The sequence below is a fragment of the Bradyrhizobium sp. LTSP849 genome (assembly GCF_000938255.1).
Lineage (GTDB): Bacteria > Pseudomonadota > Alphaproteobacteria > Rhizobiales > Xanthobacteraceae > Bradyrhizobium.
This window is the reverse complement of the sequence record NZ_JYMR01000037.1, coordinates 1-44,380: the sequence shown is the minus strand read 5'-3', so window position 1 is coordinate 44,380 and position 44,380 is coordinate 1. Positions and strand designations below refer to the sequence as shown.

The following is a 44,380-nucleotide window of genomic DNA, read 5'->3' as shown; positions in this document are numbered from 1 at the left end:
GAAGTGTGTCATAAGTCACATAACTTTACAGCTCCCCCTGACTATTTTTGTCTGCTTGGAGCGGCTTCCCATCCCGGGATAAGCTCAGGCGCGAGGGACGGGTGACCGGGCGGGTTTCGACGCCGCTTGTCCGTCGTTGGAACGTCGACATGAGAGCAGTTAAATTCGCCGGCGCGGCGGTGGTCGCCGTCATCATCGTGATCGCGCTCCTGCTGGTGGTCGGGATCCCCTCGGGCTTCCTGACCTCGACGATTGCCTCGCGCGTCGAGCAGGCGAGCGGCTATCGCCTGTCGATCGACGGCACGACGAAGATCAGCCTGTGGCCGACGCTGAACGTCGCCTTGAGCGACCTCACGCTCCAGAACCCCAAGGATCGCAGCGGCATCACGCGCCTGACCATCGACCGCGTGCAGGTCGACATGTCGTTGTCCAGCGCATGGTCGGGCCATCCGAAGATCAGCGAGATCGTCGTCACCCATCCCGTGCTCTATTTGCCCATGCTGCGCGATCGCCTGCCGAATGCCGATGCATCGCCAGCGGCGCTTGCGCCCGACATGGATGGTGCGACCATCGACCGTTTCAAGATCAGCAACGGCGAAGTCGCATTCTCGCGCGTGCGCGATCGCGTCGACAGCCGCATCACGGCCATCAACGCCGACGCCATCATGGGCCGCGACCGCACGATCAAGGTCATCGGCACGGCGCGCATCAGCGAGCACCCGACCAGGTTCGACATCAAGGCGACCACGCCGGCGCCGCCGGTCGAGCGGCAGACCACGCCGGTGGATTTTGCCATCGACATGCCGGACGTGCTGTCGTCGCAGCTTGCAGGCCATGCCGAGCTGCGCCTCAACGGGCCGATGGTGATGATCAACGGCGTCAACGGCACGCTCGGCGATGGCGCCTTCAACGGCTGGGCCTCGGTCGATATTGCGAGCAAGCCTTTGGTGAAGGTCGATCTCGACTTCCAGCGGCTGACGATTCCGCTGGCAAAATCGCCCGAAGGCGCGACCGCGCAGCCCTGGAGCGATGCGCCGATCGATGTGTCCGGGCTCAATTATGTCGATGCGCAAATCAGGATCTCGGCCAACGAAGCCATCATCGGCCAGGCGCGCCTTGCGCCGCTGGCGCTCGATGCAAAACTCGCCGGCGGCATCTTGAAGACAGGCACCGCCAATCTCGGCGCCTATGGCGGCCAGGTCTCGGGCGAGATGATCCTCGATGCGACCAGCGGCGCACCGAGCTTTGCCATGCATTCCGACATCGTCGGCGTGCGGGCGCTGCCGCTGCTCCAGGGCCTTGCCGAGTTCGACCGGGTCGACGGCAAGATGCAAGCCAAGCTCGCACTGCGCAGCGCCGGCCCCAGCCAGCGCGCGCTGATGGCGAACATGCAGGGCACCGCCTTCGTCACTTTCCAGGACGGCGCCATCCGCGGCATCAATGTCGCACAGATGATCCGCTCGCTGACGACCAGCAAGCTGTCCGGCTGGCAGGACAGTGAGGCAGGGAGCACCGAGCAGAGCACCGATTTGTCGCAACTCTCCGCCTCCTTCCGCATCGACAAGGGCCAGGCGGTGACGACCGATTTCAACCTGGTCGGCCCGCTGGTGCGCATCACCGGCGCCGGCACCATCGCACTCGACACCAAGATGCTGGGCTTTCGCGTCGAGCCGAAGCTCGTCATGACCACCGAAGGCCAGGGCCGCACCTCCGAACCGGTCGGCTTCGGCATTCCCGTGATGATCTCGGGCTCCTGGTCGCAGCCGCAGATCTATCCCGACATGAGCGGCATGATGGACAATCCGGATGCCGCCTATGCCAAGCTGCGCGAGATGGGCAAGGGTCTGTTCGGGCCTGACGGCGCCGGGCTCGGCAACATGTTGAGCAATCTTGGTGGTAATTTCGGGCTCGGCGGCGCCGCGCCGGGCGGCGGCAACGCAGCAGGCAGCGCCAACCCGCAGATGAAGCTGCCGGGGCCGGACAGCCCACTCGGCCAGGCCATCGGCAATATGATCCAGCAAGGATTGTCCAACAGCCCTCTGTCCAACACCCCTGGAACCGGCATCCGCAGCCGCGGCCTGCCGGGAACACCGACCACGCCGGCACCGCAGCAGGCCTCGCCCGCGCCGCCGACCCAAGCCCCGTCGACCCAAGCCCAGCCGACTCAAGACCCGCCGGTCGCCCAGCAGGACAGCCAGCCGATGAACGACGTGATGCGGCAACTCTTTAATCGGTAGTTTTTGGACCAACACTTCCAGACTCCGAGGCGGTCCTTACACCCGCACCCCGTCCACTTCTTCATCCGAACGGATGAGAAGGACGGCTGCGGCATTTGGGCCGCCGCCGGCCATCCCCGCCCGTCCCTTGTCGGCTCCTTGCCCGCCCTTGCCGGTTCCTTGGCCCAAATTGTGATAGAAGATCGTAAGGGCCCGTGCGGCCCATAGCGCCGGCGTCCGTCGCGGCGCGAGAGGATCCGGATGGCAGGAGCGAAAGGCAAGATTCGGTTTCTGCGCGAGGGCCTGTTCGCCAAATACGTCGTCTCCCTCGTCGGCCTCGTCGTGTTCGTGCTTGCCGTCAACGGCGCGATGGAGACCTGGATCTCCTACCGCGCCACCACGACGTCGCTGACCGACGCCCTCGGGGACAAGGCGCAGGCCGCCGCAAGGCGCATGGAGCAGTCGGTCTCCGAGCTCGAACGCCAGATCAGCTGGGTGACACGGGCAAGCCAGGACACGCTCGAGAAGCGCCGCGCCGACTACGCCCAGCTGCTGCACCAGGTCTCGGTCGTCTCCCAGCTGTTCCAGCTCAACGGCGACGGCCGTGAGGTGCTGCGCGTCTCGCGCCAGTCGACCACGACCGGCAGTAATGCCGACCTCTCCCGCGACATGCGCTTCACCGACACGGTCGCGCGCGGCGTGAGCTATTCGCCGGCCTCTTTCGTCGATCAGAAGCCGGTGATATCGATCTCGGTGGCACATTCCGGCTTCAATGCCGGCGTCACCGTGGCCGAGATCGATCTCTCTTTCCTCTCCGACTACCTCGCCGATGCCCAGCTCGGCAAGGCCGCCTTCGCCTATGTGGTCGATGCACGCGGCCGCGTGCTGGCGACCTCGTCGAAGGGCCCCGATGTCGGCAAGGATCTGTCGAAGCTGCCGCAGGTCGCAGCCGCCATCGCCCCCGGCCGCGACGGCGATACGTTCGGCACCGACTTCAATGGCCATTCGGTGCTGACCGCGGCGAGCACCGTGCCGAAGCTCGGCTGGAACGTGCTGTTCGAGCAGCCGACCGCGCAGGCGCTGACGCCGATCCGCGACCAGCTCGTGCGCATTGCGTTGCTGATCGGCATGGGGCTGTTGGTCGCGATCCTCGCCGGCACGCTGCTGGCGCGCCGCATGATCATCCCGATCACGGCGCTGCGCAACGGCGCGCACAAGCTCGGCGAGGGCGACTTCAGCCACCGCATCGACGTGCACACCTCCGACGAGCTGGAAGAGCTCGCCGGCCAGTTCAACCGCATGGCCGGTCAGCTCCAGGAGACCTATACGGACCTCGAGACCAAAGTCGAAGAGCGCACCCGCGATCTCGCGCAGTCGATCAACGAGCTGAAGGTGCTGGAAGAGGTCGGCCGCGCGGTCGCCGCCTCGCTCGACCTCAACGCCGTGCTGCCGACCATCGCCGCCCGCGCGCTCGAGATCAGCCACGCCGATGCGGTGCTGATCTACGGCTATGATGCGGACGCGCGCCGCTTCGACCTGGTCGAGGCCAACGGCATCGACAAATCGGCTGACGGCGCCCACATCACGATCGAGGAAGGCGAGAATATTTTGAGCGATGCCGCCAGGAGCGGCGAGCCGATCGCGCTTGCCGATCTCGACCACGCGCCCGAGCAGCCGCTGCGCGACGCCGCGGTCGATGCCGGCTTCCATTCGGTGCTGGTGGTACCGCTGGTCGACCTGCAGGGCACGCTCGGCTCGCTGGTGGTGCTGCGCCGCGCCCGCGGCGCGTTCGAAGGCAGCCTCATCGGCCTGATGCGGACCTTCGCCAACCAGGCGGTGCTGGCGATGCGCAATGCGCGGCTGTTCACCGAAGTTGACCACAAGAGCCACGCGCTGGAGACCGCGCACGAGACCGTGCGCGACCAGGCCGACAAGCTGCGCGAGCAGACCGAGCAGCTCAAGGACTGGAACAAGTCGCTCGAAGAGCGCGTCGAGACCCAGCTCAGTGAGATCGAGCGGATCCGCAAGCTCGAGCGTTTCCTGGCGCCGCAGGTGGCGCAGCTGATCGCCTCCTCCGACAGTCCCGAGGGGCTGCTCACCAGCCAGCGCCGCGAGGTGACCGTGGTGTTCTGCGATTTGCGCGGCTTCACCGCGTTCACGGAAGCGACCGAGCCGGAGGAGGCGATGAACGTGCTGCGGGAATATCACGCCGCCCTCGGCACGCTGATCTTCAAATATGAGGGCACGCTCGACAAATATGCCGGCGACGGCGTCATGATCCTGTTCAACGCGCCGATCCAGTTCGAGGACCACACACGGCGTGCCGTGAAGATGGCGGTGGAGATGCGCGACACCATCGGCCCGCTGACCGAGCGCTGGCGCAACCGCGGCCATAGCCTCGGCTTCGGCATCGGCATCGCGCTCGGCTATGCCACGCTCGGCCAGGTCGGCTTCGAGCAGCGGCTGGAATATGCCGCGATCGGCAGCGTCACCAACCTCGCCTCCCGCCTCTGCGGCGAGGCCAAGGCCGACCAGATCGTGGTCAGCCGCCGCGTCTACGGCATCGTCGAGCAATGGGTCGAAGCCCGCGCGCTCGACGATCTCCAGCTCAAGGGCTTCAATCATCCCGTGCTGGCGATGGAGATCTTGTCCTGGCACGAGGAAGTGGAGAACGTGGTGGATGCCTCTGTGGCAAGGCGGAGGGGGTAAGTTCTTTGTGGAACGGTCAGCAGCGCAGACTGTTTCTCCACGTCGTCCCGGCGAAGGCCGGGACCCATACCGCGGAATCTATCGACTACATGAGGTAGAAGTACCGATCGACCAATCTTCGCCAAACTGCACCCTGTGGTTATGGGTCCCGGCCTTCGCCGGGACGACATTGGAGGTTGAGGCGCGGCGTTGCGAATGATCTCGCCTGCGAATTCCCCCACCTCTCCCACGAACCACCTTCCTCCTCCCCGCGACCAACGATCGCCTCAACGTCGAGGTGGAATCCGGATGGGAGATGATCGTGGCGTTTGGCTTGCCTTCGCGTGCGTATGATTTGCTGATGTTGGACCGTCCCGCTGAGCGTGCGCGCGACCATGGCTGGGTCTATGGCCTGCCGCCGGGAATCACGAGCGAGCAATGGCCGCTCGATCCCGTCACCGGCTATCCGCTGATGCACGGCTTTACGTTGAAACTGCCGGACGACTATCGCGTGCATGGCGAGGACATCGTCGCGGTGTCGTTCTTTGCCACGGCGCCCGACCACAATGATGGCGGCGCGCCTGACGATCCCGAGATTCGTGAAGCGGTGCAAGCGCGCCCCTCACATCCGCGCCTCTCCCGCATGACCGACATCCTCGATTACGAATATGCCGCGCTGCTGCTGACGGCGCGGGAGTATGACGGCGCATTCGCGACGCCGCCGGCGCCGCTTACGCTTGCCACCGCGGAGCGGCCGCGCTGGCTCGATGTCGGTGCCGCCAGCGCCTTCCATGAGGCCGCCGCGCCTTACGCCAAGAAGATGTTCGCCGGTCCGCCGCGCGCTGATCTCGCCGAGAACCGCGCGATTACGTCGACGCCGCGCGCGACCGATCCGAATGCCGGCAAGGGTCCGCAGGACGAGCACACCAGGCGCAACCCGCCGACCGGCTATCAGCCTTATTACTATTATGTCGGCGGCGTCCCGAGCCGCGACAATTTCCGCCTGCATGATTGGGGCAAGGACCACGCCCCCAACCATCTCGGCGGCACCATGCGGCCCTGCCAGCCCGTGCCGGAGATGAGCCCGTTCTACGTCGAGTTCGAGGAATATTTCGGCGGTTACAATTTCGGCGGCGGTAATGCGCAGCTCGATTTTAGGGATATGAAGTTCGACTGGGCGTGCGGGTAACGGGAAGGCAAACTACGTCCCCCGCTTCGGTCCGATCGCCTCGAAGGCCGCCTTCTGCTCGTCACTCAAGCCGGCCTCGAAATCGTCGAGCGCATCAGCGACGCCATTGACCGCTTGCAGCATCTTCTCCAGCCGTGCCTTGACGGCTGCGAGGCGGGCTTGCGGTGTCACGGCTGCCTTTGACGGGCAGGCGCTCAGCGTCTCCATGGTGCGCAGCGTGGTGTCCTGAAGCACGTCGAGGCGGGCGCGCGCGGTGTCGTCGAGGCGCAAGGAGGTGGCGATATCGGCGGCGGGCCATTGTTGCTGGACGAGCTGCTGGTATTGGCGCTGGGCCTGCTCGTCGTAGCGGGGATCGCTGTCCGCCTCGCAGGCTGATGCCTGCGCGTCCTTGCGCTGGATTGATGCAAGCGCGGCGTGGCGCTCCTTTGCCAGCGCATCGAGTTTTGATTTCTGATCGTCGTCGAGGAGATCGACGAATTTTGCCAGTGGCGGCGCGACCGCATCGGTGGCCTTGATCATCGCTTCCAGACGGGACTGCATCACGCCAAGGCGCTCCGGCGCGATCGCTGGCGCCTGTGTTGGGCATGAGGCGCGGATCGTATCGCGCGCTGCTAGCCAAGCCGCGCTGAAATCATCGAGGGCGGTGCGCTGCAATTCGTTCGGCTGCACGGCGGCGATGATGCGCTCGACAGGCAGGCCGTCGGTGTCGCTGGCGTCGCAGACATTCTCCACTGAGGGAATTCTTCGCGCGCGCCTGCCTTGCGGCGCGGTGTAGGCGGCGAGCTCAGGGGCCGCATAGGGTACGAAGATCGCGGCATAGATATCGCCATAGCCATAGAGCGAGAGGCTGGTCGCATCACCTGACATGATTGCATTGGTAAGATCGTCATGCGCGAACGGCCAGAACACCGGGCCGACCCAGCCATAGCTGCCGTCGGGATGTCGCCACCAGCCCTGCGGACGGCGGCCGCCATGCCAACCCGACAGCGCGGCTCCTGCCGTGAGCGCCGCGCGCAAGATGTAGGGATTGGCCGGCTGGCCACGCTCGGCGCCGCGCGGATCCTGCGACCGCAACGCAGCGTCACGGGTGCGACCGCCACGCACCGCCATGCGGGCATGGCGCAGGCGCGACAGACCGATCACGTGGCCGACGGCGAAACGCGCAACACCGAGCGGTCCGCCGCGCAATCCGAACTGCGCCTGGGCCGGATTCGGCAGCAGCACTGTCAGACCAATGAGCAGCGCGCCGCCCAGCGCCAGTCTCAAGCGTGATCTCGGCATCACCACTGAGTTGACCACTTCTTGGTCCTCCTCCAGCGCGCATTGCGTCGCATGGAAAAGACGCGCGGCGGAACCAAAGGTTCCCAGGTGCAACGGTCAAAGCGTCGCGGCGGCCGTCCTTACTGCGCCTTTTGCGGCAGCACAAACGTCTGGCCGGGATAGATCAGATTGGGATTGTGGATCTTTTCGCGGTTGGCGTTGAGAATCACCGCGTAGCGGGCGCCGTCGCCGTAAGCGAGACGGCTGAGAGTCCACAGGCTGTCGCCGCGTGCGATGACCCGACTTCCACCCGCGTCCGCCGCAGCACCGTTGAAGACGTCCGAAGGCGAAGCCGATGCGACCGTCGCGCCCGCAGAGGCGGCTGGCGCGGTCGCCATGAGCCTGGGCTTCGCCGCGCCCATCATTCTGGGCCGAGCCGGCGCCGCGGCCAGGCGCGGGGACGGCAGGGACGCGACGACGTCCGATTTATCGACCGGCTTCTCAGCCTGCTTGGTCTCCTGTCTGGCGACGGGCGGCGCAACACGCACAGGCGGCAGGGCGGCTTCGGCGATCGTTACCGGCATGGTGCGGCTGGATTGCAAGACTGTGCCGTCCGGCGCCTTGGCGCGCAGGGTCAGCTCATAGCTGCCGGCGGGAAGCTTTGGCGGGGTCATCACGAACTGGCCCGATGCATCGGCGACCACGGTGTCGAGCGGCTGGCCGTCGCGCAGCAGCTCGACCTTCGCGCCGGGGGCGGCCTGACCCGCGATCACCGCCGCTTCGCCATGATCGTCGACGCGCGCCACGTCGAAACGCGGGCCGGCATCGGTTGCGGCCGGCGGCGGCTTGACCGGCGCGAGATCGGCGAGCGCGGCCGTGACCTGCCTCTCGGTTTCGGCGAGTGCACCCGCCTTCGGTGCGTCGGCCGGCGCGGGCGGTGCAACGGCGGCGAGCTTCGGTTCTTCAGCCTTCGGCGCTGCCTTGGCTTCAGGTTTGGTCTCAGGCTTGGCGGCGACGGCGATCTCGGCGGTCCCTCCGCCCGGCAGCAGGCGACGCAGCTCGGTGGGACCGACCACCAGCACGGTGCCGACCAATGCGAGCAGACAGAATGCAATGAAGGCCTTGGACGCAGTGATCATCAGACTTCAAACCTTAAGTCGCAAATCAGCCCCGGCAAATTGCGCCGATTTGGCTGCGGCAGCAAGACAGTCGATGGGATGAACCGAGCTGGCCCCGTCGGCGTCAAATGAGCGAGGCCGCGCTTGCGGCTATTTTTTGCGACCATTTTTCAAGGGATTTTTCCCGTGACCCCATTTTGCCGTCCCGCACCATTTCTGGCGCTTGCCCTGACGCTCGCCGCCGCCCCCGCGCTTGCCGCCTCCGGGCCGCCGCCGGGCTACATCCTCACCGACAATGCCGATCTCGCCTTCACCTCGCCTGACGGCGCCACCAAGCTCGAGCAGTACATGAAGGACGGCGGGGATTGGGACGTCAAATGGCAGGTCTGGGCGCGGCACGGCGAGCAGATGACGGAGCTGAAGCCGGAGCAGGGCTATGGCGCCGGCTTCCGCTGGACCCCCGATTCGCAATGGCTGGTGCGGATGCAAAAGACCGGCTCAGGCGAGCAGGACCTCTATCTCTACCATGTCGAGAACGGCGCCTTCGCGAGCGCGACAAAGAAGTCGCTCAGCGATCTCGCCTGGGCCTATTTCTACGGCCGGCCGGAGACGAAGAGCTTCGCCAAGCTCGACTACCACATCTCGGCCAATCTCGTGAAAGGCACCGAAGAGGCCTATCGCTGGCTCGACGTGACGTGGCCCGACAACCGTTACCTCGTGATCTCGCTCGGCGGCGAGTATGACAAGCATCCGAAGAACGTCGCCGTGAAGGGACTGGGCGGCTGGCAATGCCGCTATGATCTCGTGACCCGAAAGTTCGACGTGCCGGCGATGTTCGCCAAGGAGAACGCGGCGGCGCTGAAATGGGAGATCCGGCGGCAGTGAGGGATTGGAGTTTCGCAAAAACCTCGAAAACAACCCCATGCACAGTAGAACGGCCGCTGTAATCGCATCACTTTTTCCTCCCCCGGCCAACAAGCCACCCCCCTGACTTTGTGCCGATTCATACTTCCCTAACCCTCACTGGTAACGGGGTCTTGGCGGTTTTGCTGCATCTTGCATCCCAGCGGAGGGCTGGATGGGCGCATCAATTCGATGGACCGCGCGGTTGCGCGCGTTGCTCCGCCGTTGGCGGGGCGCGCCGCTGACGTGGCTGATCGTCGGCGGCTTCGTGCTGATGGCCGCAACCGCCGTCGGCACCGGGCTTACCGTCGACCGCTTCCGCCAGAACGCGATCGAGAGCGGCCGCGACAGCCTGGAAAGCGCGGTACGGCTGCTCACCCGCCATTTCGACCGCGAATTCGCGGATTTCGCGGTGCTCCAGAAGAGCGTCATCGCCGAGCTCGAAAGCCATGGCATCGAGTCCGCCGACCTGTTCCGCAGCCAGATGAGCACCCTCGCCATGCATGAGGTGCTGCGCGCCAAGGCCAGCGGCTGGTCCGACGTCGCCGGCGCCAATGTGTTCGATTCCAATGGCGTGCTGATCAATTCGTCGCGGCGCTGGCCGGTTGCCGACATCTCGGTGTCAGATCGCGGCTATTTCAACCGGCTCAAGAACGATCCGATTGCCCAGGAAGAGATCGAGGTCGTGCCCGGCCGGTTCGGTAATGGTCCGGCGATCGTGATCGCACGGCGCGTGTCCGGCCCGCATGGCGAATTCCTCGGCATCGTCTCGCGCGCGATCGCACCGGAGCAGCTCGAATCGTTCTTCGCCTCCACCGGCCTCGGCGATGATTCCTCGATCGCGATGCATCACCAGAACGGCCAGCTGCTCGCGCGTGTCCCCCATGTCGACGACATGATCGGGCAGAACTACCGCACCGGCTCGCCCGAACAGAGAGCCGTGTTCGAACGCACCTTCGTCACGACGAAGCTTGCAAGCCCGTTCGACGGCAAGGACCGGATCGTCGCCTCTCGCCTCCTCACTGGCGAGCCGCTGGTCATCGTCGCCACCAAATCGCTGGACGCGACACTCGCCACCTGGCGCACGCAAACGAAATTCTTCGTCACGGTGGCCGTGCTGTCGATCGGCCTGTTGGTGCTGACGCTGTTCCTGATCTTCCGCCAGATGACGGGCCGGCTCTCAGTGGAGAAGCAGCGGCTCGACACCGCGCTGAACACCATGACACAGGGCCTCCTGATGTTCGATCAGGACGAGCGGCTCATCGTCTGCAATCGCCGCTACATCGAGATGTACCGGCTGTCGACCGCCGTGGTGAAGCCCGGCGTCCATTTCCGCGACGTGATCCAGCACCGCCACGATACCGGCTCGTTCGAGGGCGACGTCGACAGCTATTGCGACGGCATCTTGAGCAGCGTTGGGCAGACACAGAGCTCCATCGTGGAGACGTCCGACGGCCGGCTGATCGAAATCAAGAACCAGCCCGGCACCGCCGGCGGCTGGCTCGCCACCCATGACGACGTCACCGAACGCATCCGCGCCGACGAGCGCATCGCGCATATGGCGCATTACGACGCGCTGACCGACCTGCCCAACCGCGTGCTGATGCGCGGGCATCTTGAGCGGCGCGTGGCGGAGCTCAGCCAGGGCAATCCGTTCGCGATCCTCTATATCGACGTCGACGAGTTCAAGGGCGTCAACGATTCGCTCGGCCACGAAGTCGGCGACGAGCTGCTGCGCCAGGTCGCGAACCGCCTGCGCGCCTGCGTCAGCGGCAACGATCTGGTGGCGCGGCTCGGCGGCGACGAGTTCGCGATCATCAAGGCCGGCACCTGCGACCAGGCCGAGTTGACCGCGCTCGCCGAGCAGATCCTGACGACGTTGCGCACGCCGGTGGACTGCAAGGGCCAGGAGATTGCGACCGATGCCAGCATCGGCATCGCGATCGCGCCCGACCACGGCGACAATCTCGACGATCTGCTCAAGCGCGCCGATCTGGCGATGTATGCGGCGAAATCGGAAGGGCGCGGCACCTTCCGCATCTTCGTGCCCGAATACGACGCCAAGGCCAGGCTGCGCCGCCAGCTCGAGTTCGATTTGCGGCAGGCGCTCGTCCGCGGCGAGTTCGAGGTGCACTACCAGCCGCTGGTCGATCTGGCGGCCAATGTCGTCACCGGCTGCGAGGCGCTGCTGCGATGGCACCATCCGGAGCGCGGCATGGTCTCGCCCGCAGACTTCATTCCGGTCGCGGAAGACACCGGCCTGATCAGTGAGATCGGCGAATGGGTCTTGCGGCAGGCCTGCACCGAGGCGGCCTCCTGGCCCGGCGATATCCACATCGCGGTCAACGTCTCGCCGGTGCAGTTCCGCTCCAAGACGCTGGCGCTGAAGGTCGCCGCCGCACTTGCGGAATCAGGCCTGGCGCCGGGGCGGCTCGAGATCGAGATCACCGAAACCGTGCTGATCCGCGACGATGAGGAGGCGTTGACGATCCTCCAGCAGCTGCGCGAGCTCGGTGTGCGCATTGCGCTCGACGATTTCGGCACCGGCTATTCGTCGCTGAGCTATCTGCACCGTTTCCCCTTCGACAAGATCAAGATCGACCGCAGCTTCATCAGCGACATCGGCGAGCCCGAGGATTCCTCGCCGATTGTCCAGGCCGTGGTGCACATGGCCGCGGCCCGCCACATGGCGACGACGGCCGAAGGCGTCGAGACCGAGGTCCAGCGCGACGTGCTGCGAAAACTCGGATGCAGCCAGATGCAGGGCTGGCTGTTCAGCCCGGCCGTGCCGGCGACGAAGTTGAAGCAGTTGCTGTCGAAGCAGGCGGCGGCGGCTTAAAGCGCGGCAAACCGCACGACGGCTTCATGGGTTGACGTCCGCTTACGATCGCTTGAGCCCCTGAGAGACGCGTGATACAAGAATTCCTCGGGCCTTTGACAACCGCCCGATGAGCCTCCGCAGCCAAGCGTTGTTTCGCTCCAATACGGAGGTGAAACATGCCTTGCGGCAATTCAACAAACACTCTCGATGCAGGGTCTGCATCCTTTCGGGGTTCCAGATGGTCCTGGAACAGCCCGTTGTCGTGGCTCGCTGGAATAGCACTGGAGTGGGAACGACGATCCCAGTACAGGCAGCTTCTCGAACTTGATGACCGGCTGCTCGCCGACATGGGCTTATCGAGGACCACCGTTGAAGAAGTGCGCAGGTCTCCATTGTACCTGGCTGCGTGGCGCGATAGCCGATAACTGTTCGACGTCCACGTTGGGTCAGAAAGCGAAATTCCGGCGCGACCAGCGAATGTTTCCGTTGGCTCCGAGAGCGGACAGCTCTCGGAGTGGCCGAAGGCGCCGAGACCGATGCGCAGCGGAAGCTCGGATACAGCCAGATGCAGGGCTGGCTGTTCAGCCCGGCCGTGCCGGCGGCGAAGTTGAAGCAGTTGCTGTCGAAGCAGGCGGCGGCGGCTTGAGCCGCGCGCCCGCGTTTCGTCCACGACGCTCTGCATCACCGTTTCCTCCGCACCTTGTATTCGCGCAGGCGTTCCATATCTCACCGGCATGACGAAGCTCACACTCGTTCAGGACCAGGCGATACAGGCGCTCATGGCAGGCGCCGTCGGCGCCGAGACGTTCGATCGGCTCTTCGCAGGTATCCGCTTTGACAAGATCGACGGCACGATGCTCTACGCCTTCGCCAAGGACGAGGAGATCGCCTCCGACATCGAGGACGGGTATTCTCTGTACATCGCGTCTGTCGCATCGCGGGTCTTGAAGCGGCAGGTCGATATCGTCGTCGTGATGCCGAAAGTGCTGCAATAGGGGCTCATCTCCCCCGCAAGACGCCAGCCGCAAACCGACATCCTTCCCAGGGCCAGCGCATAGGAACGCTATGCGCCGTCGGGGATTGCCCCACAGGCACGGACCACCGTGGCAAACTGGCAAGAAAGGGTTTCCAAAATGAGCGTCAAAGGCGAAATCAAGGAAGGCGCGGGCTTCATCAAGGAAGAGATGAACGAGCACGGCAAGTCTGCCGAAAGCCAGCGCAAGGCGCAGGAGGGCCGCGATCTTCGTAACGAGGGCCGCATCGAAGACGGCAAGGCGCCGAAGACGACCAAGCCCGGCACAGGCCATCCGGAAAAGTGAGCGAAGGATGCCGCCTCGTCGTCGAGCGCGGCATCTCCACACTTCGGCACAGTTGAGTTCACAAAATTCGTAGGGTGGGTCAGCCACCCTACGATCCCCAGCAAAAGCGGCGACGTGACCTCACGATAAAACCACGCTACCCTCTTGGTACAAGAACAAGAGGAAACGCCAATCGTGTACGACTTCATTATCGTGGGCGGCGGCTCGGCGGGGTCCGTGCTGGCCCACCGGCTCTCCGCGAAGAGTGTCAACAAGGTCCTGCTGTGCGAAGCCGGACAGGACACGCCACCCGGCAACGAGCCGGCCGAGATTCGGGACAGCTATCCCGGCACCGCCTATTTCGATCCGCGCTTCCACTGGACCGAACTCAAGGTCACGACGCAGGTCGTCAGCCACAACAATCCGAACGAAGCGCGGCCACCTCTGCGCAAATATGAGCAGGCGCGCGTGCTGGGCGGCGGCTCGTCGATCAACGGTCAGATGGCCAACCGCGGTGCACCGACCGACTACGACGAATGGGACGCGCGCGGCGCCACGGGCTGGACGTGGGACGACGTGCTGCCGTTTTTCAAGAAGGTCGAGCGCGACCTCGATTTCGACGGACCGTTCCACGGCAAGGATGGCCGGATCCCGGTCCGCCGAATCCCGCGCGAGCACTGGACCCGGCATTCGCAGGCCTTCGCCGACGCATTCCAGCAGGCAGGCCATCAATTCGTGCCGGACCAGAATGGCGAGTTCGTCGACGGTTATTTCCCGGTGACGCATTCCAATCAGGCCGAGCAACGCGTCTCGGCCGCGATGGGCTATCTCGATCGCGACACGCGCAAGCGCGCCAACCTCACAATCTCCACCAACACGCAAGTTCAAGAGCTGCTGTTTGAAGGCACGCAATGCGTCGGCGTGAAGGCTGTTATCGACGGGCGGGAGCAGGAATTTCGGGGACGCGAGATCATTCTCTCCAGTGGCGCCATCCATTCGCCGGCGCATCTTTTGCGCGCCGGCATCGGCCCGGTCGGTCACCTCAAGGACTTGGGGATTCCGGTCCTGATGGGGCTGGCAGGCGTTGGCCAGCGCCTGATGGATCATCCCTCGATTTCGCTGTCGTCCTTTGTCCGCCGCGGCGCGCGCATGAACGAGCATACCAGGCGCCATATGCAGCTTGGCCTGCGCTATTCTTCCGGGCTCGCAGGCGTGCCGAAGGGCGACATGTTCGTCGTCTTGCTCAGCAAATCAGCCTGGCACGCGGTCGGCGAGCAGATCGGGTCGTTGCTGACTTTCGTCAACAAGACCTATTCCGAGACCGGACAGGTCAAGCTCGCCTCGCGCGATCCGTCGGCCGAGCCAATCGTCGAGTTCAATTTGCTGTCGGACCGGCGCGACCTCGATCGCCTGATGAGCGGCTTCCGCAAAATGGCGGCGGTGCAGATGAGCGACGTGGTCAAGGCGGTGACGGACAAGCCGTTCCCGGCTTCCTATACCGACCGCGTGCGCAAGATCGGCGTGGTCAACAACACCAACAGGATTCTGACCAAGATCGCCGCGACCTTGATGGACGGGCCGGCGGCGCTGCGCCACTACATGATCGACAATTTCGTCGTCGAAGGCTTTACCTTCAATGACGTGATCAACGACGACGAGGCGCTGGAAGCCTTTGTGCGCAAGGCGACCATCGGCGTGTGGCATGCCTCATGCTCATGCCGCATGGGCCGGGCTGACGATCCGATGGCGGTGGTCGATAACCAGGGGCGCGTCAAAGGCATCCAGGGCCTGCGCGTCGTCGACGCCTCGATCTTCCCGGTGGTGCCATGCGCCAACACCAATTTTCCGGTGCTGATGTCGGCGGAGAAGATCGCGGCCGCGATGGTGCAGTGATGCGCTGCGATTTCCGATGCTCATGTCCGCTTTGGCGCCAGAAGCGGGCATGAGCTAAGGCATTCAAATTGTTGTCTCACCAAAGCATGCCGCTCAGGTCGAGTGCCGGCAGGACAAAGTCAGGGGAAACTGGCAGCATCTTCCGTTCCCACTCCAACCATTCGTTCCGAAGCTTGTTGAGAAGATCGGGATGTTTGCGCGCGACATTGCCCCGCTCGCGTGGGTCCCAGGCTATGTCAAACAGAAATTCCTGATCGCCCACCTTCAGGTATTTCCAATTCCCGGAACGCACGGCCCGTTGCTGTCGGTTGGCGAGACGCCAGAACAGAGTGCGTTGCTGTTCGGGGCGCTCCTCCATGAGCAACGGCGTAAGGTCCATGCCGTCCAGTTGGTGCATGGGATCGGCTGCTACGCCTGCGGCGGCCAGGCAAGTCGCGGTCAAGTCCATGCTGATGGTGACCTGGTGCGAGACCAGGCCCGCCTGAACATGTCCCGGCCGCCAGATGATCTGGGGAATGCGCAGTCCACCCTCGAGCAGGTCCCACTTCCGTCCGACAAAAGGCCACATCTTGGAATAACGCTCGCCGCCATTGTCGCTCGTAAATATGACGAGCGTCTCGCGATCGCTCTTCCGCACGGCGTCCATGACTCGCCCGATCCCTGCATCCAGGATGCCCATCATCTCGGCATAGATGCGAGGAGAGCCTCCCTCTTTCCACTCCGCAGGATCGACTTCGCGTTCGCGGGCGGCAGCCTCCACCGACGGTGCCGACCACGGCCAGTGCGGAGCGGTGTAGTGCAGGCTGAGGAACCAGGGTGCTTCACGCGCATCGGATTGTTCGACATAGGCGGTCGCACGGTCGCTTAGCAGGTCGGTGACGTAGCCGACCTCATCCGTTGTCGTCTCACCCTCGTACAGGTCGAGTTCGCCGTCATCGCCGCGATGCGTGTAATACCCCGTGAAGGCACCCATGACGCCAAAGAATTCGTCATAGCCGCTTCGAAGCGGCCCATAGTGCGGCAAATAGCCTAGATGCCACTTGCCGATCAGGGCCGTGCGGTATCCTGCCAGCTGCATCAGTTTCGGCATCGTCGGAAAATGGGGTGGTATGCCCATGCCGTCCTGCGATCGTTGCTCAGGCAGAAGCGGCTCAACCAGGCCCAGCGGGAAGCGATACTGATACTGGCCGGTGATGATTGCGACGCGCGTGTTCGTGCACAACGGCGCGTTGGCATAGGCTTGGGTGAACCGCACCCCCTCGGATGCGAGGCGATCCAGCGCTGGCGTCGTGTAGTCGGTCTGCCCGCAGCATGAAAGGTCGGCATAACCGCAATCGTCCACGACAATGAATAAGATGTTCGGGCGTGAGTCGGTTGTCATGGGTTTCAAACCCTCCAGGCTAGGCGGCTCCCGCGCAACTCTGCGCATCAAACAAACGGTTCGGAGGTCTGGTTAGTCAAACCAGAGTCGAGAACAACAGCACGTCAATCAGCCTCCGACAAACTTATGGAAGAACACGCGCTGATAACCGTTCTGCTCGCGACGCTCTGTTTCTACCCATCCGAGAGCAGGATACATCGCCAGATTTTCCGACATCTTCTCGTGTGTGTATAAGGTTATCTCGCGATGGCCGCGACGGACTGCCTCTTGTTCGGCAAAATTCAACAACGCCCGTCCAATACCGCGACCATGATGGCTTGGGTCAACGGCGACGTTATCCAAGAGAAGGTGGTCCGTTTGCTCGATGAGGATCAACACCCCTGCTATCTGACCGCCAATTTCCGCCACCCAGGCGGTACGGTTGCGGACGTGCGCAGAATAGTCGTCCAGCATAGGTCCTGGAGGTTTTCCGATCCTCTCGATATAGACGCGATATGCATCCGACACGATGCGTTCGATTGCAGGCAGATCAGCGAAGTTCGCTTGACGAATTATCACGGGCTGTCCTGATCGGGATCACACGGAGAAAACAAACTCTCGTAGCCTCAAAGCAGTTTGGACCGCGTTCGACGAAGCGAACAAGCCGTTTTCGAACTCCGAATAAGTCATTGATTATGTTGATCGCGCGAGACCACAATTGCTCGATCCGAAACAGCCGCAACAGTGATTTGTGGTCACCGTCGATTGGGCGGGCGGCTTCGGTTCGTTGGAGGCTACGACGGCCGACATGCTTCCCGGTGGGGCCCACGCGCCAATACCAATTTTCCGGTGCTGATGTCGGCGGAGAAGATCGCAGCCATGATGCAGTGATTTCGTAGGGTGGGCAAAGGCGCGCTCTTCGCGCGCCGTGCCCACCATCCATCCGCATCGCTGAACGTGAGTGGTGGGCACGGCGCGCGAAATGCGCGCGCCTTTGCCCACCCTACGGACCGTTAGAAACTACGCCGCCCTGAGATCCCCGACGAAGCGATCGACGTCGCGCTTGAGATCATCCGACAGGCGCGCCAGCATCTGGGCCGAATCCAGCACTTCGCCGGCGGCTGCACCGGTCTGGCCGGCGGCCTGCGACACGCCGGAGATGTGACGCGAGACCTCGTTGGTGCCTTGCGAGGCCTGCTGCACGTTGCGCGCGATCTCGCGCGTTGCGGCGCCCTGCTCCTCGACGGCCGCCGCGATCGCAGCCGCGATCTCGTTGACGCGCTGGATGGTGGTGCCAATCGACTGGATCGCGGTCACTGACGATTTGGTCGCGCCCTGGATCGCGGCAACCTGGCCCGTGATCTCCTCGGTCGCCTTGGCGGTCTGCGTGGCGAGGTTCTTCACCTCGGATGCGACCACCGCAAAGCCGCGGCCGGCTTCGCCGGCGCGCGCGGCCTCGATGGTGGCGTTGAGCGCCAGCAGATTGGTCTGCTCGGCAATGCCGGTGATCAGCGCGACGACGTCGCCGATGCGCTGCGCGGCATCGGCGAGCGCCTGCACCTCGGCATTGGTGCGATCGGCTTCGCCGGCCGCGGCGCCGGCAATGCTGGAAGATTCCGCGACCTGACGGCTGATCTCGGTGATCGAGGCCGAAAGCTCTTCCGTCGCAGCCGCAACCGTCTGCACGTTGGACGAGGCATCGCCCGACAGGCTCGCGACCGAAGCCGCCTTGGACGAGCCCTGCTCGGCGGTCGACGACATCGATTGCGCGGTGGCGTTCAGCTCGCCGGAGGCCGAAGCCAGCGTGTGCAGCGATTCCGTGACGGTCTTCTCGAACTGCTCGATCAAGCCGTCGACGGCGAGCTGGCGCCGTTCTTTCCGGCCCTGCTCCGCCGCCTTTTCCTCGGCGAGGCGATCGCCGGTGATCATGTTCTCCCTGAACACGGACACCGCGCGCGACATTTCTCCGATCTCGTCGCCGCGCTCGATGCCTGCGAGCTCGATCGCATAGTCGCGCTCGGCGAGGGAGCGCATCGCCTGCGTCAGCTTGCGGATCGGCGCGCTGACGCGGCGACTCACAAGGATGAAGCCGAAGATCGTGATCGCGAGCGCGACCAGCATCATCCCGCCATTGAGCGCCAGGCTCCACTTCGCTGATGTCATCTGCAGCCCGGCGCGGGCGACCATTTCGGCCAGCGCGACCTGGCCAGCCTCGACGCTGAAATTGAGAGTGGCGGTGTTGAGCTTCGACAGATCCTCGATCTTGATGTCGATGGTCTGGTTGTTGCTCAGCGCCTTGATGAAGCCCTGCTGACGCTCGGTCATGGCGGCGGCATCGCCCTGCTTGGAGCGCGCGACCACGTCGGAGAGGCTTGGGGGAGCGTCAGCGCGGCCGGCGACGTCCTGCACCTGGCTCCAGGCCTGCTTCGCGCGGCCGGTATCCTCGGCGGCGCCGACCATGTCGGCAGCGCTCCAAGGCTTGCCGCTAGCTGCCGCGGTTTCCAGACGAATGGCGACGAGGCCGCCGAAATTGCGCGCGGCCCAGGCCGACTGCTTCACGCCCAGGAGATGATCGACCACGGGATCCGTGAGCTTGAGTGCGTTCTCGAGCTCAGCCGTCAGCGCCAGAATGACATCGAGATAATCCTGCGCGGCTTTGCGGAACTCGTCGCCGACCTTCGCGTCACGCTCCGCCTTCGATTGGTGGATAGCCGTTTCTGCCTTGGACCGCAGTGGCGTGAGCGCATCGTGGATCGCGACGAGCTTGCTCAAGGCACCGGCAAGGCGTGAATCAGACACGCCATCCAGGCGCTCGAGCACGCTCTTGTAGGCTGCTTCCGACAACTGCCGGTTGGTGGCGATGCGGTTGTCGGCATTGGCATTGGCAGGCCCCTCCGCGACCAGCGCCGACAGGAAGGTGCCGCGCTCGAGCCGGAAGCCAAGCAGGGTCGCAAACAGCTGCTGGTCGGTGCTCGCGAGGCGCTCGACCTTCTGGGCGGCGCCGTTGCGCTCGATGGCACCGAAGAGACCGGTAGCGAGCTGCCCGATCAGAAACAGGCCAAGGACACCAATGATGGCGCCGAGAACAGAGCGGATAGAGGGATTGCCGAACAATGCCATAGGGAGCGCCGGATCGCTGAAAAAGATGCCGAAAAATACCGGGCCGCCCCTAAGATTTGGTTCACCAAACGCGTTGTCACCAAACGCGGCGCGCGCGAGTCACGCCCCGTTGAACTACGGAGGACTCAGGCGGTGCGAAGGCTCATTTCCCCTGCCTCGCCGCCCGGATCTCGACGAATTCGGCGTCCGGGTGCGTGACGATGGTGGTGAACATGATTCCGCTGATGATGAGCGACCAGGCGGTGTCCCAATAAATCCAAAACACGTGCCAGCCTCCGTTTTGGCGTCCTCGCCCGCGAGACCGAGGTAACGGCGCGACCGGGCTGCCGTTCCAGAGCGATCATGCGGCCGGGGCCTGCTACCTTAATAATAGAAGGCGAAGCTTAGCGCTTTCTGACGTTAGTCGGCGAGATCTTGCGATCGGTTTGACTGGTGTGGCGCTTTGCCACGACGTCCTCATCCTGCGGGCCTTCGCGCGGGCGGGGCGGCGGCTTGGGCTGGCCGGCCTGGCCGCCGTGCTTGCCGCCCATGTCGGGCTTACCTTCGAGATCGTTTTCGCGGGGCATGCGAGGTCAATGCACTCGCCCGGCAATGGTTCGCAATTTGCTTGAGCGTCGTTCGGTTGTGAACGAGTTCATAGGGTCGTCGCCTATTGCAGTGCACGATGGCTGGCGCGCTCAGGCGCATCGAACTTTCGACGGATGGATTTGGCGTGATGCGCAAACGACTTGTCGCCTGGACCATCCTGACCTCGGCGCTGCTGGCCGTCGCCGTGTGGACCGTGCTCGGGCCACCCGAACATCCAGCCGGCCCGCATCTGCCCTCTCGCGACCTGACAGCGGCGGTGCGGTAGATTCTCGTTTTAACGCGTTTTCTTGACGCAAACCGGCATTCACTTCGCTCGAAGACGCTTTCGTCATCGCAACCGATACGATTTCGGTATCAATCGATCCCAATTGGAATTTGGTGCGACGGCGCACCTGCCGCTATCCTCTGCGACAAAACGACAATGCCGCACCGGCTTTCAGGAGGACGCCCATGTTGAGATCGACACGACGCATCGCATCCAGCGCGATCGCCACCACTCTTTTCACCTTCCTTGTCCTCATTTCCGGAGTCCGTGCCGGCATGGCCGAAACCTTCGCCTATGTCGGCAATGCCGACTCTAACGACATCAGCGTGTTCAAGCTCGCCGAGAGCGGCGAGATGACACCGGTGCAGACCGCCGCCTTCACGGGCGTCGAAAAGCCGGGATCCTCGACGCCGCTCGCGATCACGCCCGACCACCGTGTGCTGATCGCCGGCGTCCGTTCGCAGCCGTTCGTTGCGGTCAGCTTTGCGATTGACCCCAGGAACGGCCAGCTCAGCCACATCGGCAGCGGACCGCTCGCCGACAGCATGGCCAACATCGCAACCGACCGCGGCGGCAAATTCCTGTTCAGCGCGTCCTACGGCGGCAACAGGGTCGCGCTGAATCCGCTGTCTGCCAACGGCGTCGTGGGTGAGCCGAAGCAGGTGATCCCGACCGGGCTGAACGCGCACGCCTTCCTGCCCTCGCCCGACAACCGCTTCGTGTTTACCACCAATCTGGGCTCCGACCAGGTGCTGAGCTTTGCGTTCGATGCCACAACAGGCATGCTGACACCGAGCGATCCGCCGGCTCACAAGGTGCCGGAAAAATCAGGGCCGCGGCACTTCGTGTTTCATCCCAATGGCAAGTTCGTCTATCTCATCCACGAGCTGAACGCTGACGTCGCGGTGTTTACCTACGAAGCGAAGAGCGGCGCGTGGGACGAGATCCAGCGCACCACCGCGCTGCCGGAAGGCTTCAACGGAAAACCTTGGGCCGCCGACATCCACATCACCCCGGACGGCCGCTTCCTCTACGCCTCCGAGCGCACCACCAATACGCTCACCGCCTACAAGGTCGATGCGACAAGCGGCAAGCTGACCACGATCGGTAGCGTACCGACGGAGAAGCAGCCGCGCGGATTCAATATCGATCCGACGGGGCGTTACCTCGCCGCGGTCGGCGAACTATCCGACGGAATGAGCGTCTACGCCATCGACCAGAGCAGCGGCGCGCTCGCCAAGCTGAAATCCTATCCCACCGGCAAGAAGCCGAACTGGGTGGAGTTTTTGAGCCTGCCGTGATGCTGACGCTTACCCTCCCCCTCCACGGGAGGGTGGCGAACCTCGGCTCCATTTCCGCGACTAATTCAACAGGCGGCACCGCGCCGCCTGCGGCATCTTCAGCCTCGTGCCGCCCATGGCCGGCCACGGCCGCTTCTGCTAACGATTGAGGCCTTGTCGACTAAAGCCTTGCGGCCAACCGGAATGACCGATGCGTCCATTGCCTGCGCGTTCCTTTTCCCAAAAACTCGTTGCCCTCGCCGGACTGGTGCTGCTGTCTGCCCAGCCGGCCCTTGCTGCCGATGACGACGCGCCCAAGGGGCCGGCGGTCACGGTGTTGAAGGCGGCAAAGTCCTGTTTCTCCGACATCGTCGAGGCCACCGGCTCGATCGTCGCGCGCGAGGAGACCTCGGTGCGGCCCGAGCGTCCCGGGCTGAAGATCACGGAGGTGCTGGCGGAAGCCGGCGAGACCACCACGGCCGGCCAGGTGCTGGCACGGCTGGCGCTGCCCGAAGGCGGCACGCTTCAGGTCACCGCCCCCGTCGCCGGCGTCATCGCCACGTCGACGGCGCAGATCGGCGGGCTCGCATCGGCCAGGGGCGAGGCGCTGTTCACGATCGTGGCGCGCAGCGAATATGATCTCGTCGGCCTGGTGGCGACCGGCGATGTGAGGAAGCTCGCAGTCAACCAGCCGGCGACCGTGCGCATCGCCGGCATCGGCGATATCGACGGCAAGGTGCGCCGCATCGGTCCGACCGTCGAGCCCAACATCCAGCAGGGCATGGTCTATATCGGCATCTCGTCGCAACGCCGGCTGCTGATCAATGCGAGCGGGCGGGCGCTGATCAAGACCGGTCAGAGCTGCAACGTCGCGGTGCCGCTGACCTCGGTGCAATATTCATCCGCCGGCACCGTGGTGCAGGTGATCCGGCGCAACCGCGTCGAGACCAAGCGCGTCGAGATCGGATTGATGTCGGGCGGCAATATCGAGGTCCGCGACGGCCTCAACGAAGGCGATATCGTCGTCGCCCGCGCCGGCGCGCTGTTGCGCGAAGGCGATCCGGTGCGGCCGATCATGGCGAGCGCGGAAGCGGCGAAGTAAAGCTGTCGAGAGAGCAGACTTCGTAGGGTGGGCAAAGCGAAGCGCGCCCACCAGCTAAATCACAGTGTTGGAGAGATGGTGGGCACGGCGCTTTGCGCCTTTGCCCACCCTACGATCTGCCGCGAAAAACTAGCCGCCGGCTTCGTTGAAATTGACGTCTTCGAGTAATGACGAGGAGACGGCCGGGACCTGGTCGCCGTCGGAGGCGCGGGAGATGGCGACGCGGGTCTTGTTGAAGACGCTTTCGGCGCTGCCCTGCGCATTGAGGTTGGTGAGGAGCTCGCTGATCAGCGTAGAGTGCTCGCCCTTGCCGTCGTCGGCGACCTTGCCGGGCGAGGCGGAGGAGAGGATCAGCGCGTTGTCGGGCGTGCCGATCGGTGCGAGGCCGTGGCTGTAGGAGCGGAAGCGGCGCTCATAGGGATTGCGGCGGGAGGCATCGACCACGACGAGCTTGGCCTTGGCGCCCTGCTCCTTCATCATGTCGAGCACGCCGTCGATGGAGACGCCCTGGCGGCGGACGTCGCTTTCCTTCCAGATCACGGCATCGACCGGCAGCATGTAGCTCTCGCGGCCGGCCTGCACGCCGTAGCCGCCGAAGAACAGCATGACGACGGTGTCGCGCTTGATCCGCGACTTCAGGCGGCCGATCGCGCGGACCATGTCGTCCTTGCTGGCGTCTTCCACCATGTCGACGTCAAAGCCGTTCTTGCGCAGCGTCGAGGATAGCGCGCGGGCGTCGTTGATCGACTGCGTCAGCGGCGCGCTGGCGTCGGGATAATGACCATTGCCGATGACGAGCGCGAGACGCGAGGCCTGGCCCAGCGAGCCCGTGACCTGGTCGGTCGAGACGGCCTTGGCGGCATCGAGCGCGCGCATGTTGAGGGCAGCATGGGCGCCGATCGCCAGCGACACCGTGCCGATGAGGGCCGCGGCGACTGCAATCGTGCGTCGGGACATGTCGAGCTGCCGTACATTCATTTCGCTGCATTCCTGTCATTGCCAAAGACCAGCCAAGCGCGCGCACATGTTGAGTAGCGCGAGAGCAGCTTTGGGTTTGAGGGATTGGCCGGGGGTGTGCCCCCGAATTGCGCGCAATTTGCGGCGCCGCAACAAACAAACCCTTAACCGGATATCGCCCGCCGAGCAATAGATCGCCCAAAAATTGAGCTAAGCAACTGAAGATGTTAGTTAATTTCGCGAACCAAGTTCCCGCTTTTTTTGCTCCCCCGTAGCCTTCGGGGGTCGATCCTGCAGCCCTCGTGCCTGGGTTTTCCGTGATCTTTATCACATTTGTATTTCCTGCGAATCCGGGTAGCTTTTTCAAAGACTTGCAGGGGGTGGTGCGCAGATGGGAGCGTGCTGGCTGGCCCCCGGGCAAGGCCCCGCGACCAGGTATTTCATGAGCTTTCATTATTTTGCAGGTGCCGCGTGCCGGGCGCTGATGGCGCGCAAAGACGGCCCCTCCCTTTATGACGTCTGCGATCCCGTGTTGTCTGTTACGGCCGGCGGCGATCCGCATCTGGCCAAATTCTACAGGACCGCGCTCGGTAATCCCGCATTGCGGGTGTTGCTGCGGCGCGCCGGCCTGCCCGAGCTGCGTGACGACGCGAAGCTGACCCGGTTGCGCGAGGCGATTGCCCGCGCCCGCGACGATGCCGAACCGGATTGGGCGGCGGTCGGCCAGCCCGTCGCCGATCTCGTCGACAGCATCACGCTGGAACACCCGAAGCCGCCGGCCGTGCCGTTCGTGGGCCTCACGCCACAACAATCGCAGATCGACGGCGTGATCCGCGACTGCGCGCAGCATCTGTTGGGCTCGTACCGCAAAAATGGTTTCCTGCCGACCTATGCCGCCTTCAATTTGATCGGCGATCCCGACTTCCGCGGGCGCGAGCTGATCATGGCGCTGACCGGGCTGAACGCGCGCGGCTACAAGAATTCCTCGCTGCTGTTCAACCTTGCCCGCGTCTTCATCGCACGCTCGCCGGCAGCCGCCGTGGTCAATCCGCCCTGGAAAGGCATTGCCGAGCCGATGTGGGAGCCGGTGCAGATCCGTCACCGCTCGGCCTATTACGACGCGTTCTTCATCGAGGCGCTGCTCGGCTATGTCGAGACCGGGCTCGCCTCGCCGATCGACAAGACAGCGGCGGAGCGCGCGATCGCCGACATGGTCGATTTCTGCGTCAATACCAGCCGCGAGCAGGTCGAGGGCAGCGACGGCGCGCGCTTTGACGTCATCACCGCGCTGGCGCCGGCACCGCATCCGCGGTTTTCCCGCTTCTTCGCCCAGATCAAGCAGGACCTCGGCTTCGGCGTCTATGTGCCGGACTGCGACACCACGGCCTGCTCGATCTCCGCGGCAACGCAGGCGGGCTGCACCGATCCGATCCTCGACCAGCCGCTGCTGGATTTCTACGCCAGCTATCAGGTGCATGCGGGCGTCAACGAGCCGCGCGTGACCGTGCCGATCAACGACAACATCGACTATGAGGGCGGGGTTGCGACCTGGATCGACAACCTCAAGGGCGAGCGGCCCTATGGCAACGATCTCGATCCGACACTCAATCTCGATATTCTGGAGGTGAGTTTTCGCAATCTGGCGCGCTGGAAAGTCCTGGAGACGCCGGCCCGGCTGGCCACCGTGCATCGGATCATCGGCTTCCAGAAGCGGCTGGCGGCGAGTGGCGCCTTCGCCAATCCGCGCTCGCACATCTACTACCTGCCGGAGCTCTACAGCGCCTATTTCGGCCGCTGCTATGCCGCCTTCCTGGCGCTGCCACTGGCAGCCCAGACCGCGATCGATCCCGACGGCGATTTCGATTTCATCCGCCATCGCGTGCTGTCCTACGTCAAGGGCGAGCTGATGGCTGCCGAGATGAACGTGTTCGACGCGGCGCTGGCGCTGATTGCGCTCGGCCATCTCGGCGCCGACCCGCGCGCCTTCGCACCGGCGCTGAACGTGATCGTCGATGCCATCGGCGAAGGCGGCCGCCGCGGCCCGTTCCGTGCCTATGAATGGAACAAGATGAAGACGCCGACACGGATTCTGGTCGGCGGACCCGAGGTGACGTCGGCGTTCGTGCTGATGGGACTGGCGGTGGCGCGGAAGGCGATGGTGGGGCGGGGGTGATAAGGTCTCGTGCCCCGGACGCAGAAGCGTAGGGTGGGCAAAGGCGCGCTCTTCGCGCCGTGCCCACCATGCCTCCGCGAGATGCCGAACTATTTTGGTGGGCACGCTTCGCTTTGCCCACCCTACGCGACCGTCGACCAATGACGGGAAGTTGAAAGCCTATCCGTTGGGCAGGCGCTGGCCGTGCGGCCCAAAGCCGACCACAATTGCGCGGTCTATCGAGATTTTCCTCACACGCGGACCCGCAAGTTGCGAAAATTCCTGATTGCGCTGTCATTGCTTGCCATATCGTTGCCCGGCTTGCCGTCGCAGGCCGAGGCCGCCGATATCACCGGCACGGCAAAGGTCCGCGACGGCGATTCCGTGCTGATCGGCACCACGCGGGTCCGGCTCGGCGGCATCGACGCGCCGTCATCCGACCAGCTCTGCCTCAACACCAATGGTGAGCGCTGGACCTGCGGCATCGCCGCGCGCGACGAGCTCGCCAAATATACCGAGGGCAAGAACTGGGTCTGCCATGCCCGCTCGATCGACCGGCGCGGCCGCACGGTGGCGCGCTGCGAGGTCGGCGGCGAGGACATCCAGAAATGGCTGGCGCGGAACGGCTGGGCGCTGTCTTACACCCGCGTCTCGCACGATTACGACGCCGACGAGGCTGCCGCGCGTGAGGCAAAAGCCGGGATGTGGCAGGGCGCCTTCATCGCACCCTGGGACTGGCGCGTGCGCAACAAGAAGACGACCATATTGGGCGCCGCCAAGCCGCCGGAGGGGGCGCATTCCGTGCTGCTCGCCTCGGCCTCGGGGCCGGTTGCGCCCTCGCCCGACTGCACCATCAAGGGCAACGTCAACACCGCCGGCGAGTGCATCTACCATACGCCAAACAGCCGCTGGTACACCCAGATCAAGATGAAGATCAGCAAGGGCACCCGCTGGTTCTGCTCGGTCGAGGAGGCGGAGGCCGCCGGCTGCCGCGAGACGAAGAGATAGGACATGGTCCGGACGATCGCGTTCTGCATGATAATCCCGCGTTTTACCTGCTTTTCTTGAGCTGCTGCGGCGCGTAAAAGCCTAGTTCGATGACCCTCCAGACCGTCTTCACGACATAAGGACAAACGAAAATGACCGTTCGCGCGGGCCGGGAATTTCTGGCCATCCCCGGGCCCACCACGATGCCCGACGCGGTGCTGCAAGCGATGCATCGTCCGGCGATCGACATCTACTCCAAGCAGATGACCGATCTGACCGACAGCCTGCTCCGCGACATCTCGAACCTGTTTGCGACCAAGGGCAAATCCTACATCTACATCGCCAATGGCCACGGCGCCTGGGAAGCCGCGCTGAGCAACGTGCTGTCGCGCGGCGACAAGGTGCTGGTGCTCGAGAGCGGACGCTTCGCGATCGGCTGGGGCCATGCGGCTTCGCTGATGGGCGCCGAGGTCGAGGTGCTCAAGGGCGACTGGCGCCGCGCAGTGCGGCCGCACGAGGTCGAGGAGCGCCTGCGCCGCGACAAGGAGCACACCATCAAGGCCGTCGTCGTCGTCCAGATCGATACGGCGTCCGGCGTGCAGAACGACATCGAGGCGATCGGCAAGGCGATCAAGGCGAGCGGCCACCCTGCCTTGTACATGGTCGACACCGTCGCCTCGCTCGGCTGCATGCCGTTCGAGATGGACAAATGGAATATCGACGTCGCGATGTCCGGCTCGCAGAAGGGCCTGATGACGCCGCCCGGCCTCGGCTTCGTCGCCGCCAACGCGCGCGCGCTCGAGGCGCACAAGAAGGCGAATATGAGCACGCCCTATTGGAGCTGGAGCGAGCGCGAGGGCGCCGAGCATTATCGCAAATATGCCGGCACCGCGCCGGTGCATCTGCTGTTCGCGCTGCGCCAGGCGATCGACCTGATTCACGAGGAAGGCCTGGAGAACGCGTTCCGCCGCCACGCCCTGCTCGGCGAGGCCACGCGCCGCGCGGTTGGCGCATGGTCGGAAGGCCAGGTGCTCGGCTTCAATGTTGCTGAAGCGAGCGAACGTTCCAACACCGTGACCACCGTGACCATGAGCAACGGCCATGATCCGGCGGTGCTGCAACGCTATTGCAAGGAGAAATGCGGCGTCGTGCTCGGCAACGGCATCGGCGACCTCACCGGCCAGGCCTTCCGCATCGCCCATATGGGCCATGTCAACGCGCCGATGCTGCTCGGCACGTTGGGGGTGATCGAGGTCGGCCTCAACGCGCTGAAGATCCCGCACGGCAAGGGCGGGCTGGAAGCGGCGGTTGCGTATCTCGGCGAAGAGGTGACGGCGTAGGCGCGAGGCTAGTAGCCCGGGTGAGCGAAGCGACACCCGGGATTCTCGCGCGAAGTCCCGCATATCGCTTCGCTCATGCGGGCTACGGCAGCTGCGGTATCCGATACGCCTCGACCTGTACCTTCAGTTCGTCCAGTGATGCCGTCGGCTTGTTGGGATCGACCCGATACTCCCCGCCCGCCAGCCACTTCAGCACCATCGCGTCGACCGCCGGCGAATGGTGGATGACGTCGCTGTAATTGTTGAGGTCGTGCGTGATCTCTTTGATCGCGCGGAAATCGGACAGGCGCACGTTGGGAAGCTGTGTCAGGCGTTGCGCAATACGAGCCGTGAGATCGGTGACGATCTTCAGCGTCGCCGGCGATGCATCGCGCATCGCGACGAATTGCAGGATCGAATAGGGCGGAAGGTAGATGTCGAACGTCACGTCCGGATGGCGCGTGATCAGGCCGACCGCATCGCGCTCGAAATGACGCACCATGGCGTCATAGAGGTAGCCTTCTCCAAGGAAGCGGCTGCGCACGGGACTGGTGATATAGGCGAAGGCGGCAAGCGTCCTCTCCGCATTATAAGTGCCCGCCAGGTCGAAATCCCGTGGCAGCGCGTAGATGTCGTCGACGTCGGACAGCGCAAATTTGACGGGGAGAAAAGGCGCCGCCCGGGTCAGCGGCTCCCGCAGCGGCGGAATCGACCGCAGCACTGCGAACAGCGATTCCTTGGCCATCGCGGCGCTGAACAGATAGGACGCGATGCCCCTGTTCGTCCTGCGATAGAGATCGACCGACAGATAGGGATCAGCCTCGATGTCGGCCGCGTCGACGAAGCTGAAATCGTCCATCGCCCAGATCACGCGCCGGGCGCCGCGCTCGATCGCCTGCTCGAGCACGAAGGTCTGCTGGCGCGAATTGGATCCGGTCATCGCCAGCTTGAGCGAATGCACGTCGAGCGCACGGTCGATATCGCTCTGGCGAAAATGAATCGCGAGCGAGGTGCCCATGAAGGCGGTGTCGAACGACTGGCTGCGGATCAGCCCGGCATTCTGCATGCGCGTGTCGTCGGAATAGACGGCCGAAACGAGGTGCGACGGCCGGAACAGTTGCAGCGGATCGACGACGAAAATCAGCGCAGCCGCGCCCAGCATGCAAGCCGCGCTGGCGAGGATAAAACGCTTCAAACTGGTGAAGGTGCTTCGCATCAGAACCGGAAATAGATGAATTCGCTGTGGCTCTGGATGCCGAGAATCCCGAACGCAAGCAGCAGCGACGCGCCATAGAGGAACAGCGGCCGGATTCGCCCGACCCTCAAGCGCTCGCCGACCCGGCGATTGCCGTGATCGTAGCCCATGATCGCTTGTGTGTTCGGCGCCAGCCACACCAGCGCGGCATAGACGCAGACCAACACCAGTGCCGCGATCTCCTCGCGGCCGAAGACGGTACTGGTGGGATCAGCCATGGCCCTGATGATCAACAAGGCCCAATCGACCCGCTCGGCACGGAAGAACACCCAGGCGACGACGACGGCAAGGAAGGTCAGCACCGCCCCCGCTATGCGGCTAGGGCGGGCAAGAGGCGACGGCATGTTCGGCACCAGCGCATTGAAGACGTGGTTGATGCAGAGATAGGCGCCATGCAGCGCGCCCCACACCACGAAGGTCCAGGCCGCACCGTGCCAGAGCCCGCCGAGCAGCATCGTGATCATCAGATTGACATAGCGCAGCACGCGGCCGTGGCGGTTACCGCCGAGCGGGACGTAAAGATAGTCGCGCAGGAATTGCGACAACGTCATGTGCCAGCGGCGCCAGAATTCGACGATGCTCGCGGCCTTGTACGGCGAGTTGAAGTTTACCGGTAAGAAGATGCCGAACATCAGGGACATGCCGATGGCCATGTCGGAATAGCCGGAGAAGTCGAAATAGAGCTGGAACGTGTAGGCGAGCGCACCGAGCCACGCCTGGTCGAAGCTCGGCGATCGCGCCTCGAACGCGAGCGCGACCAGAGGCTGGATGCCGTCGGCGAGGCACGTCTTCTTGAACAGGCCGATCGCAAATATGATGATTCCGCACAGGATCAGATGCGGATCCGGATGCTTGGTTTCCTCCCGCTGAAATTGCGGAATCATGTCCTTGTGATGCAGGATCGGTCCCGCGATCAGATGCGGGAAATAGGTCACGAACAGCGCATAATGCGGCAGTGCGTAGGCCGCGACCTGGCCGCGATAGGCGTCGACCAGGAACGCGGTCTGAGTGAAGGTGTAAAAGGAGATCCCGACCGGGAGCAGAATGTCGACCGCGAAATGCGTGTCGAGCATCGCATTGAGATTGTCGGCGGCGAACCCGGCATATTTGAAGATGCCGAGCACGAGGAGATCGCCGGCGACGCCAAGAGCGAGTGCAGCGCGGCGCCGCGTTGGGGCGAGCTTCGCCACAATGAGGAGATGACCGACGCCATAGTTGAAGGCGATCGACAGCAGTAGCAGGGCTACGAACTGCCAATTGCCGATGGCGTAGAAGGCGAGCGAGGCCAGCGCCAGCCAGATCACCGGGGTCAGATTGCTGCGTCGCCCCAGCCAGAAATAGCCGGCCAGCACGACCGGCAGGAACAGCAGGATGAACGGATAGGAGTTGAACAGCATCAGGCTGGACCGGTGGCGGGGCCATGGCTCCTAAAGGACTTGGCTCCTAAAGCATACAAGGGAGCGGTCAACAACCCGGCGACTTGGCGCAGTTCCTTGGCGCAGTTCCTTGGCACAGTCCCTGGCGCAGCGGCGCTGGCAATTCGCGGAATCGGGACGATATAAGGTGGAATACGCATCTGAATGAGGATCGAGTGACACAAGCCAAACAGCCATCCCAGCCCCCCGTCGCCCCTCGCCGGCCGCACGCCTTCACCCGGCACGGCATCACCGTTGCCGACGACTATGCCTGGCTGAAGGACGCGAAATGGCAGGAGGTGCTGCGCGACCCCGCGGTGCTTGATCCCGACATCCGCAAATATCTCGACGAAGAGAATGTCTACACCGAGAGCCTGCTCGGCCACACCGGGCCCTTGCAGAAGACGCTGGTGCGCGAGATGCGCTCCCGGATCAAGGAGGACGATTCCAGCGTGCCGTCGCCGGACGGGTCGTTCGCTTACTTCCGCAAATTCCGCGAGGGCGGACAGCATGAGCTGTTCGGCCGCATGCCGCGCGACGGCGGCGAGAGCGACATCGTGCTCGACGGCGATGCGCTCGCCAAGGACCACGTCTATTTCAAGTTCGGCGGCAGCCGCCACTCGCCCGATCACAAGCTGCAGGCCTGGAGCGCCGACACCAAGGGCTCCGAATATTTTTCGATCCGCGTGCGCGACTGGGCGACGGGAAAGGATTTTGACGACATCGTCGAGGAGACCGACGGCGGCATCGTCTGGAGTCAGGATGCCAAGAGCTTCTTCTATGTGAAGCTCGACGACAATCACCGGCCGATGCAGGTGTGGCGGCACCGGCTCGGCACCAAGCAGGCCGACGACACGCTCGTTTATGAAGAGCAGGATTCAGGCTGGTTCACGCATTTGCATGAGAGCACCAGCGGCCGCTTCTGCGTCATCGCTGGCGGTGATCACGAAACATCCGAGCAGCGGCTGATCGACCTCGCCCATCCCGATGCACCGCCGCGCCTGGTCGCAGAGCGCAAGGACGGCGTGCAATATTCGCTCGCCGATCGCGGCGATGAGCTGTTCATCCTGACCAATGCCGACAACGCGGTCGACTTCAAGATCGTCACCGCGCCGCTCGCCTCACCCGAGCGCAAGAACTGGCGCGATTTGATCCCCTATCGTCCCGGCATCTACATCATCGATCTCGATCTCTATGCCGGCCATCTGGTGCGGTTGGAGCGCGCCAATGCGCTGCCGGGGATCGTGATCCGCGATCTCACCTCGAACGAAGAGCACGCCATCGCGTTTGATGAGGCCGCCTACTCGCTGGACACGATGGGCTCCTACGAGTTCGAGACGACGAATTTGCGCTTCGCCTATTCGTCGATGACGACGCCGTCGGAGGTCTATGATTACGACATGGCGAAGCGCACGCGCGTGCTTCGCAAGCGCCAGGAGATTCCGTCCGGCCACAATGCTGCCGATTACGTCACCACCCGCATCATGGCGAAGGCGCAGGATGGCGCCGAGGTGCCGGTGTCGATCCTCTATCGCCGCGGATTGAAGCTCGACGGCGCGGCGCCGCTGCTGCTTTACGGTTACGGCTCCTACGGCATGGCGATGCCGGCCTCCTTCAACGCCAACCGGCTGTCGCTGGTCGATCGCGGCTTCGTCTACGCCATCGCTCATATCCGCGGCGGCGCCGACAAGGGGTGGGGCTGGTATCTCGACGGCAAGCGCGAGAAGAAGACCAATTCGTTCGACGATTTTTCCGCCAGCGCCCGTGCACTGATCGCAGCGAAATACACCAGCGCAAAGCGCATCATCGGCCACGGTGGCTCGGCCGGCGGCATGCTGATGGGCGCGGTCGCAAACCGCGCCGGCGAATTGTTCGCCGGCATCGTTGCCGAGGTGCCGTTCGTCGACGTGCTCAACACCATGCTCGACGACACGTTGCCGCTGACGCCGCCGGAATGGCCGGAATGGGGCAACCCGATCGAGAGCGAAAAGGATTTTCGCACCATCCTGTCCTACTCGCCCTACGACAATGTCGCGGCCAAGGACTATCCGGCAATTTTGGCGATGGGCGGATTGACCGATCCGCGCGTCACCTATTGGGAGCCCGCCAAATGGATCGCACGGCTGCGCGCCACCATGAGCGGCGGCGGCCCGGTGTTACTGCGCACCAACATGGGCGCCGGCCATGGCGGCGCCTCGGGGCGCTTCAACCGGCTGGACGAGGTCGCGATCGTGTATGCGTTCGCGCTATGGGCGGTGGGAATGGCGGAGGCGTAGATTCGTAGCCCGGATGGAGCGAAGCGAAATCCGGGATTCGTGCATCCGGCAACACCGCCCCGGATTGCGCTGCGCTCCATCCGGGCTACGGGTTTCGACGTCCTGGCGAAAGCCAGGACGATAATGGTGTGAGAACTACCTTCCGTTCTTCTTCCGCCACGCCGCGAAGTCGGTCAGCGTCTGCGGATCGGTCGCAGGATAAAGGCCAAAGATGCCGCGGCCCTTGCCGACTTCCTCGGTGACGAAATCCTCGAACGCGGTCATCTCGAACGTTTCGTTGGCGATCTCGTCGGCGAGGTGCGCGGGGATCACGATGACGCCGTCGCTATCGCCGAGAATGATGTCGCCGGGAAACACCGGCGCATCGCCGCAGCCGATCGGGACGTTGATCTCGATCGCCTGGTGCAGCGTCAGATTGGTCGGCGCACTCGGGCGGTGATGGTACGCGGGGATGCCGAGTTTCGCGATCTCGACGGAATCGCGAAAACCGCCGTCGGTGACGACACCGGCGACACCGCGCTTCATCAACCGCGTCACCAGGATCGCGCCGGCGGAGGCCGCGCGCGCGTCCTTGCGGCTGTCCATCACCAGCACGCTGCCTGCCGGGCAGTCCTCGATCGCCTTGCGCTGCGGATGCGAGCGATCCCTAAAGACGTCGATGGTGTTGAGGTCCTCGCGCGCCGGCATGTAGCGCAGCGTGAAGGCCTCACCGACCATGGTCGGCTGGTCCGCGCCCAAGGGGTGCACATCCTGGATCATCTGGATGCGCAGGCCGCGCTTGAACAGCGCGGTGGCAACCGTGGCGGTGGAGACGGTCTTGAGTTTGTTGCGGGTGGCGTCAGAAAGTTTGGTCATGGGTGATCCTGTCAGTAAATCGACGGCTCGCCGATCGGCGCGCCGAAATCGGTCTCCAGGAAGTCGAAGTCGCAGCCGTCATTGGCCTGCTTGATGTGCTTTGTGAACATCCAGCCATAGCCGCGCTCGAAGCGGCGCTCGGGCTGCTTCCAGGCGGCGCGGCGCTTTGCGAGCTCAGCTTCCGGCACATCGAGATTGATGGTGCGCGCGGCGACGTCGAGGGTGATGCGGTCGCCGTTCTGCACCAGCGCCAGCGGGCCGCCGATGTAGGACTCCGGCGAAACATGCAGGATGCAGGCGCCGTAGCTGGTGCCGCTCATGCGCGCATCCGAGATGCGCACCATGTCGCGCACGCCCTGCTTCACGAGTTTTGTCGGGATCGGCAGCATGCCCCATTCGGGCATGCCCGGCCCGCCCTGCGGCCCGGCATTGCGCAGGATGAGGATGTGATCTTCGGTGACGTCGAGGTTGGGATCGTCGACCGCCTTCTTCATCGACGGATAATCGTCGAACACCAGCGCCGGGCCGGTGTGCTTGAGGAATTTCGGCGCGCAGGCGGAAGGCTTGATGACGCAGCCATCGGGCGCGAGATTGCCCTTGAGCACCGCGAGTGCGCCCTCCTTGTAGATGGGATTGTCGACCGAGCGGATCACGTCGTCATTGTGCACCTCGGCATGCGCGATATCTTCGCCGAGCGTCTTGCCGGTGACGGTGATGCAGTCGAGATGCAGATGCGGCTTGATCTGGCTCATCAGCGCCGGCAGACCGCCGGCATAGAAGAAGTCTTCCATCAAATAGGCATCGCCGCTCGGACGGACATTGGCGATGACCGGCACCTTGCGGCTCGCGATCTCGAAATCATCGAGCCCGATGTCCTGGCCGGCGCGGCGGGCCTGCGCGATCACATGGATGATCGCGTTGGTCGAACAGCCCATCGCCATCGCCACCGCGATCGCGTTTTCAAAGGCCTTGCGAGTCTGGATCGTCTTCGGCGTCAGATCTTCCCAGACCATCTCGACGATGCGGCGACCGCATTCGGAGGACATGCGGATGTGGTTGGCATCCGCGGCCGGAATCGAGGAGGCGCCCGGCAGCGTCATGCCGATCGCTTCGGCGATTGCGGTCATGGTCGAGGCCGTGCCCATGGTCATGCAGGTGCCGTAGCTGCGGGCGATGCCGGCTTCGATGTCGAGCCAGTCCTTCTCGGAAATTTTTCCGGCGCGCCGTTCGTCCCAATATTTCCAGCCGTCGGAGCCGGAGCCGAGCGTCTTGCCCTTCCAGTTGCCGCGCAACATCGGGCCGGCCGGCAGATAGATCGCCGGGATGTTCATCGAGGTGGCGCCGAGCAGCAGCGCCGGTGTGGTCTTGTCGCAGCCGCCCATCAGCACCACGCCGTCAACGGGATGGCTGCGCAGCAGCTCCTCGGCGTCCATCGCCAGCAGATTGCGATAAAGCATGGTGGTCGGCTTCAGCAGCGATTCCGACAGCGACAGCGCCGGCAATTCCAGCGGCAGGCCGCCCGCCATCAGGATGCCGCGCTTGACGTCGTCGACGCGCGATTTGAAATGCATGTGGCAGGGCTGCGCGTCCGACCAGGTATTGAGGATCGCGATGATCGGGCGGTCCTTCCACTCCTCCGGCGCGTAGCCCATCTGCATGGCGCGGGAGCGGTGGCCGAACGAGCGCAAATCATCGGGCGCAAACCAGCGCGCGCTGCGGAGCTGGTCGGGCGTCTTCTTCTTTCTGATCATAATCCTTGTCCGTCCGGAGAATCCGCCCTGCTCTTCTCACAGGCCCTCCACCCCTCGCAAGGCGCCGGGTGAGCGGCACGCGAGCCTCTGGTATGCACGCGGCTGTGCATACACCAGGTTGCATCGCAACATCCGGCCAAACGGGCCGGCACAAACCCGAAGTGCTTGCAGGCCGGGCGCAATCCGCGCAACAATTTCGCATTTGATGCTTTGATTTGCGGTCGGCGGGAAACGTCCCCGTCCGACCCGGAGGTTTTTGACGTGGCCAACATCCTGATCGTGGATGACGACCCGGCCGTCCAGCTCACGATCCGGCTGCTTCTGGAGCGGGCCGGCCATCAGGTGACGGTCGCCGGCGATGGCCACAAGGGGCTCGCTCTGTTCGCGGCGAGCCAATTCGACCTGCTGTTCCTCGACATCTTCATGCCCGGCATGGATGGACTGGAGACGATGCGCCGTGTCCGGGCGCTGAGACCTGCCATTCCGATCGTCGTCATTTCCGGCCGCTCGATCACGCCGGACGCCTATGCCGAGCCGGACTTCCTGAAGATGGCGACCAAGCTCGGGGCGGTGGCGAGCTTGCAGAAGCCATTCCGGGCCGACGCACTGCTTGCGGCTGTCGACGGCTGCCTGAAATCGGCGCAATCATTATCCGCGCCGCGGCCCGATGCCGGAGCCGACAGCCGATGACCGGGCGATCCATGGTGCGCCGTAACAGAACATTCGGGTCCATTCTCGACGCGGCGCGAAGGCCAACATGACCCTCGCAACCCGGCTGGCCATCGCAATGATTCTGCTGGTCGCGGTGACCGTGGCGGCGGTCGATTGGCTGGGCTATCGCAACATCACGCAAGCCGTCATTCCGCGCGTGCTGGAGCGGGTCGAAGCCCAGTCACGCCTGCTGGCGACCAATCTTGAATCCTACGTTGCCGGAGTTCGCGGCGATCTGATCGGCTATCGCTCCGCCGCGGCAATCAATGGTCTGATCCGCGCCCACGTCGGTGGAGGAACTGACGCTGTCGACGGCGTGTCAGAGCAAACTTGGCGCGAGCGCATCGCGACGCGGCTCGCGGCCGAGATCGAGGCCAAACCCAGCTACGGGCAGTTTCGAATCATCGGTCTTGACGACGATCAGCGCGAACTGGTCCGCGTCGATCGCTCCGGCCCGAACGGCGCAGCACGGATCGTCCCCGACAGCGAACTGGAGAGCAAGGGCGAGCGAACCTATTTTCACGAGACGATTCAACTGGCGCCGGGCGAGATTTATGTCTCTCCCATCGATCTCGCGACCCGTCAGGGGGGGACCGCAGATCTGCACATTCCGACTCTGCGGGTCGCAACGCCGCTGTTCGCGCCGGACGGCAAGCCGTTCGGTATCATCATCGCCAACATCGACATGCGTCCGGCTCTCGACCGCATCCGCTCGACGACGAGCTCGGCAGGAGAGATTTACGTCGTGAATTCGCACGGCGACTATCTGGTCAATCCCGATCGCGCGCGAGAATTCGGCTCGCTGCGTGGCCACCCGACCAACTGGCGCAGTGATTTTCCATTTTTTTCGAGCTTGGCCGGCACGTCGGCCGTATCCACGCAGATCATGACCGATCGGTCGGGCCGGCCGAGCGGTGCGGCGATTGCGCCGGCGCTGCTTGCTGGCAAGGAATGGGTCGCAATCCTTGTGATCGTTCCCCCGTCCGTCTTCGGCCGCGTGCCGGCCGCCATTCAAAAAACGTCCTTGCTCGTCGGCGTGCTTGCCGTCCTCGCCGCGGCTTTACTCGCAGTGCTCCTGGCGCGCTCATTGACCCGCCCGATCGGGCGCCTGACCGCGGCGGTGGAGGCGATCGGCAGCGGCCGGCCCGCCGACATCCCCGTCGATGCAAGCGGCGAGACGGGCGTGCTGGCGCGGGCTTTTGCCCAGATGGTCGAGGAGACGCGGGCGAAAACAGCTGCCCTCGAGCGCGAGGTCCGGGAGCATCGCCGCACCGAGGCCGCACGAAGCCACCACGAGGCGCGCGAGCGCTTGTTCAGCGCTGCTGTCGAATCGTCCGACGACGCAATCGTGATGCAGTCGCTCGATGCCGTCATTACGGGCTGGAATCCTGCCGCCGAACGCCTCTATGGCTATTCGGCGAATGAGGCGATCGGACAATCCACCGCGATCATTGTCCCGCCTGACCGCCGCGAGCAGGGCAAGGACTATCTGGCGCGGATCGCCCGGGGTGAGCCGATCGAACGGCTCGAGACGGTGCGCCTGCGCAGGGACGGCACGCCGGTCGAAATCTCGCTCAGCCTCTCGCCGATCAGGGGGCCGTCGGGCGAGATCATCGGCGCCTCCGGGAGCGCGCGCAGCCTCACCGAGGAGCGGCGCGCCGAGCGGGCGCTCCAGCAGCAGATCGAGGAGCGGCGGCAGCTCTTCGACACCTCGCAGGATCTGATCATGATCATGAACGCGCGGGGCCATATCGTGCAGATCAGCCCGAGCAGCGAGGCCATTCTGGGCTACCGGCCGGGCGAGATGATCGGCCGCAGCGGCGTCGATTTCATTCATCCCGACCATCTCGATCAATCCCGCGCGGAGATGCGCGCGCTGCGGCAGGGCGGGCATCCGAAGCTCGCCGACACCCGCTGCTTCCACAAGGATGGGCGCGAGGTCTGGCTCTCCTGGCTCGGCAATTGGTCGGATCAGGCCAAGCGCTTCTTCTTCGTCGGGCGCGACATGACCGAGGCACGGCTCGCAGACGAGTCCTTGCGGGAAAGCGAACTGCTCGCGCGCAACATCGTCGAGACCGCACTCGACGCCTTCGTCCAGACCGACGATCGCAGCACCATCCTGAACTGGAGCTCGCGGGCCGAGGAGCTGTTCGGCTGGCGGCGCGACGAGGCGCTCGGCAAGAATGCGGTCGACCTGATCGTCGCAGAGGGTGAGCGCGAGAGGGTCAAGGCCGGCCTCGCGCGTTTCCTCGAATCCGCGGACGGCCAGATGCTCAACCGCCGCCGCGAGCTCATGGTGCGTCGCCGCGACGGCAAGGAATTCAAGGCCGAGCTGAGCGTCACGGCGCTCAGGCGCCGCGAGGGCGTTCTGTTCAACGTCTTCTACCGCGACCTCACCGACAAGATCGCGTCCGAGGAGCGCATCCGTCATGCCGAGAAGATGGAAGCGGTCGGCCAGCTCACCGGCGGCGTGGCGCACGATTTCAACAACATCCTCACCGTCATCACCGGGACAATCGAGATCCTGGCGGACGCGGTGGCGAAAGAGCCGGAGCTTGCCGCGATCACCAAGATGATCGACGAGGCTGCCGGGCGCGGCGCCGAGCTGACCCAGCATCTGCTCGCGTTCGCGCGCAAGCAGCCGCTCCAGCCGCGCGAGATCGACATCAACTCGCTGATCATCGACACCGCAAAGCTGTTGCGGCCGACGCTCGGCGAGCAGATCCAGATCGAGTCCGTGTTCGAGGACGAGAGCTGCGTCGCGATCGTCGATCCCAACCAGCTCACCACGGCGATCCTCAACCTCGCGCTCAACGCGCGCGACGCCATGCCAGGAGGCGGCAAGCTGATCGTGGAGACCGGCGCCGCCTATCTCGACGAGATCTATGCCAGCGCCAATGACGTCCCGCCCGGACACTACGTGCTGATCGCCGTCAGCGACACCGGCTCGGGCATCGCCGCCAACATGCTGGCCAGGGTGTTCGATCCGTTCTTCACGTCGAAGGGACCAGGCAAGGGCACCGGGCTCGGGCTCTCCATGGTCTATGGCTTCATCAAGCAGTCCGCGGGCCACATCAAGATCTACAGCGAGGAGGGCCACGGCACCACGATCAAGATGTACCTGCCGCCGGGCAAGACGCCCACGGCGGTCAGCGAAGGCGTGACGCCGGCGTCGATCGAGGGCGGGCACGAGATCATTCTCGTGGTCGAGGACGACCGGCTGGTGCGCGACTACGTGCTGGCGCAACTGCATTCGCTGGGCTACGTCACCCTGCAAGCCGCCAACGCCGCAGAGGCGCTCGCGATCGTCGTCTCCGGACAGCCGTTCGACCTGCTGTTCACCGACGTGATCATGCCGGGCAAGATGAACGGACGGCAGCTCGCCGACGAGGTGCTGAAGACGCGCCCCGATCTCCGGGTGGTCTACACGTCCGGCTATACCGAGAATGCGATCATCCATCACGGCCGGCTGGATTCAGGCGTTCTGCTGCTGGCAAAGCCCTATCGCAAATCCGATCTCGCGCGGATCATCCGCAAGGCGCTGAGCGGACAGGCTCTGTAGCCCGGATGAGCGAAGCGACATCCGGGACTCTGCGGCAGCGTTCGCGGGTATCGCTTCGCTTACTCGGGCTACGACAACTCTACCGAAAAACGTTACGACGCGCGCTGGGCTGCGGTCATCACGATGCGGATCAGATCGGCGGCGTTGCGCGCGCCGAGCTTCTTCATGATGTTGGCGCGGTGATCCTCGATGGTGCGCGGGCTGATGCCGAGCGTGCGACCGGCTTCCTTGTTGGAGGCACCGGCGGCGAACTGTTCCAGCACCTCGCGCTCCCTGCGGGTCAGCGGCTCACGTCCGGGGAAATGCAGCGAACCAAACTTCGGCGACGCGTTCTCCGCCTGCCTGCGTGCATAAGCCCCGATCGCCTCGTCCAGCCGGCCGACGATCTCGCTGCCGCGGAACGGCTTCTCGATGAAGTCGAGTGCCCCGCTCTTGATGGCGCCCACCGCCATCGAGATATCGCCCTGCCCGGAGATCATGAAGATCGGTGCCGGATAGTCCTCACCGTGCAGTTCCCTGAGAATGTCGAGACCCGACTTTCCGGGAATGTGCACGTCGAGCAGAATCGCAGCCGGTGTGCGGTTTCGCGCGACAGAGAGCAGCGCTGCCCCATCCGCGAAACAGATCACCTCATAGCCCGCCCCCTTCAACACCATCGACAGGGTGTCGCGAACGGCAGGGTCGTCGTCGACCACGAAGATTTCACCACGAGAGGTTTGTTCGGCCATGTGCCAAATCCATTTGTGCCAATTCCTATTGGCATTAAGGAGACGCGTCCGCCCCAACCGTTATGGCGTTCGGCGCGGATTCGGCCCACCCGTATTTGTACGGGACATGGACTTAACGCACAAGTAGCGGCGGAGTGCCTTATTGCTGGGGACGGAGAATATCCATGCTAAATTTCGCTGGCACGCCCCTGCTCGTCGCGACGCCCGAAGCTGACAGCCGACAGTTGATCGCTGCCGATCTTCGCTCTCTGATCGCGCGAATCGAGACCAGCATGCGCCTGATCGACGCGGCCATGGAACAGGACGGCGACGGGAGCACTATGATTTCCGCCGACATTTTCGTGCTCGACGACGTCACGCCCCGTTATGCCACGGCGAGCGCCGCTCTCAACGCCTGTCGGGCGGGCCTTGGCCACGCCTGCAATGCTTGTCGGAAACCGGCAACCCGGCATAGATTGCGATCAGCGCGGCGGATCGTCCGCATCTGAACGCATGGCCGCTCCGCGCCTTACGCGCGGTGCCGTTCCACGATCGCGTCGGTGGCAACACCACCCCAGGTATGGATCGCCGGCAGGCCCATTGCCGTCTTGCCGAGATTGGCAAGGCTGATGCGGAGCGCCGCGAGATCCAGCGGCTTCGGCAGGCTCTGAAGCTCGATCCCGACAGAGCGGGCGAAGCTGCGGGCGGCGCTGCGGCGCTTGCCGTCCATGCCGCTGATCACGATCACAGAACCTGCGAATTTTGCCGCCGCCATCTCGCGCAGCACGTCGATGCCGTCGCCGTCCTCCAGCACGAGATCCAGCGTCACGCAGTCGAAGCGCGCGGCACGGAGCTTTTCGATCGCCTCCGCAACCGACGGCGCCACGGTTACTTCGTGGCCGGCCTGCTTGGCGGCGACCGTGATCAGGCTGCGTTGCGTGGCGTCGTCGTCGACCACCAGCAGCTGAAGCGCGCGCCGCTCGGCGGCGTCGGGCAGGTTGGACGTAACGGGGGAGAGAGAGCTTCTTGGCATTGCCTGACCCTGAGATTGAGACCGGCAATGGATACACCGAGCGCGCTTAGGCCACGTAAAGCCGCTGCGACAAATTCAGTCGGATGTTTTCAGCAAATGTGAAGCAATGTATCGGGAGCGGCGATGGCGGAGGCGCGGATCAGGCCACGGCGTCATGGCCGGCCGCGCCGCGCTTCTTCCGGTTCTTGCCGCGCAGGAACTGGATGTCCATCTCGGCGCCGTTGACGCGCACCAGCTCGCAGCGGCGGTAGGCAAGTCCAGTCGACGACAGCAGCAGGAAGAACTCCTTCAGATTCAAGCCCTGGATCGAACCTTCCACCGTGAGGATGGCGTCGGTGTCGGAGATCGCGTTCAGCTTGCAGTCGCGGCGCCAGGTGCCGTCGATCGCCATGATGCAGACATCATAGCCGCGGCTGAACGTCACCCGTTCCGCGCCTTTTCCATCCTCGGCCATGCTTATCGTCCTGCCATCACCGCGATGCGCGATGGCACCGCGCCGGCGACAGCTGGCTTGGCCGCACGCGGATCGTTCGGCTTGTAGAGGCCGCGGCGCTCCGGAAGCGGCTTGAACGTGTCGGTCAGGCCGACCACGGTTTCGGCCGCACCCAGCACCAGGAAGCCGTCACCCTCGATCTGGCGCGCCAGGCGGTTGAAGATGTTGATCTTGGTGTCCTGGTCGAAATAGATCAGCACGTTGCGGCAAAAGATGACGTCGAACGTGCCGAGCTGGGCGAAATCGTGCAGCAGGTTGAGCTGCCGGTGCTGGATCATCGCGCGCAGTTCGGGATTGACCTGCCAGGTCTCGCCGGTCTGCTTGAAATATTTCATCAGCATCTGGATCGGCAGGCCGCGCTGCACTTCGAACTGGCTGTAGATGCCGGCCTTGGCCTTCTCCAGCACCTCCTGCGACAGATCGGTCGCGATGATCTCGACGCGCCAGCCGGTGAGTGCTGCGCCCATCTCCTTCAGGCTCATCGCCAGCGAATAGGGCTCCTGCCCGGTCGAACCGGCGGCGCACCAGATGCGCACGCTGCGGCGGCCGGCACGGGCCTTGATGACCTCCGGCATGATGGTGTCGCGGAAATGATCGAACGGGACCTTGTCGCGGAAGAAGAAGGTCTCGTTGGTGGTCATGGCTTCGACCACGCTGGTGACGAGCGCGCTCGAGCCGCCTTGCAGCTTCTGCACGAGCTCGCCGATGCCGGAGAGATTGGCCTTGCGCGCCAGCGGCAGCAGGCGGCTTTCGATCAGATATTGCTTGTCTGCGGACAGGTCGAGACCAGAATGATCCCTCAGAAACTTGCGCAGATACTCATACTCGGTCGGGGTCACGGATAGCCTCTCGGAAGCTGTACTGGGAACACTCTGGCCAAAGGACTCGGGCCAGACACACTCAGACCATGGCTTGTCCGACCGGGATCAGGCCAACTTCAGCGAACTTGTCGGCGATAATGTCTTTGTCGAAGGGCTTCATGATGTACTCGTTGGCGCCGCCGCTGAGCGCCTGGGCGATGTGAGCCACGTTGTTCTCGGTGGTGCAGAACACCACCTTGGGCTGGTCGCCGCCGGGCAGGCGGCGCATGTGGCCCATGAACTCGAAGCCGTCCATGACGGGCATGTTCCAGTCGAGCAGCACCGCGTCGGGCAGCTTCCGCTGACAGATCTCGAGCGCTTTCGAGCCGTCCTCGGCTTCGGTGACTTCGAATTCCAGGCCTTCCAGGATCCGGCGTGCGATCTTGCGCACGACGCTGGAATCATCGACCACCAAACACGTCTTCATATTGGTTCTCCGGCTTCGATGTTTTTGTTAGCTCACGCAGCCATTTGCACTTCGGTTTTGAGTTCGAGCACGCGATCGACGTCGAGGACGACCATGAGCTGTCCGTCGAGGCGGTGGACACCGCCGGCGAGCTTGGCCATGCGGGGGTCGAGGTTGACGGGGTTTTCTTCCTTGCCGTCCTCGGACAGGCGCAGGACCTCGCCGATCTGGTCGATCAGCAGGCCATAGGATTCACCGCGGAGATCAACGCCGACCGCCATCGGCACCTTGCCGTCCTCGGGCTTGGGCAGGCCGAGCCGGGCGCGCATGTCGACCACGGTGACGATGCGGCCGCGCAGGTTCAACACGCCCGCGATCTCGCGCGAGGACAAGGGAACGCGGGTGACGCGTTCGGGCATGAACACGTCCTGGACCCGGGAGATCGGCAGGCCGAACAGCTGGCCACCGATCATCGCGGTGACGTATTCGACCATGGCGCCTTCGCCCGTCTGCATCTTCTTGCTCATCTTTGCGTCTCCT

38 protein-coding genes are annotated in these 44,380 nt (G+C 64.1%); 20 read left to right on the top strand and 18 right to left on the bottom strand.

Translation table 11 applies throughout. The features are described from left to right. Window positions 1-149: 149 nt before the first annotated feature. The 3 genes from UB31_RS22515 to UB31_RS22505 all read left to right on the top strand — a co-directional run bounded on the left by UB31_RS22515 (window position 150) and on the right by UB31_RS22505 (window position 6,093). Window positions 150-2,237, top strand: coding sequence for an AsmA family protein (locus UB31_RS22515; RefSeq protein WP_045010195.1), 2,088 nt, complete (start codon window positions 150-152; stop codon window positions 2,235-2,237). A 240-nt stretch (window positions 2,238-2,477) separates the two neighbouring features. Then, window positions 2,478-4,925 carry an adenylate/guanylate cyclase domain-containing protein gene (locus UB31_RS22510; RefSeq protein WP_045012450.1) on the top strand — a complete coding sequence of 816 codons (2,448 nt, stop codon included), beginning with the start codon at window positions 2,478-2,480 and terminating at the stop codon, window positions 4,923-4,925. 340 nt (window positions 4,926-5,265) lie between these two features. Continuing rightward, complete coding sequence (locus UB31_RS22505) at window positions 5,266-6,093, top strand: hypothetical protein (RefSeq protein ID WP_245305457.1); 828 nt, start codon at window positions 5,266-5,268, stop codon at window positions 6,091-6,093. A gap of 12 nt (window positions 6,094-6,105) precedes the next feature. Here the strand turns inward: UB31_RS22505 and UB31_RS22500 are convergent, their stop codons facing one another. Then, the gene (locus UB31_RS22500; RefSeq protein ID WP_045012449.1) at window positions 6,106-7,374 is read right to left on the bottom strand and encodes a Spy/CpxP family protein refolding chaperone; all 1,269 of its coding nucleotides are present in this window, start codon (window positions 7,372-7,374) and stop codon (window positions 6,106-6,108) included. A 119-nt stretch (window positions 7,375-7,493) separates the two neighbouring features. Then, window positions 7,494-8,492 carry a LysM peptidoglycan-binding domain-containing protein gene (locus tag UB31_RS22495; RefSeq protein ID WP_045012448.1) on the bottom strand — a complete coding sequence of 333 codons (999 nt, stop codon included), beginning with the start codon at window positions 8,490-8,492 and terminating at the stop codon, window positions 7,494-7,496. Window positions 8,493-8,657: 165 nt separating this feature from the next. Between UB31_RS22495 and UB31_RS22490 the strand changes: the two genes are divergently transcribed. The 7 genes from UB31_RS22490 (at window position 8,658) to UB31_RS22470 (ending at window position 15,386) form a co-directional block, all read left to right on the top strand. Beyond that, window positions 8,658-9,356 carry a TolB-like translocation protein gene (locus tag UB31_RS22490; RefSeq protein ID WP_045012447.1) on the top strand — a complete coding sequence of 233 codons (699 nt, stop codon included), beginning with the start codon at window positions 8,658-8,660 and terminating at the stop codon, window positions 9,354-9,356. Window positions 9,357-9,549: 193 nt separating this feature from the next. After that, on the top strand, window positions 9,550-12,213 hold the full coding sequence (locus tag UB31_RS22485) for a bifunctional diguanylate cyclase/phosphodiesterase (protein WP_045012446.1): 2,664 nt from the start codon (window positions 9,550-9,552) through the stop codon (window positions 12,211-12,213). Window positions 12,214-12,371: 158 nt separating this feature from the next. Then, window positions 12,372-12,620, top strand: a complete 249-nt coding sequence (locus UB31_RS42870) for a DUF1127 domain-containing protein (protein WP_082078593.1) — start codon at window positions 12,372-12,374, stop codon at window positions 12,618-12,620. An 89-nt stretch (window positions 12,621-12,709) separates the two neighbouring features. Next, window positions 12,710-12,841: a hypothetical protein gene (locus UB31_RS42865; protein WP_283806097.1), complete on the top strand. Its 132-nt coding sequence runs from the start codon at window positions 12,710-12,712 to the stop codon at window positions 12,839-12,841. Between the two features lie 88 nt (window positions 12,842-12,929). After that, window positions 12,930-13,190: a hypothetical protein gene (locus tag UB31_RS22480; protein WP_045005093.1), complete on the top strand. Its 261-nt coding sequence runs from the start codon at window positions 12,930-12,932 to the stop codon at window positions 13,188-13,190. Between the two features lie 138 nt (window positions 13,191-13,328). After that, window positions 13,329-13,514: a hypothetical protein gene (locus tag UB31_RS22475; RefSeq protein WP_045005092.1), complete on the top strand. Its 186-nt coding sequence runs from the start codon at window positions 13,329-13,331 to the stop codon at window positions 13,512-13,514. A 174-nt stretch (window positions 13,515-13,688) separates the two neighbouring features. Continuing rightward, the gene (locus UB31_RS22470; protein WP_045012445.1) at window positions 13,689-15,386 is read left to right on the top strand and encodes a GMC family oxidoreductase; all 1,698 of its coding nucleotides are present in this window, start codon (window positions 13,689-13,691) and stop codon (window positions 15,384-15,386) included. A gap of 76 nt (window positions 15,387-15,462) precedes the next feature. On the opposite strand, the gene UB31_RS22465 is transcribed toward UB31_RS22470, so the two are convergent. From UB31_RS22465 to UB31_RS41595, 5 genes are all read right to left on the bottom strand, one after another. Next, on the bottom strand, window positions 15,463-16,767 hold the full coding sequence (locus UB31_RS22465; protein ID WP_197090847.1) for a sulfatase family protein: 1,305 nt from the start codon (window positions 16,765-16,767) through the stop codon (window positions 15,463-15,465). 108 nt (window positions 16,768-16,875) lie between these two features. Next, window positions 16,876-17,325, bottom strand: coding sequence for a GNAT family N-acetyltransferase (locus UB31_RS22460; protein ID WP_045012443.1), 450 nt, complete (start codon window positions 17,323-17,325; stop codon window positions 16,876-16,878). 441 nt (window positions 17,326-17,766) lie between these two features. Then, on the bottom strand, window positions 17,767-19,866 hold the full coding sequence (locus UB31_RS22455; RefSeq protein ID WP_045012442.1) for a methyl-accepting chemotaxis protein: 2,100 nt from the start codon (window positions 19,864-19,866) through the stop codon (window positions 17,767-17,769). 142 nt (window positions 19,867-20,008) lie between these two features. Beyond that, a complete protein-coding gene (locus UB31_RS42860) occupies window positions 20,009-20,131 on the bottom strand; it encodes a hypothetical protein (protein WP_283806038.1) in 123 nt (40 codons plus the stop codon). Window positions 20,132-20,249: 118 nt separating this feature from the next. Continuing rightward, a complete protein-coding gene (locus tag UB31_RS41595; protein ID WP_045012441.1) occupies window positions 20,250-20,432 on the bottom strand; it encodes a hypothetical protein in 183 nt (60 codons plus the stop codon). Window positions 20,433-20,581: 149 nt separating this feature from the next. Between UB31_RS41595 and UB31_RS41590 the strand changes: the two genes are divergently transcribed. From UB31_RS41590 to UB31_RS22435, 3 genes are all read left to right on the top strand, one after another. Further along, window positions 20,582-20,719 carry a hypothetical protein gene (locus UB31_RS41590; protein WP_156175497.1) on the top strand — a complete coding sequence of 46 codons (138 nt, stop codon included), beginning with the start codon at window positions 20,582-20,584 and terminating at the stop codon, window positions 20,717-20,719. A gap of 185 nt (window positions 20,720-20,904) precedes the next feature. Then, on the top strand, window positions 20,905-22,020 hold the full coding sequence (locus UB31_RS22440) for a lactonase family protein (RefSeq protein WP_045012440.1): 1,116 nt from the start codon (window positions 20,905-20,907) through the stop codon (window positions 22,018-22,020). 190 nt (window positions 22,021-22,210) lie between these two features. Next, window positions 22,211-23,101 carry an efflux RND transporter periplasmic adaptor subunit gene (locus UB31_RS22435; protein WP_045005077.1) on the top strand — a complete coding sequence of 297 codons (891 nt, stop codon included), beginning with the start codon at window positions 22,211-22,213 and terminating at the stop codon, window positions 23,099-23,101. A 129-nt stretch (window positions 23,102-23,230) separates the two neighbouring features. Here UB31_RS22435 and UB31_RS22430 read toward each other — a convergent pair whose 3' ends face one another. Continuing rightward, window positions 23,231-24,079, bottom strand: coding sequence for a caspase family protein (locus UB31_RS22430; protein ID WP_045012439.1), 849 nt, complete (start codon window positions 24,077-24,079; stop codon window positions 23,231-23,233). Between the two features lie 421 nt (window positions 24,080-24,500). On the opposite strand from UB31_RS22430, the gene UB31_RS22425 reads away from it, so the two are divergent. The 3 genes from UB31_RS22425 (at window position 24,501) to UB31_RS22415 (ending at window position 28,537) form a co-directional block, all read left to right on the top strand. Beyond that, on the top strand, window positions 24,501-26,231 hold the full coding sequence (locus tag UB31_RS22425; protein WP_045012438.1) for a hypothetical protein: 1,731 nt from the start codon (window positions 24,501-24,503) through the stop codon (window positions 26,229-26,231). A gap of 249 nt (window positions 26,232-26,480) precedes the next feature. Beyond that, window positions 26,481-27,218 (top strand): thermonuclease family protein, encoded by a 738-nt coding sequence (locus tag UB31_RS22420; protein WP_045005072.1) that lies wholly within the window; start codon window positions 26,481-26,483, stop codon window positions 27,216-27,218. Between the two features lie 131 nt (window positions 27,219-27,349). Continuing rightward, the gene (locus UB31_RS22415; RefSeq protein ID WP_045012437.1) at window positions 27,350-28,537 is read left to right on the top strand and encodes a pyridoxal-phosphate-dependent aminotransferase family protein; all 1,188 of its coding nucleotides are present in this window, start codon (window positions 27,350-27,352) and stop codon (window positions 28,535-28,537) included. An 82-nt stretch (window positions 28,538-28,619) separates the two neighbouring features. Here UB31_RS22415 and UB31_RS22410 read toward each other — a convergent pair whose 3' ends face one another. Together UB31_RS22410 and UB31_RS22405 are read right to left on the bottom strand one after the other, a co-directional pair. Continuing rightward, the gene (locus UB31_RS22410; RefSeq protein ID WP_045012436.1) at window positions 28,620-29,732 is read right to left on the bottom strand and encodes a hypothetical protein; all 1,113 of its coding nucleotides are present in this window, start codon (window positions 29,730-29,732) and stop codon (window positions 28,620-28,622) included. Then, the gene (locus UB31_RS22405; RefSeq protein ID WP_045012435.1) at window positions 29,732-31,168 is read right to left on the bottom strand and encodes an MBOAT family O-acyltransferase; all 1,437 of its coding nucleotides are present in this window, start codon (window positions 31,166-31,168) and stop codon (window positions 29,732-29,734) included. Before UB31_RS22405 ends, UB31_RS22410 begins: the two co-directional genes overlap by 1 nt. A 194-nt stretch (window positions 31,169-31,362) precedes the next feature. Between UB31_RS22405 and UB31_RS22400 the strand changes: the two genes are divergently transcribed. After that, window positions 31,363-33,462, top strand: coding sequence for a S9 family peptidase (locus UB31_RS22400; RefSeq protein ID WP_045012434.1), 2,100 nt, complete (start codon window positions 31,363-31,365; stop codon window positions 33,460-33,462). 135 nt (window positions 33,463-33,597) lie between these two features. Here UB31_RS22400 and UB31_RS22395 read toward each other — a convergent pair whose 3' ends face one another. Together UB31_RS22395 and araD are read right to left on the bottom strand one after the other, a co-directional pair. Next, complete coding sequence (locus UB31_RS22395; RefSeq protein ID WP_045012433.1) at window positions 33,598-34,317, bottom strand: ribonuclease activity regulator RraA; 720 nt, start codon at window positions 34,315-34,317, stop codon at window positions 33,598-33,600. Window positions 34,318-34,328: 11 nt separating this feature from the next. Next, a complete protein-coding gene (gene araD, locus UB31_RS22390; protein ID WP_045012432.1) occupies window positions 34,329-36,068 on the bottom strand; it encodes an L-arabinonate dehydratase in 1,740 nt (579 codons plus the stop codon). Window positions 36,069-36,329: 261 nt separating this feature from the next. Between araD and UB31_RS22385 the strand changes: the two genes are divergently transcribed. Then, on the top strand, window positions 36,330-36,758 hold the full coding sequence (locus UB31_RS22385) for a response regulator (protein ID WP_045012452.1): 429 nt from the start codon (window positions 36,330-36,332) through the stop codon (window positions 36,756-36,758). A 67-nt stretch (window positions 36,759-36,825) separates the two neighbouring features. Continuing rightward, window positions 36,826-40,341: a PAS domain S-box protein gene (locus UB31_RS22380; protein ID WP_045012431.1), complete on the top strand. Its 3,516-nt coding sequence runs from the start codon at window positions 36,826-36,828 to the stop codon at window positions 40,339-40,341. A 92-nt stretch (window positions 40,342-40,433) separates the two neighbouring features. Here UB31_RS22380 and UB31_RS22375 read toward each other — a convergent pair whose 3' ends face one another. Beyond that, a complete protein-coding gene (locus UB31_RS22375; protein WP_045005060.1) occupies window positions 40,434-41,069 on the bottom strand; it encodes a response regulator transcription factor in 636 nt (211 codons plus the stop codon). 272 nt (window positions 41,070-41,341) lie between these two features. On the opposite strand from UB31_RS22375, the gene UB31_RS42620 reads away from it, so the two are divergent. Continuing rightward, window positions 41,342-41,557 (top strand): hypothetical protein, encoded by a 216-nt coding sequence (locus UB31_RS42620; protein WP_245306045.1) that lies wholly within the window; start codon window positions 41,342-41,344, stop codon window positions 41,555-41,557. A 20-nt stretch (window positions 41,558-41,577) separates the two neighbouring features. On the opposite strand, the gene UB31_RS22365 is transcribed toward UB31_RS42620, so the two are convergent. The 5 genes from UB31_RS22365 to UB31_RS22345 all read right to left on the bottom strand — a co-directional run bounded on the left by UB31_RS22365 (window position 41,578) and on the right by UB31_RS22345 (window position 44,367). Next, window positions 41,578-42,081, bottom strand: coding sequence for a response regulator (locus tag UB31_RS22365; protein ID WP_045005058.1), 504 nt, complete (start codon window positions 42,079-42,081; stop codon window positions 41,578-41,580). Between the two features lie 139 nt (window positions 42,082-42,220). Continuing rightward, window positions 42,221-42,535, bottom strand: a complete 315-nt coding sequence (locus UB31_RS22360) for a hypothetical protein (protein WP_045005057.1) — start codon at window positions 42,533-42,535, stop codon at window positions 42,221-42,223. Between the two features lie 2 nt (window positions 42,536-42,537). Beyond that, the gene (locus tag UB31_RS22355) at window positions 42,538-43,413 is read right to left on the bottom strand and encodes a CheR family methyltransferase (protein ID WP_045005055.1); all 876 of its coding nucleotides are present in this window, start codon (window positions 43,411-43,413) and stop codon (window positions 42,538-42,540) included. 61 nt (window positions 43,414-43,474) lie between these two features. Further along, window positions 43,475-43,861: a response regulator gene (locus UB31_RS22350; protein ID WP_027577509.1), complete on the bottom strand. Its 387-nt coding sequence runs from the start codon at window positions 43,859-43,861 to the stop codon at window positions 43,475-43,477. Between the two features lie 32 nt (window positions 43,862-43,893). After that, window positions 43,894-44,367 carry a chemotaxis protein CheW gene (locus UB31_RS22345; protein WP_045005052.1) on the bottom strand — a complete coding sequence of 158 codons (474 nt, stop codon included), beginning with the start codon at window positions 44,365-44,367 and terminating at the stop codon, window positions 43,894-43,896. Window positions 44,368-44,380 lie beyond the last annotated feature (13 nt).

Coding starts and splice junctions, on each gene's coding strand:
- UB31_RS22365 (WP_045005058.1), bottom strand. CDS start 42,081: ATGCCAAGAAGCTCTCTCTCCCCCGTTACGTCCAACCTGCCCGACGCC.
- UB31_RS22505 (WP_245305457.1), top strand. CDS start 5,266: ATGTTGGACCGTCCCGCTGAGCGTGCGCGCGACCATGGCTGGGTCTAT.
- UB31_RS22435 (WP_045005077.1), top strand. CDS start 22,211: ATGCGTCCATTGCCTGCGCGTTCCTTTTCCCAAAAACTCGTTGCCCTC.
- UB31_RS22455 (WP_045012442.1), bottom strand. CDS start 19,866: ATGGCATTGTTCGGCAATCCCTCTATCCGCTCTGTTCTCGGCGCCATC.
- UB31_RS22345 (WP_045005052.1), bottom strand. CDS start 44,367: ATGAGCAAGAAGATGCAGACGGGCGAAGGCGCCATGGTCGAATACGTC.
- UB31_RS22495 (WP_045012448.1), bottom strand. CDS start 8,492: ATGATCACTGCGTCCAAGGCCTTCATTGCATTCTGTCTGCTCGCATTG.
- UB31_RS22430 (WP_045012439.1), bottom strand. CDS start 24,079: ATGAATGTACGGCAGCTCGACATGTCCCGACGCACGATTGCAGTCGCC.
- UB31_RS22415 (WP_045012437.1), top strand. CDS start 27,350: ATGACCGTTCGCGCGGGCCGGGAATTTCTGGCCATCCCCGGGCCCACC.
- UB31_RS22360 (WP_045005057.1), bottom strand. CDS start 42,535: ATGGCCGAGGATGGAAAAGGCGCGGAACGGGTGACGTTCAGCCGCGGC.
- UB31_RS41595 (WP_045012441.1), bottom strand. CDS start 20,432: ATGCCCCGCGAAAACGATCTCGAAGGTAAGCCCGACATGGGCGGCAAG.
- UB31_RS22465 (WP_197090847.1), bottom strand. CDS start 16,767: ATGACAACCGACTCACGCCCGAACATCTTATTCATTGTCGTGGACGAT.
- UB31_RS22380 (WP_045012431.1), top strand. CDS start 36,826: ATGACCCTCGCAACCCGGCTGGCCATCGCAATGATTCTGCTGGTCGCG.
- UB31_RS22500 (WP_045012449.1), bottom strand. CDS start 7,374: ATGCCGAGATCACGCTTGAGACTGGCGCTGGGCGGCGCGCTGCTCATT.
- UB31_RS22375 (WP_045005060.1), bottom strand. CDS start 41,069: ATGGCCGAACAAACCTCTCGTGGTGAAATCTTCGTGGTCGACGACGAC.
- UB31_RS22510 (WP_045012450.1), top strand. CDS start 2,478: ATGGCAGGAGCGAAAGGCAAGATTCGGTTTCTGCGCGAGGGCCTGTTC.
- UB31_RS22405 (WP_045012435.1), bottom strand. CDS start 31,168: ATGCTGTTCAACTCCTATCCGTTCATCCTGCTGTTCCTGCCGGTCGTG.
- UB31_RS42870 (WP_082078593.1), top strand. CDS start 12,372: ATGCCTTGCGGCAATTCAACAAACACTCTCGATGCAGGGTCTGCATCC.
- UB31_RS22475 (WP_045005092.1), top strand. CDS start 13,329: ATGAGCGTCAAAGGCGAAATCAAGGAAGGCGCGGGCTTCATCAAGGAA.
- UB31_RS22350 (WP_027577509.1), bottom strand. CDS start 43,861: ATGAAGACGTGTTTGGTGGTCGATGATTCCAGCGTCGTGCGCAAGATC.
- UB31_RS22480 (WP_045005093.1), top strand. CDS start 12,930: ATGACGAAGCTCACACTCGTTCAGGACCAGGCGATACAGGCGCTCATG.
- UB31_RS22425 (WP_045012438.1), top strand. CDS start 24,501: ATGAGCTTTCATTATTTTGCAGGTGCCGCGTGCCGGGCGCTGATGGCG.
- UB31_RS42620 (WP_245306045.1), top strand. CDS start 41,342: ATGCGCCTGATCGACGCGGCCATGGAACAGGACGGCGACGGGAGCACT.
- UB31_RS22485 (WP_045012446.1), top strand. CDS start 9,550: ATGGGCGCATCAATTCGATGGACCGCGCGGTTGCGCGCGTTGCTCCGC.
- araD (WP_045012432.1), bottom strand. CDS start 36,068: ATGATCAGAAAGAAGAAGACGCCCGACCAGCTCCGCAGCGCGCGCTGG.
- UB31_RS22440 (WP_045012440.1), top strand. CDS start 20,905: ATGTTGAGATCGACACGACGCATCGCATCCAGCGCGATCGCCACCACT.
- UB31_RS22515 (WP_045010195.1), top strand. CDS start 150: ATGAGAGCAGTTAAATTCGCCGGCGCGGCGGTGGTCGCCGTCATCATC.
- UB31_RS41590 (WP_156175497.1), top strand. CDS start 20,582: ATGCGCAAACGACTTGTCGCCTGGACCATCCTGACCTCGGCGCTGCTG.
- UB31_RS22395 (WP_045012433.1), bottom strand. CDS start 34,317: ATGACCAAACTTTCTGACGCCACCCGCAACAAACTCAAGACCGTCTCC.
- UB31_RS22410 (WP_045012436.1), bottom strand. CDS start 29,732: ATGCGAAGCACCTTCACCAGTTTGAAGCGTTTTATCCTCGCCAGCGCG.